Annotated in this window: 46 protein-coding genes and 1 riboswitch (1 of these 47 only partly in view); of the genes, 24 read left to right on the forward strand and 22 right to left on the reverse strand. The window is 71.7% G+C overall.

From position 1 onward, the window contains the following. The first annotated feature begins 345 nt into the window (after positions 1-345). Entirely contained in the window at positions 346-1,356 is a 1,011-nt protein-coding gene (locus AADR41_RS14190; RefSeq protein WP_342281739.1) for a hydroxyacid dehydrogenase, read from the forward strand. Positions 1,357-1,808: 452 nt separating this feature from the next. On the opposite strand, the gene AADR41_RS14195 is transcribed toward AADR41_RS14190, so the two are convergent. Next, positions 1,809-2,045: a hypothetical protein gene (locus AADR41_RS14195; RefSeq protein WP_124720366.1), complete on the reverse strand. Its 237-nt coding sequence runs from the start codon at positions 2,043-2,045 to the stop codon at positions 1,809-1,811. Positions 2,046-2,223: 178 nt separating this feature from the next. Next, the gene (gene cobN / locus AADR41_RS14200) at positions 2,224-5,820 is read right to left on the reverse strand and encodes a cobaltochelatase subunit CobN (protein WP_342281740.1); all 3,597 of its coding nucleotides are present in this window, start codon (positions 5,818-5,820) and stop codon (positions 2,224-2,226) included. 90 nt (positions 5,821-5,910) lie between these two features. After that, positions 5,911-6,007, reverse strand: a riboswitch (cobalamin riboswitch). 78 nt (positions 6,008-6,085) lie between these two features. On the opposite strand from cobN, the gene cobG reads away from it, so the two are divergent. From cobG to AADR41_RS14215, 3 genes are all read left to right on the forward strand, one after another. Continuing rightward, positions 6,086-7,405 (forward strand): precorrin-3B synthase, encoded by a 1,320-nt coding sequence (gene cobG, locus AADR41_RS14205; protein WP_342281784.1) that lies wholly within the window; start codon positions 6,086-6,088, stop codon positions 7,403-7,405. A gap of 81 nt (positions 7,406-7,486) precedes the next feature. After that, on the forward strand, positions 7,487-8,113 hold the full coding sequence (locus tag AADR41_RS14210; protein WP_342281741.1) for a precorrin-8X methylmutase: 627 nt from the start codon (positions 7,487-7,489) through the stop codon (positions 8,111-8,113). Between the two features lie 2 nt (positions 8,114-8,115). Next, complete coding sequence (locus AADR41_RS14215; protein WP_342281742.1) at positions 8,116-9,621, forward strand: precorrin-2 C(20)-methyltransferase; 1,506 nt, start codon at positions 8,116-8,118, stop codon at positions 9,619-9,621. Here AADR41_RS14215 and AADR41_RS14220 read toward each other — a convergent pair. Next, entirely contained in the window at positions 9,606-10,394 is a 789-nt protein-coding gene (locus AADR41_RS14220; protein ID WP_342281743.1) for a cobalt-precorrin-6A reductase, read from the reverse strand. The genes AADR41_RS14215 and AADR41_RS14220 overlap by 16 nt on opposite strands. 11 nt (positions 10,395-10,405) lie before the next feature. On the opposite strand from AADR41_RS14220, the gene AADR41_RS14225 reads away from it, so the two are divergent. Beyond that, entirely contained in the window at positions 10,406-11,521 is a 1,116-nt protein-coding gene (locus tag AADR41_RS14225; protein ID WP_342281744.1) for a cobalt-precorrin-5B (C(1))-methyltransferase, read from the forward strand. A 28-nt stretch (positions 11,522-11,549) separates the two neighbouring features. On the opposite strand, the gene cobM is transcribed toward AADR41_RS14225, so the two are convergent. From cobM to AADR41_RS14240, 3 genes are all read right to left on the reverse strand, one after another. Beyond that, entirely contained in the window at positions 11,550-12,299 is a 750-nt protein-coding gene (gene cobM, locus AADR41_RS14230; protein ID WP_342281745.1) for a precorrin-4 C(11)-methyltransferase, read from the reverse strand. Continuing rightward, positions 12,296-13,597, reverse strand: coding sequence for a precorrin-6y C5,15-methyltransferase (decarboxylating) subunit CbiE (gene cbiE / locus AADR41_RS14235; RefSeq protein ID WP_446751037.1), 1,302 nt, complete (start codon positions 13,595-13,597; stop codon positions 12,296-12,298). The genes cobM and cbiE overlap by 4 nt, the downstream gene beginning before the upstream one ends. Positions 13,598-13,863: 266 nt before the next feature. After that, positions 13,864-14,382 (reverse strand): DUF402 domain-containing protein, encoded by a 519-nt coding sequence (locus tag AADR41_RS14240; RefSeq protein ID WP_342281746.1) that lies wholly within the window; start codon positions 14,380-14,382, stop codon positions 13,864-13,866. A gap of 159 nt (positions 14,383-14,541) precedes the next feature. On the opposite strand from AADR41_RS14240, the gene AADR41_RS14245 reads away from it, so the two are divergent. Then, complete coding sequence (locus AADR41_RS14245; protein ID WP_342281747.1) at positions 14,542-15,786, forward strand: MFS transporter; 1,245 nt, start codon at positions 14,542-14,544, stop codon at positions 15,784-15,786. A gap of 288 nt (positions 15,787-16,074) precedes the next feature. Next, the gene (locus AADR41_RS14250) at positions 16,075-16,815 is read left to right on the forward strand and encodes an ankyrin repeat domain-containing protein (RefSeq protein WP_342281748.1); all 741 of its coding nucleotides are present in this window, start codon (positions 16,075-16,077) and stop codon (positions 16,813-16,815) included. 94 nt (positions 16,816-16,909) lie between these two features. On the opposite strand, the gene AADR41_RS14255 is transcribed toward AADR41_RS14250, so the two are convergent. Both AADR41_RS14255 and cynR read right to left on the reverse strand, forming a co-directional pair. Then, positions 16,910-17,557 carry a GntR family transcriptional regulator gene (locus AADR41_RS14255; protein ID WP_342281749.1) on the reverse strand — a complete coding sequence of 216 codons (648 nt, stop codon included), beginning with the start codon at positions 17,555-17,557 and terminating at the stop codon, positions 16,910-16,912. 61 nt (positions 17,558-17,618) lie between these two features. Then, the gene (gene cynR / locus AADR41_RS14260; RefSeq protein WP_342281750.1) at positions 17,619-18,527 is read right to left on the reverse strand and encodes a transcriptional regulator CynR; all 909 of its coding nucleotides are present in this window, start codon (positions 18,525-18,527) and stop codon (positions 17,619-17,621) included. A 244-nt stretch (positions 18,528-18,771) separates the two neighbouring features. On the opposite strand from cynR, the gene AADR41_RS14265 reads away from it, so the two are divergent. Further along, on the forward strand, positions 18,772-19,272 hold the full coding sequence (locus AADR41_RS14265) for a nucleoside deaminase (protein ID WP_342281751.1): 501 nt from the start codon (positions 18,772-18,774) through the stop codon (positions 19,270-19,272). A gap of 183 nt (positions 19,273-19,455) precedes the next feature. Here AADR41_RS14265 and AADR41_RS14270 read toward each other — a convergent pair whose 3' ends face one another. Beyond that, positions 19,456-20,844: an MFS transporter gene (locus AADR41_RS14270; RefSeq protein ID WP_342281752.1), complete on the reverse strand. Its 1,389-nt coding sequence runs from the start codon at positions 20,842-20,844 to the stop codon at positions 19,456-19,458. 107 nt (positions 20,845-20,951) lie between these two features. Between AADR41_RS14270 and AADR41_RS14275 the strand changes: the two genes are divergently transcribed. After that, on the forward strand, positions 20,952-21,941 hold the full coding sequence (locus AADR41_RS14275; protein ID WP_342281753.1) for a CehA/McbA family metallohydrolase: 990 nt from the start codon (positions 20,952-20,954) through the stop codon (positions 21,939-21,941). A gap of 127 nt (positions 21,942-22,068) precedes the next feature. Here AADR41_RS14275 and AADR41_RS14280 read toward each other — a convergent pair whose 3' ends face one another. Continuing rightward, positions 22,069-24,099 (reverse strand): prolyl oligopeptidase family serine peptidase, encoded by a 2,031-nt coding sequence (locus AADR41_RS14280; protein ID WP_342281754.1) that lies wholly within the window; start codon positions 24,097-24,099, stop codon positions 22,069-22,071. 62 nt (positions 24,100-24,161) lie between these two features. Further along, positions 24,162-25,124 carry a helix-turn-helix transcriptional regulator gene (locus tag AADR41_RS14285; RefSeq protein WP_342281755.1) on the reverse strand — a complete coding sequence of 321 codons (963 nt, stop codon included), beginning with the start codon at positions 25,122-25,124 and terminating at the stop codon, positions 24,162-24,164. 91 nt (positions 25,125-25,215) lie between these two features. Here AADR41_RS14285 and AADR41_RS14290 point away from each other — a divergent pair, with 91 nt between their 5' ends. Then, entirely contained in the window at positions 25,216-29,445 is a 4,230-nt protein-coding gene (locus tag AADR41_RS14290) for a S8 family serine peptidase (RefSeq protein ID WP_342281756.1), read from the forward strand. A gap of 125 nt (positions 29,446-29,570) precedes the next feature. Here the strand turns inward: AADR41_RS14290 and lysA are convergent, their stop codons facing one another. The 4 genes from lysA to AADR41_RS14310 all read right to left on the reverse strand — a co-directional run bounded on the left by lysA (position 29,571) and on the right by AADR41_RS14310 (position 33,716). Beyond that, positions 29,571-30,944, reverse strand: a complete 1,374-nt coding sequence (gene lysA, locus AADR41_RS14295; protein WP_446751038.1) for a diaminopimelate decarboxylase — start codon at positions 30,942-30,944, stop codon at positions 29,571-29,573. A gap of 11 nt (positions 30,945-30,955) precedes the next feature. Beyond that, on the reverse strand, positions 30,956-31,348 hold the full coding sequence (locus AADR41_RS14300; protein ID WP_342281758.1) for an SAV_915 family protein: 393 nt from the start codon (positions 31,346-31,348) through the stop codon (positions 30,956-30,958). A gap of 302 nt (positions 31,349-31,650) precedes the next feature. Next, positions 31,651-32,187, reverse strand: coding sequence for a DUF7822 domain-containing protein (locus AADR41_RS14305; protein ID WP_342281759.1), 537 nt, complete (start codon positions 32,185-32,187; stop codon positions 31,651-31,653). Positions 32,188-32,270: 83 nt separating this feature from the next. Beyond that, positions 32,271-33,716 carry a serine/threonine-protein kinase gene (locus tag AADR41_RS14310; RefSeq protein WP_342281760.1) on the reverse strand — a complete coding sequence of 482 codons (1,446 nt, stop codon included), beginning with the start codon at positions 33,714-33,716 and terminating at the stop codon, positions 32,271-32,273. Positions 33,717-33,998: 282 nt separating this feature from the next. On the opposite strand from AADR41_RS14310, the gene AADR41_RS14315 reads away from it, so the two are divergent. Further along, positions 33,999-34,430, forward strand: a complete 432-nt coding sequence (locus tag AADR41_RS14315; protein WP_342281761.1) for a hypothetical protein — start codon at positions 33,999-34,001, stop codon at positions 34,428-34,430. 594 nt (positions 34,431-35,024) lie between these two features. Here AADR41_RS14315 and AADR41_RS14320 read toward each other — a convergent pair. Continuing rightward, the gene (locus tag AADR41_RS14320) at positions 35,025-35,813 is read right to left on the reverse strand and encodes an SAM-dependent methyltransferase (protein WP_342281762.1); all 789 of its coding nucleotides are present in this window, start codon (positions 35,811-35,813) and stop codon (positions 35,025-35,027) included. A gap of 956 nt (positions 35,814-36,769) precedes the next feature. Between AADR41_RS14320 and AADR41_RS14325 the strand changes: the two genes are divergently transcribed. Then, a complete protein-coding gene (locus tag AADR41_RS14325; RefSeq protein ID WP_342281763.1) occupies positions 36,770-37,642 on the forward strand; it encodes a universal stress protein in 873 nt (290 codons plus the stop codon). On the opposite strand, the gene AADR41_RS14330 is transcribed toward AADR41_RS14325, so the two are convergent. Continuing rightward, positions 37,633-38,307: a CBS domain-containing protein gene (locus tag AADR41_RS14330; RefSeq protein WP_342281764.1), complete on the reverse strand. Its 675-nt coding sequence runs from the start codon at positions 38,305-38,307 to the stop codon at positions 37,633-37,635. The genes AADR41_RS14325 and AADR41_RS14330 overlap by 10 nt on opposite strands. A 329-nt stretch (positions 38,308-38,636) precedes the next feature. Here AADR41_RS14330 and ppk2 point away from each other — a divergent pair, with 329 nt between their 5' ends. From ppk2 to AADR41_RS14345, 3 genes are all read left to right on the forward strand, one after another. Further along, entirely contained in the window at positions 38,637-39,476 is an 840-nt protein-coding gene (gene ppk2, locus AADR41_RS14335; RefSeq protein ID WP_342281765.1) for a polyphosphate kinase 2, read from the forward strand. Between the two features lie 505 nt (positions 39,477-39,981). After that, positions 39,982-40,443, forward strand: a complete 462-nt coding sequence (locus tag AADR41_RS14340) for a cyclic nucleotide-binding domain-containing protein (protein WP_342281766.1) — start codon at positions 39,982-39,984, stop codon at positions 40,441-40,443. A gap of 55 nt (positions 40,444-40,498) precedes the next feature. Beyond that, the gene (locus AADR41_RS14345; protein ID WP_342281767.1) at positions 40,499-41,122 is read left to right on the forward strand and encodes a CBS domain-containing protein; all 624 of its coding nucleotides are present in this window, start codon (positions 40,499-40,501) and stop codon (positions 41,120-41,122) included. A 21-nt stretch (positions 41,123-41,143) separates the two neighbouring features. Here the strand turns inward: AADR41_RS14345 and AADR41_RS14350 are convergent, their stop codons facing one another. Beyond that, complete coding sequence (locus tag AADR41_RS14350; protein ID WP_342281768.1) at positions 41,144-42,181, reverse strand: zinc-binding alcohol dehydrogenase family protein; 1,038 nt, start codon at positions 42,179-42,181, stop codon at positions 41,144-41,146. Between the two features lie 196 nt (positions 42,182-42,377). Here AADR41_RS14350 and AADR41_RS14355 point away from each other — a divergent pair, with 196 nt between their 5' ends. Next, complete coding sequence (locus AADR41_RS14355; protein ID WP_342281769.1) at positions 42,378-43,139, forward strand: HAD family hydrolase; 762 nt, start codon at positions 42,378-42,380, stop codon at positions 43,137-43,139. Positions 43,140-43,159: 20 nt separating this feature from the next. Here the strand turns inward: AADR41_RS14355 and AADR41_RS14360 are convergent, their stop codons facing one another. Further along, positions 43,160-45,631: a glycoside hydrolase family 65 protein gene (locus tag AADR41_RS14360; RefSeq protein ID WP_342281770.1), complete on the reverse strand. Its 2,472-nt coding sequence runs from the start codon at positions 45,629-45,631 to the stop codon at positions 43,160-43,162. Beyond that, the gene (locus AADR41_RS14365; protein ID WP_446751039.1) at positions 45,628-45,969 is read right to left on the reverse strand and encodes an alcohol dehydrogenase catalytic domain-containing protein; all 342 of its coding nucleotides are present in this window, start codon (positions 45,967-45,969) and stop codon (positions 45,628-45,630) included. The genes AADR41_RS14360 and AADR41_RS14365 overlap by 4 nt, the downstream gene beginning before the upstream one ends. Before the next feature lie 172 nt (positions 45,970-46,141). On the opposite strand from AADR41_RS14365, the gene AADR41_RS14370 reads away from it, so the two are divergent. From AADR41_RS14370 to AADR41_RS14395, 6 genes are all read left to right on the forward strand, one after another. Beyond that, positions 46,142-46,411 (forward strand): MBL fold metallo-hydrolase, encoded by a 270-nt coding sequence (locus AADR41_RS14370; protein WP_342281771.1) that lies wholly within the window; start codon positions 46,142-46,144, stop codon positions 46,409-46,411. Between the two features lie 101 nt (positions 46,412-46,512). After that, positions 46,513-47,166, forward strand: a complete 654-nt coding sequence (locus AADR41_RS14375) for a CBS domain-containing protein (protein WP_342281772.1) — start codon at positions 46,513-46,515, stop codon at positions 47,164-47,166. Between the two features lie 140 nt (positions 47,167-47,306). After that, on the forward strand, positions 47,307-48,308 hold the full coding sequence (locus tag AADR41_RS14380; protein ID WP_342281773.1) for an Acg family FMN-binding oxidoreductase: 1,002 nt from the start codon (positions 47,307-47,309) through the stop codon (positions 48,306-48,308). A 61-nt stretch (positions 48,309-48,369) separates the two neighbouring features. Then, positions 48,370-48,837, forward strand: coding sequence for a universal stress protein (locus AADR41_RS14385; protein ID WP_342281774.1), 468 nt, complete (start codon positions 48,370-48,372; stop codon positions 48,835-48,837). Between the two features lie 28 nt (positions 48,838-48,865). Beyond that, positions 48,866-51,556 (forward strand): SpoIIE family protein phosphatase, encoded by a 2,691-nt coding sequence (locus AADR41_RS14390; protein WP_342281775.1) that lies wholly within the window; start codon positions 48,866-48,868, stop codon positions 51,554-51,556. Between the two features lie 588 nt (positions 51,557-52,144). Further along, positions 52,145-52,855 carry a response regulator transcription factor gene (locus AADR41_RS14395; RefSeq protein ID WP_342281776.1) on the forward strand — a complete coding sequence of 237 codons (711 nt, stop codon included), beginning with the start codon at positions 52,145-52,147 and terminating at the stop codon, positions 52,853-52,855. 54 nt (positions 52,856-52,909) lie between these two features. Here AADR41_RS14395 and AADR41_RS14400 read toward each other — a convergent pair whose 3' ends face one another. Together AADR41_RS14400 and AADR41_RS14405 are read right to left on the reverse strand one after the other, a co-directional pair. Beyond that, a complete protein-coding gene (locus tag AADR41_RS14400; RefSeq protein ID WP_342281786.1) occupies positions 52,910-54,535 on the reverse strand; it encodes a sensor histidine kinase in 1,626 nt (541 codons plus the stop codon). A 367-nt stretch (positions 54,536-54,902) separates the two neighbouring features. Next, positions 54,903-55,541, reverse strand: coding sequence for an endonuclease (locus AADR41_RS14405; protein WP_342281777.1), 639 nt, complete (start codon positions 55,539-55,541; stop codon positions 54,903-54,905). Positions 55,542-55,945: 404 nt separating this feature from the next. On the opposite strand from AADR41_RS14405, the gene AADR41_RS14410 reads away from it, so the two are divergent. Together AADR41_RS14410 and AADR41_RS14415 are read left to right on the forward strand one after the other, a co-directional pair. After that, positions 55,946-56,866: a Rieske 2Fe-2S domain-containing protein gene (locus AADR41_RS14410; protein WP_342281787.1), complete on the forward strand. Its 921-nt coding sequence runs from the start codon at positions 55,946-55,948 to the stop codon at positions 56,864-56,866. A gap of 250 nt (positions 56,867-57,116) precedes the next feature. Beyond that, positions 57,117-57,171: the start of a hypothetical protein gene (locus tag AADR41_RS14415; RefSeq protein ID WP_342281778.1), read on the forward strand. The gene runs 239 nt beyond the window's last position; the window shows 55 of its 294 coding nt (coding positions 1-55); its start codon is at positions 57,117-57,119; the stop codon falls past the right edge of the window.

The raw sequence follows: 57,171 nt of genomic DNA on the forward strand, positions 1-57,171 counted from the left end.
CCACACCCCTCCCCCACTGCCCGCCACCCCGGCACGGAGGCCGAACGCCTCGCGAAAACACCTGATGAGCCGGTAGTTCCGCCACCCTGGACGCTGGTCGACCGACCGCGCATCCACCACGCATGGGCATGACAGTCACCGGGGCAGCTGGTTCCGGGTGGCCGATCTTCATCCGAGGCCTCCCCAATCATCCGATGTATCGTGCCTGCAAGCACATCGACCAAGGCAACAAACAAGCCACGCCAATCTTCAACACCGGGTCAGACTTTTCCCCACACACCCGACCAGGGCTCAGGAGTCGACCCGCTGACCGACCGTCAGTAAAGAGCCGAGGAGCGCAACGCCATGAACGAGCCGGCCCGCAGAACGACAGCCCTGTTGGTCATGGAGGAAGAACGCAGGGCGGACGTCTATCCCCAGGAGGTCCTGGCCGAAGTCGAACGTCTCGTGGACCTGCAGGGCCCACCGCTCACACGTCAGCAGCTCGACGAGGATCCCGGTGTGCTGCGAGAGGTCGACGTCCTGCTCACGGGCTGGGGCGCGCCCGTGCTCGATGCCGCCTTCCTCTCGCACGCCCCCCGGTTGCGGGCGGTCCTCGTCGCCGCGGGCTCCGTGCGGCATCTGACCACACCCGAGTTCTGGGCACGCGGCGTCCCGATCGTCTCCGCCGCCGCGGCCAATGCCGTCCCGGTCGCGGAGTTCACTCTCGCCCAGGTCCTCCTCGGGCTCAAGCAGGTACATCGCATCGCCCGGGAGGTGGCGAGCAGTCGCCGCTTCCCCCACAACCCGCAGGTGCCGGGCGCCTACCGGTCACGCGTGGGCCTGCTGGGGCTCGGGCACATCGGCCGTCTCGTCGCGGCCCACCTCGGCCGTTTCGACATCGAGGTCCTCGCCACGGATCCCGTCGCGTCCCCCGAGGCCGCCCGGCAGGCCGGCGTACGGCTGGTCGGCATCGAGGAACTGTTCGCCACCTGCCATGTCGTCAGTCTCCACGCGCCCCTCCTGCCCGAGACCCGCGGCACGATCGGGGAGCGGCTGCTGAACTCCCTGGGGCCGGGCGCGACCCTGATCAACACCGCGCGCGGCGCGCTCGTCGACGAGGCCGCCGCGGCCCGGGTCCTGCACGCCAGACCCGACCTCACCGCCGTACTCGATGTCACGCACCCGGAGCCTCCCGCCCATGACTCGCCACTCTTCACCCTTCCCAACGTCGTCCTGACACCCCACCTCGGCGGTGCCCTCGGGGCCGAACGTCATCGTCTCGGAGAGCTTGTGCTCGACGAACTCCGACGCTTTATACATGACCAACCTCTCCAGCACGTGATCGACCCCGCCCGCGCCGCGTCACTGGCCTGAGAGCGCGGGGCCGGGCCCGCGACGTCAGCGAAACGTCAGCGAAACGTGCGTGGAACGTCAGCGCGCAGCAGGAAAGTTCGGGGTCCGGCCGGGGCGTCGGCCCCCGAATCACGCATGACCCGTTGGGTCTTCGTGTCTCGGGTGGTCCGTGCGCCGAGCTGTCGCGTGCCGAGCCGTCGTGTGTTGGGCCTTCGCGTACGTCCGCGGGTCGGTCGGGAGCGGCCGTCGGCACATCGCCCGCAGGAGTTCGGTCGTCGAGCCGCCGAGGATCGGGGCCGCCGTACGGGCGAGAGTGTGCCGGAACGGGTCGGGCGGCAAGGAGCCGTACCGGGGCCGAGCCGTGGCCGCGGACCCGGGGTGCGGGCGGCAACGCACCGAGCGGCCGGCAACGGCCGGTGGAGTGGGCGACGGGCTCACGCCGGCCACTCCGCACGGCCACCGCCGAGCGAGCCTCAGTGCGGGCGCCAATGGAACTTGCCGCCACCCACCCATCGCACGACACCGGGGTCGTCGAGATCATGGACCCTGATTCCCGCGGCCGAGGCGGCGGCGAGCACATCCATCATCGACGTTGCCGCACTGACCACCTCCCCGTCGATCTCCACCAGGCGGAAGGGCGGATCACCGGGCTGGACTCCCAGCACGGTGATCCGGGGCGACGAGATGTAAGGACTGCCACTTTCGGTCATGCGTAGATCGCTTCCACGCCACGGGCGACACTATGCCCGGCGGCAGTACGGGTGACGCCCCATCGCGAAACAGTGCGTCTACCTGGGGCAATGGCTTGCCGCCCTGGGCCCCGGCCCGTAACCGGGCCGGGGCTCGCTCATCTGTCGCCGTCCGGTGGCCCGGTGCCGGGCCCCGGGGTCAGTCCTCGCCCTCCAGGCTGCCCTCCGTCTCCAGGTACGCCTGACGCAGTGCGTCGAGGATCTCCGGATCGGGCTTGGCCCACATGCCTCGGGACTCGGCCTCCAGGAGGCGTTCCGCGATGCCGTGCAGGGCCCAGGGATTGGCCTGCTGGAGGAACTCGCGGTTGGTCGGGTCCAGGACGTACGTCTCGGTGAGCTTGTCGTACATCCAGTCGGCGACCACGCCCGTCGTCGCGTCGTAGCCGAAGAGGTAGTCGACGGTGGCGGCCAGCTCGAAGGCGCCCTTGTAGCCGTGCCGCCGCATCGCCTCGATCCACTTGGGGTTCACCACCCGGGCGCGGAAGACCCGTGAGGTCTCCTCGACCAGGGTGCGGGTGCGGACGGTCTCGGGGCGGGTGGAGTCGCCGATGTACGCCTCGGGGGCGGTGCCGCGCAGGGCGCGGACGGTGGCCACCATGCCGCCGTGGTACTGGAAGTAGTCGTCCGAGTCGGCGATGTCGTGTTCGCGGGTGTCGGTGTTCTTGGCCGCGACCGCGATCCGCTTGTACGCCGTCTCCATCTCCTCGCGGGCCGGACGGCCGTCGAGTTCACGTCCGTAGGCGTAGCCGCCCCACACCGTGTAGACCTCGGCGAGGTCCGCGTCGGTGCGCCAGTCGCGGGAGTCGATGAGCTGGAGCAGACCGGCGCCGTACGTACCGGGGCGGGAGCCGAAGATACGGGTGGTGGCGCGGCGTTCGTCGCCGTGGGCGGCCAGGTCGGCCTGGGTGTGGGCGCGTACGTGGTTCTGCTCGGCCGGTTCGTCCAGGGAGGCGGCGAGGCGGACCGCGTCGTCGAGCAGGCCGATGGTGTGCGGGAAGGCGTCACGGAAGAAGCCGCTGATGCGCAGGGTGACGTCGATGCGCGGGCGGCCGAGCTCAGCCGGCGGGATCGCCTCCAGGCCGGTGACGCGGCGCGAGGCGTCGTCCCAGACGGGGCGGACGCCGAGCAGCGCGAAGGCTTCGGCGACGTCGTCGCCGGCGGTGCGCATCGCGCTGGTGCCCCACAGGGACAGGCCGACCGAGGTGGGCCAGTCGCCGTTGTCGCTGCGGTAGCGCTCCAGGAGCGAGTCGGCCAGGGCCTGGCCGGTCTCCCAGGCGAGGCGCGAGGGCACGGCCTTGGGGTCGACGGAGTAGAAGTTGCGGCCGGTCGGCAGGACGTTGACCAGACCTCGCAGCGGGGAGCCGGAAGGTCCGGCGGGGACGAATCCGCCGTCGAGCGCGTGCAGGGCGTGATCGAGTTCGTCGGTCGTGGCGGCCAGTCGCGGTACGACCTCGCGGGCGGCGAAGTCGAGGATGTCGGCGACCGCCCGCGGGTGCCCGGCCGCCACTTCGGTGACGGCGTCCGGGGACCAGCCGGCGTCCTCCATCGCCTGGACCAGGGTCCGGGCCCGCTCCTCCGCCTCGTCGGCGGTGACGCGGGTCGCGGCGGACTCGTCGAGCCCGAGCGCCTCGCGCAGGCCCGGCAGGGAGGCGGTGCCGCCCCAGATCTGGCGGGCCCGCAGGATCGCGAGGACGAGGTTGACCCGGTCGGCACCGGCCGGGGCGCCGCCCAGCACATGCAGGCCGTCACGGATCTGGGCGTCCTTGATCTCGCAGAGCCAGCCGTCGAGATGCATGATGAACTCGTCGAAGCCCTCGTCCTCGGGGCGGTCCTCCAGCCCCAGGTCGTGGTCGAGCTTGGCGGCCTGGATGAGGGTCCAGATCTGTGCGCGGATCGCCGGGAGCTTCGCCGGGTCCATCGCCGCGATCTGGGCGTGCTCGTCCAGGAGTTGTTCGAGGCGGGCGATGTCCCCGTAGCTGTCGGCGCGTGCCATCGGCGGTACGAGGTGGTCCACCAGGGTGGCGTGGACGCGCCGCTTGGCCTGCGTACCCTCGCCCGGGTCGTTGACCAGGAACGGGTAGATCAGCGGAAGGTCGCCCAGGGCGGCGTCGGGGCCGCAGGCGGCGGAGAGGCCTGCGTTCTTGCCCGGCAGCCACTCCAGGTTGCCGTGCTTGCCGAGGTGGATCATCGCGTCGGCGCCGAAGCCGTTGTCGTCGGCGGCAGCGGCGATCCACCGGTAGGCGGCCAGGTAGTGGTGCGAGGGCGGCAGATCGGGGTCGTGGTAGATCGCGATCGGGTTCTCGCCGAAGCCGCGCGGCGGCTGGATGAGGATGAGGAGATTGCCCCGGCGCAGGGCGGCGAGCACGATGTCGCCGTCCGGGTTGCTCGACCGGTCCACGAACATCTCGCCCGGGGCGGGGCCCCAGTGCTGCTCGACGGCCTCGCGGAGCTCGGCCGGAAGGGTCGAGTACCAGCGCCGGTAGTCGGCGGCGGGGATCCGAACGGGATTGCGGGCCAACTGCTCCTCGGTGAGCCACTCCTGGTCGTGGCCGCCTGCCTCGATCAGTGCGCGGATCAGCTCGTCGCCGTCGCCCGAGACCAGGCCGGGGACCTCCTCCGTACCGAAGTCGTATCCCTGGTCGCGGAGTCGGCGCAGCAGGGCGACGGCGCTGGCCGGGGTGTCGAGGCCGACGGCGTTGCCGATGCGGGAGTGCTTGGTCGGGTACGCGGACAGCACCAGCGCGATCCGCTTCTCGGCGGCCGGGATGTGGCGCAGCCGGGCGTGGCGCACCGCGATGCCGGCCACGCGCGCGGCGCGCTCGGTGTCGGCGACGTACGCGGGCAGGCCGTCCTCGTCGATCTCCTTGAAGGAGAACGGCACGGTGATCAGGCGGCCGTCGAACTCGGGGACCGCGATCTGGCTGGCGGCGTCGAGCGGCGAGACGCCCTCGTCGTTGTCCTCCCAGTCGGTGCGCGATCCGGTGAGGCAGAGCGCCTGGAGGATGGGGACGTCGAGGTTGCTGAGGACGCCCGCGTCCCAGGACTCGTCGTCGCCGCCCGCCGATGCCTCGGCCGGCCGGGTGCCGCCCGCGGCGAGGACGGTGGTGACGATCGCGTCGGCGGCGCGCAGCGCGTCGATCAGCTCGGGCTCGGGGGTGCGCAGCGAGGCGACGTACAGCGGCAGCGCGCGGGCACCGGCGTCCTCGACGGCACTGCACAGGGCGTCCACGAACGCGGTGTTGCCGCTCATGTGGTGGGCGCGGTAGTAGAGCACGGCGACGACCGGGCCGTCGGTGCGGCGGGCGGTGCGCTCCAGCGGGCCCCAGGAGGGTGCCGGGGCTGGCGGTGCGAAGCCGTGGCCGGTGAGCAGGACGGTGTCGGAGAGGAAGCGGGCGAGCTGGTCCAGGTTGGCGGGACCGCCGTGGGCCAGGTAGGCGTGGGCCTCGGCGGCGATGCCGATGGGGACCGTGGAGGCGGCCATCAGCTGGGCGTCGGGGGCCTGTTCGCCGGTGAGGACGACGACGGGGCGTCCGGTGGCGAGGACTTGGTCGAGGCCGTCCTGCCAGGCGCGTACGCCACCGAGGAGGCGTACGACGACCAGGTCGACGCCGTCGAGGAGCTGCGGGAGGTCCTGGAGCGGGAGCCGGGAGGGGTTGGCGTAGCGGTAGGAGACCGGGCCGTCCGAGGCGCGGGCACTGAGCAGGTCGGTGTCGGACGTCGACAGGAGCAGGATCATGCGGCGTCGGGCCTTCCTCGGGGTGTCCACGCCCCGGGCGGTGTCGGAATGGAGTCTCCCCTGCTCGACGGAGTCGAGGGGCGGGGAAGGGAGTTCCTGACTCGCCCGGCCGGGGCCGGGCTCACAGTGGCGGGACCGTGCCGGAATCGCACCGGACTTCCTCCCCTGTCGCCGTCTGTGGCGACGACGTGCCGGATGGCCCGTCACAGGCATAGTAAGCGCCGGTCAACTGATGGAGGCATACGGATCCGGTCGGATGGTCGGTATGCTCGCCGCCATGCCCCCACCTGCCACTTCGCCTTCGCTGCCCGCAGACGCGTCTGCCCGGGACCGCGGTGACGCCTGCCCCGGCACGCTGCGGCTGCACCGGGCGGACGACGGCGCGCTGGCCCGTGTCCGGGTGCCCGGTGGTCTGCTGACCGCGGTGCAGGCGGACGCCCTGGGTGCGGTGGCGGAGTCGCTGGGCGATGGTGAGTTGCATCTCACTTCGCGCGGCAATGTGCAGTTGCGCGGGCTGAGCCCCGACTGCGGTGGCGAACTGGCCGACCGGCTGGGCGGGGCGGGACTGCTGCCCTCCGCCCGCCACGAGCGGATACGCAACATCGTGGCGTCGCCGCTCTCGGGGCTCGACGGACGGGGAGCGGGGGACGTCGGACCGTGGCTCCGGGCGCTGGACGCGCTGCTGTGCGCGGGCGAGCGGACGGCCGGGCTCTCGGGCAGGTTCTTGTTCGTGCTCGACGACGGCCGGGGCGATGTGGACGCGCTGGGCGGCGATGTGACGCTGCTGGCACAGGACGGCGGAGCGGCACTGCTGCGGATCGGCACGGCCCGGACCGTGGTGCGGATACCCGGTGCGCGGGCGGCGCAGGCCGCCCTCGTGGCGGCGGAGGTCTTCCTGGAGCGGGCGTCCGGCACGGGTGCCTGGCGGGTGTCGGACCTGCCCGGCGGTGCCGGCTCCCTTCTGGACGAGGTCGTACGGCGGTTGCGGGAGAAGGATCCCGGCACCGCCGTCACCGAGGACCGTGGCTGCCCGCGCGGCTCGGACGGCCCGGCACCCGGGGTGGTGACCGGCCCGCACGACCGGGCCGCGCTGTCCGCCGGCATCCCCCTGGGCCGGATCACCCCGGCGCAGTGGCGGTCGCTGACGGACACGGCCCGGCACCGGGGACGTGGTGAACTGCGGCTGACCCCGTGGCGCGGGGTAGTCGTACCGGGGGTGGAGCGGCGGCGGGCGGCCGGGCTGCTGGACGGGCTGGGGGCCACCGGCCTCGTCGTCGGAGCCGACTCCCCCTGGACCGGGGTGGGCGCCTGCATCGGACGGCCCGGCTGCGCGAAGTCGCTGGCCGATGTGCGGGCCCGGGCGGCGGCCGTGGTGGGGCCCGCGGGCCTGCTGCCGGTGTACTGGTCCGGGTGCGAACGCCGGTGCGGCCATCCCCGCGGCGAGTGGGTCGATGTGGTCGCCGTCCCCGGCGGGCACCGGATCTCCGTCGTACGGGGCGAGGAGAGGGGCACACCGGTGAGCGTCCCCGACAGCCCCGGCGGGCTCGCCGAGGCGGTGGCCTCGGCCCGCGGTACGCGCGGCTGACTCCGTACGCCCGCTCCCCCTGTACTCGCAGTACTTGCTGTACCCGACCGTTGCACGCCCGAGGAAGAAAGCGAAAGCACTGTGCACCAGTACGAGAAGGACGGACCGGCGATCTATCGCCAGTCCTTCGCCACGATCCGCGCGGAGGCGGATCTCGCAGGCCTGCCCGCCGATGTGAGCCGGGTCGCGGTCCGCATGATCCATGCCTGCGGGATGGTCGACCTCGTCCGCGATCTCGCTTTCACCCCGGACGCGGTCGCCCGTGCCCGTGCCGCGCTGCGGGGCGGCGCGCCCATCCTGTGCGATGTGGCGATGGTCGCCAGCGGTGTGACCCGCAAGCGGCTGCCCGCGGACAACGAGGTGGTGTGCACCCTGTCCGACCCGTCGGTGCCCGGGCTGGCTAAGGAGCTGGGCACCACGCGCAGCGCCGCCGCCCTGGAGCTGTGGCGCGACCGGCTGGACGGTGCGGTGGTGGCCGTCGGGAACGCGCCGACCGCCCTGTTCCGGCTGCTGGAGATGATCGAGGAGGGCGCGCCGCGCCCCGCCGCTGTCATCGGCGTGCCGGTCGGCTTCATCGGGGCCGCCGAGTCCAAGGACGCCCTGGCCGCGCACCCGTCCGGACTGGAGCATCTGATCGTCCGGGGCCGTCGCGGCGGCAGCGCCATCGCGGCAGCGGCCCTCAACGCGATCGCCAGCGAGGAAGAGTAGACGTGAGCGAACAGAAGACGGGCCGGCTGTACGGGGTCGGGCTCGGCCCCGGCGATCCGGCCCTGATGACCGTACGCGCGGTGGAGATCATCGCCGAGGCGGATGTCGTCGCCTATCACAGCGCCCGGCACGGGCGGTCCATCGCCCGGTCCATCGCGGCGAAGCACATCCGTGCCGATCATGTCGAGGAGCCGCTGGTCTACCCCGTCACGACGGAGACCACGGATCACCCGGGCGGTTACCGGGGAGCGATGGAGGAGTTCTACGCCGAGGCGGCGGCCCGTCTGGCGGCGCATCTCGACGCCGGACGGACGGTCGCCGTGCTGGCCGAGGGCGACCCGCTCTTCTACGGCTCGTACATGCACATGCACAAGCGGCTCGCCGACCGGTACCCGACCGAGGTGATCCCGGGCGTGACCTCGGTCAGCGCGGCCGCCGCACGCCTGGGCACCCCGCTCGTCGAGGGCGAGGAGGTGCTGACGATCCTGCCCGGCACGCTGCCCGAGGAGGAGCTGACCGCCCGTCTCGCGGCCACCGACGCCGCCGTGGTGATGAAGCTGGGACGTACGTTCCCGGCCGTGCGCGGCGCCTTCGAGGCGTCCGGTCGGCTGCCCGAGGCGCGTTACGTCGAGCGCGCCACGATGGCCGGGGAGCGGGTCGGCGACCTGGCCGGCGTCGACCCGGAGTCGGTGCCGTACTTCGCGGTCGCGGTCCTGCCCAGCAGGATCGGGGCGTCGCGGCCCGAAGGCGCCCCGGAGGGTGGCGAGGTGGCCGTGGTCGGCACCGGTCCGGCCGGGCCGCTGTGGCTGACTCCCGAGACGCGCGGGGCACTGGCCGCCGCCGACGACCTGGTCGGCTACACCACGTATCTGGACCGGGTGCCGGTCCGGCCGGGGCAGGTGCGCCACGGCTCCGACAACAAGGTCGAGTCGGAGCGGGCCGAGTTCGCCCTCGATCTGGCGCGGCGCGGACGGCGGGTGGCCGTGGTGTCGGGTGGCGATCCCGGGGTCTTCGCGATGGCGACCGCCGTCCTCGAAGTGGCGTCGCAGGACGAGTACGCGCAGGTGCCGGTGCGGGTGCTGCCGGGGGTGACGGCGGCCAACGCGGCCGCGGCCCGGGCCGGTGCGCCGCTGGGCCACGACTACGCGACGATATCGCTCTCCGACCGGCTCAAGCCGTGGGAGGTGATCGCGGAGCGGCTGCGCGCGGCCGCGACGGCGGATCTGGTGCTCGCGCTGTACAACCCCGGCTCGCGCAGCCGGACCTGGCAGGTCGGCAAGGCCCGCGACCTGCTGCTCGAACACCGCTCGCCGGACACTCCCGTGGTCCTGGGCCGGGATGTGGGCGGGCCCGCCGAGAACGTGCGGACGGTTCGGCTGGCGGACCTGGACCCCGCCGAGGTCGACATGCGCACGATTCTTCTCGTCGGGTCCTCGCAGACGCGCTGGGTGGAGCGCGGTGGGGGGCAGCAGATCGTCTGGACGCCCCGCCGCTATCCGGAGGGCTGAGCCGGATCCGCCGTCGCCCACCCCTGGCGGAAGAAGTGTTCGCGCAGCCAGGCGACGGCCCCCTCCGGACCGTCGACGACCGGGATGCCCGGGGGCACCGGCGGCCGCCGCACCACCACGACGGGGATCCGTGCCTCGCGGGCCGCGGCGAGCTTGGGGGCGGTGGCGGCGCCGCCGCTGTCCTTCGTGACGACCACGTCGATGCGGTGACGGCGGAGCAGCTCGCGCTCTCCGTCCAGGGTGAACGGGCCCCGGTCGAGCAGCACCTCCATACGGGCGGGGTATGGCGCCTCGGGTGCGTCGACCGAACGCATCAGGAACCACAGTTCATCCAGTGCGGCGAAGGCGGCCAGCCCCATGCGTCCGGTCGTGAGGAAGACCCGCCGGCCCAGCGCGGGCAGCGCCGCCGCGGCCTCGGCCAGCGAACCGGCCGGGTGCCAGTCGTCGCCTGCACCGGGCACCCAGCCGGGCCGGCGCAATGCCAGCAGGGGAACATGGGCCCCGGCGGCGGCAGCGGCCGCGTTGAAACTGATCGTCCCGGCGAAAGGATGGGTGGCGTCGATGAGCGCGTCGACCCGGTGGGTACGCAGCCATGCGGCGAGCCCGTCGGCTCCGCCGAAGCCGCCGATGCGGACCTCGCCGGGCGGAAGCCTCGGACCGGCCACCCGTCCGGCGAGCGAGCTCGTCAGCCTGGCCCCGGCCGGGAACACCTCCACCAGCAACTCGGCGAGGCGGCGGGCCTCCGTCGTGCCGCCGAGTACGAGTACATGCATCGGATCCATCCATGGGTGAGATTGAGGGCGGGCGCAGCGCCCAGCTGAAACACACCGGTCTGCGGCCCGGCTGGACCACCGGCGCCTGTGCCACCGCGGGGGCCACCGCCGCGTACACGGCCCTGCTGACGGGCGACTTCCCCGACCCGGTGACGATCACCCTACCCAAGGGGCAGGCGCCCGCTTTCGCGCTCGCGGTGGAGGAGCTGGCCGGGGGGCGGGCGACGGCCGGGGTGGTCAAGGACGCGGGCGACGATCCCGATGTGACGCACGGTGCGCTGGTCCGGGTCACCGTGCGCCTGCTGCCGCCGGGCTCGGGGGTGGTGTTCCGGGCCGGGCCGGGCGTGGGTACGGTCACGCTGCCCGGGCTGCCGCTGGATGTCGGGGAACCGGCCATCAATCCGGTGCCGCGGCAGCTGATCCGCGACCACGTCGCCCGGGTCGCCGCGGAGCACGGGGGCGCGGGGGACGTGGAGGTCACCGTGTCGGTGGACGACGGCGAGGAGATCGCCCGCTCGACGTGGAACCCGCGTCTCGGCATCCTGGGCGGTCTGTCGATCCTCGGCACGACCGGTGTGGTGGTGCCGTACTCCTGCTCGGCGTGGATCGACTCGATCCGCCGCGGGGTGGACGTGGCCCGTGCCGCCGGACACACGCATGTGGCCGGGTGCACGGGTTCCACCTCGGAGAGGACGGTGGTGTCCGAGTACGGACTGCCGGAGATCGCGCTGCTCGACATGGGGGACTTCGCGGGCGCGGTGCTCAAGTACGTCCGCCGTCATCCGGTGGAACGGCTCACGGTCTGCGGCGGCTTCGCGAAGCTGTCGAAGCTCGCCGCCGGGCACCTCGATCTGCACTCCGCCCGGTCGCAGGTCGACAAGCCGTTCCTGGCCGATCTGGCGCGGCTCGGTGGTGCGGACGAGGCGCTGGCGGCCGAGGTGGCGTCCGCGAACACGGGACTGGCGGCACTCCAGTCGTGTCTCGCCCGGGGTGTTCCGCTCGGGGATCTGGTGGCCGTGGCGGCGCGGGACGAGGCGCTGTCGGTGCTGCGGGGTGCGCCGGTCGCCGTCGATGTGATCTGCATCGACCGGGCGGGCACGGTCGTCGGGCGCAGCACGGTGCGCTGACCGGCCGCCCGGCCGATGCGGCGGCCGGTCAGCAGACGTGGCGTTCGCGGCCGGGCGAGTAGAGGTGGCTGTCGTGGAACTGCTCGGCGCCCAGGGTGCGGCCGACCATGATGACGGCGGTACGGATCACGCCCGCCGCCTTCACCTGCCCCGCGATGTCGTCGAGGGTTCCGCGCAGGACGATCTCGTCCGGGCGTGAGGCCAGTGCCACGACGGCGGCCGGGCAGTCGGCCCCGTAGTGCGGCAGCAGTTCCTCGACGACGCGGTCCACGTACCTGGCGGCGAGGTGGAGCACGATCAGGGCACCGCTGCGGCCCAGGGTGGCCAGGTCCTCGCCCTTCGGCATCGCGGTCGCGCGGTGGGCGATCCGGGTGAGGATGACGGTCTGGCCGACGGTCGGTACGGTCAGTTCCCGCTTGAGCGCCGCCGCGGCGGCCGCGAACGCGGGTACGCCGGGCACCACTTCGTAGGGCACCCCGGCCGCGTCGAGCCGGTGCATCTGCTCGTTGACCGCGCTGAACACCGAGGGGTCGCCCGAGTGCAGCCGGGCCACGTCGTGACCGGCCTCGTGGGCGGCCAGCAGTTCGGCGGTGATCCGGTCGATGTCGAGTTGCGCGGTGTCCACCAGGCGGGCGTCCGGTGGGCACTCGGCGAGGAGTTCCCGGGGCACCAGGCTGCCCGCGTACAGGCACACCCCGCAGGAGGCGAGGGTGCGGGCGCCGCGCACGGTGATCAGGTCGGCCGCCCCGGGGCCGGCGCCGATGAAATACACGGTCATCTGTTGTCTCCTGGGTGTTGCGCGGGCTCGGGTGCCGAGTGTTCCGCTTCGGGACCGGTCAGGGGTTTGTGCACGGACCACTGGGTGACGGGCATGGCCTGCCGCCAGCCGGTGAAGCCGCCGACCGGCACGGCGTGCGCGACGGCGAGCCGGACCAGTTCGCCGCCGTGTTCGCGGTGTGCCTCGGCGAGCAGTGCCTCGGACTCCAGGGTGACCGTGTTGGCGACCAGGCGTCCGCCGGGCGGCAGCGCCTCCCAGCAGGTGTCGAGCAGGCCCGGCACGGTCAGCCCGCCGCCGATGAACACGGCGTCGGGCATGGGCAGTTCGGCCAGGTTTCCGGGCGCCGGTCCGGTGACCACGCGCAGGGCCGGTACGCCGAGCCGGTCGGCGTTGTGTGTGATGCGTCGTGCGCGTTCCGGGTCACGTTCCACGGTGATCGCACGACAGGAGGGGTGGGTCCGCATCCATTCGATCGCGATGGATCCCGAGCCTCCGCCGACGTCCCAGAGGAGTTCGCCCGGGGCGGGGGCGAGCACACCGAGGGTCGCGGCCCGGATGTGCCGCTTGGTGAGCTGCCCGTCGTGTTCGTACGCCGCGTCGGGCAGACCGGGTACGGCGCCCAGGCGCAGGGCTTCGGGGGTGCGCCGGCATTCGACCGCGATGACGTTCAGTGGGTCGCCCGGTGGGTGCGGCCAGTGGTCCGCGGTGCCTTCCAGGCACGCTTCGTCCGCTCCGCCGAGCTGTTCGAGCACGCGCAGCCGGCTCGGGCCGAAGCCCTGTTCACGCAGGAGTGCGGCCACGGTGACGGGGGTCCGGGCGTCCGCGCTGAGGACGAGGACCCGCCGGCCGTGGTGCAGGGCGGCGGCCAGCCGGGCGGCGGGGCGGCCGACCAGGGTGACGATCTCGGTGTCCTCCACCGGCCAGCCGATCCGGGCGCAGGCGTAGGACACGGAGGACGGGTGGGGCAGGATCCGCAGCGCGTCGGTGCCGAGCACTTCGGTGAGGGCCCGGCCGATGCCGTAGAACATCGGGTCGCCGCTGGCCAGGACGGCGACCCTGCTCCCGGCGTGCGCGGCGAGCAGGCCGGGAACGGCGGGCCGCAACGGCGAGGGCCACGGGATCCGTTGTCCCCGGCAGGACGCGGGGAGCAGGCCGAGTTGCCGCTCGCCGCCGATGAGGACCTGTGCGCCGTTGAGCTCCGTACGCGCCGCTTCGGGCAGTCCCGCCCATCCGTCGGCGCCGATTCCCACGACGGTCACCGCAGGTGGGAGGGGTTGTTCGGGTGGTGCGAGAGTCACGGACGGTACCTCGGTGTTCAGGGGACGACGCAGCCGAACTCTACTGTCCGGCCGTGACCGGGCAGCGGCCAGGTGGCCGCTGCCCGGGGCCGGCGCCGGGGAGTGGCTTTCCTCGGATGCGCGGCGAGTGGGCCGATGACGACCGGATCACATCGTCGCGGACACCTGCCACCAGCTCCGCGTGGCACAGGACGAGAGTCCGTTCGTTCCTGACCGCCGATACGCCCGCGGGCGGCCGGACTCGGTCGCGGTCGCGGTACGGCCGGTCAGTATGCGGACATTCTGGCGAGCCATGACCGACGGCAGCGGCCGAAGGGCTCGGCGTCCTCGGCGAGCGCCGCTCTCAGCTGCTCGGCCGTTGTTGTCGCCCGGGCGATCACGTCGGGCGGGTAGCCGTACCGGATCCGGTGGTCGGCGAACTCGTCCTCGTCGTCGACGAAGACGGTTCCCCCGTCACGTGTGCGGCAGACATCGAGATCCAGGTCGATCATGGTGACCTCGCCGGGATGCAGCCACTGGGACGGGGTGGTCACATCGCAGTAGGCATCCAGCCGTGCGGGAGACTCCTGGAACAACCCCGTCCACCACGCATCGCGGGGAATGAGCATCACTCTGACTTCCCGCGTCGTGTAGACAGGGCCCTCCGTGCCTCTGCTGTAGACGGTACCGACCGGCGCCCCGAGCCAGACCCCGTGGTCGTCCTCGCCCAGCCGGACCGCGGAGTGGTGCCAGTGCAGGCTGCCGTCGTTCTTGCGGACGGAGACCAGCACCCCAGCAGCGTTCATGGCCGAGACAGTACAGCGGCGCGTGGTGCACCGTCCGCCGCACAACCGCCGGTTGTGTTTTCCGGACAGGTCGGTTGTTTGATCTCGCTGTCCCTCGCTCGCTTTGATACCGACGTTCAGCGCGCGGTTGTTTCGGAGTCGGCGAGAGGTGCATCGGGCATGGTGGGCAGGCAGGCTCTGGGGCGGCGGTTCGGCTGGCTGTGGGCGGCGTACGCGGCCAGTGCGTACGGCACCGGGCTCGGGTTCGGTGCGTTGCCCCTGATCGCGGTGCTCGTACTGCACTCCGGGCCGACCCAGGTGGCGGTGCTGGCCGCCGCGGGCCGGGCGGTGGGGGCGGCGCTCGCGGTGCCGCTCGGGCCGTGGGTGGAGTTCCGCCGCAAGCGGCCGGTCATGATGGCCATGGACCTGACCCGGTTCGCGGCCTTGATGAGCGTCCCCGCCGCGTTCGCGTTCGGACTGCTCGGCTTCGCCCAGCTTCTCGTCGTCTCCGTGGTCGTCGCCGCGGCCAACATCGCCTTCAACGCGGCCAGTGGCGCGTATCTCAAGACGCTCCTGCCGGCGGAACACCTGCTCGTCGCGAACGGCCGGTTCGAGTCCACGACGTGGACCGCGACGACGGTGGGACCACCGCTCGGCGGGGCTGCGATCGGGCTGTTCGGCCCGGTGACGACCGTGGTGGTCGACGCATTCAGCCATCTGCTCTCGGCACTGGGCATCCGTGCCATCGGCGGGACGGAACCGCGTCCCGCGCGGACCGGCGAACCCCGCCTGCGGGCGGGCGATCTGCTCGCGGGCTGGCGCCACATCCTCGGCCATCCCGTGCTGCGCCCACTGCTCTTCAACTCGATCGTGGTCAATGGCCTGATCATGGCGTCCGAGCCACTGCTCGCCGTGCTCCTGCTCGGCCCACTCGGGTTCTCCCCCTGGCAGTACGGTCTCGCGTTCGCGGCCCCTTGCGTCGGCGGCCTGATCGGTTCACGTCTCGCGCGCCCGCTCGCGGCACGGTTCGGGCAGCACCGGGTGCTCCGCATCGCCGGAGCGCTGCGCGCCTGCTGGCCGCTCGGGCTCGCGTTCGTCCGGCCCGGCCTTTCTGGGCTCGTCCTCATCATCGTCGTGCAGTTCGGCCTGGTGACCTGCTGCGCGCTGTTCAACCCGCTGCTGTCCACCTACCGGCTCGAACACACCGGCCCCGGCCGGGTCGCCCGCACCCTGACCGCGTGGTCGATCAGCAGCAGCGCCGCCATCGCCGTCATGACCGCCGGGTGGGGTCTGCTCGCCGCCGTCACCGGCCCCCGTGTCGCGATCGCTGCCGCCGGAGTCCTCCTCCTCGTCACTCCGCTGCTGCTCCCGCGCCGTGAGAACGCTCCCCTGGACACGGGGAAACAGGCCGCGAGCCTCTTGTGAACGCCACCCGCGCATCCGTGGGCGGCAGGGCCCACTGTGCCTTCCGGGCAGCGGAGTCGGGCCGCCCGGGTGCCGCCCGGTTCAGAGTGACGAAGGTGCCGGTGGGGCGCGCGTTCGCGGCGCATGGGCGAGGTGGCCCGCACATCGGCCGATCGGTCGACCCCGGTGTCGTCCCGACGTCAGCGCATCTCCATCCGGTTCAGCGAGGGCATGGGCCGACGGGCACGCCAGCATGGACGGTGCGGGCCCGCACCGTCCGGGGCCCGCGCCCACGGATTGAGAGGAACCATGTCTCCGACACGACGCGCCGCCCTCCTGATCGTCCCGCTCTTCGGCCTGGCCGCACTCGCGACCGCGTGCGGCGCACAGTCCGACGGTGACGCCGCCGCGCGCAAGCCCTCGGTCACCGGTTCCGGCGCCCCGTCCACGAAGCGCTCGGCCGCCGACCGCGAGCTGCTCGAAGCCGCACGTTCCGGTGACACCGGCAGGGTGCGCGGCGCGATCGAGCGGGGCGCCGACCTGGAGACCCGCGACGAGAACCGCCGGACTCCGCTGCTCCTCGCGGCCACCGGTGATCACGTCAAGTCCGCCGAGATCCTCGTAGACGCCGGGGCCGACCCGGATGCGCTGGACCAGCAGCACGACACACCGTGGCTGGTGACGGGCGTGACCGGCAGCGCGGCCATGGCCCGGACCCTCGCGGCGGCCGGCCCCGACTACACCGTCGTCAACAGGTACGGCGGCACCTCCCTAATCCCGGCCGGCGAACACGGCCATGTCGCCTACGTCCGGGAAGTGACCACCAACCCGGACATCGACGTCGACGTGAACCACGTCAACGACCTCGGCTGGACCGCACTGCTGGAGGCAGTCGTCCTCGGCGACGGCGGAGAGGACCACCAGGAGACCGTGAAGCTCCTGCTGGCGGCGGGTGCCGATCCGGCCGTCGCCGACAAGACCGGTACGACCGCGCTCCGGCACGCTCAGCAGCGCGGGTTCGACGAGATCGCCCGGCTGCTGGGCGGGTGAGGCGGACCGGACACCGGTGATCCGCCAGGCCTGCGTCTGAGCGCTCGCGGGGCGGCCCGGTGCCGGGCGTCACGCCCGCGCCGGACCGCCGCGCTCAGTTCTGGGACCTGCGTCGCGCGGCGGCCGCGTTGCGGCCCGTCACCAGGTGTTTGCCGGCCAGCTGTTCGACGCCGGCGACGTCCCGCTCCGCGATCGCCCGGTACAGCCCTTCGTGCTCCTGCGCGACGCCCCCGAGGTCGTCGTGCTGCCCCAGCAGCCAGCGCATCCTGCTGCGCAGCGTGCTCTGGAGCTCGTTGAGGAGCTCGTTGTCGGCCAGCTCGGTGACCGTCTCGTGGAAGTCGGCGGCGGCACGGTGGGCCCGTACGGCGTCCCCCTTCTCCGCCGCCTTCAGCTCGGCGTCGAGATCCGCGCGCAGCTTTTCGAGCCCCGCACGGGTGCGCCGTTGGGCGGCGAGCCGGAAGGTCAGTGTCTCCAGTGCCGCGCGGACCTCGTCCAGGTCCTCGACATCCGCCGGCGTGAACTCCCGTACGACGGCCCAGGTACGCGGCCTCGGCGTGACCAGGCCCTCGGTGACCAGTGCTTTCAGGGCCTCCCGGATGGGCAGCCTGCTCACACCGAGCTCAGCGGCGAGCTCGCGCTCGACGAGTTTGCTGCCCGGTTCACGCACACCGTCGATGATCTCGTCACGCAGCAGGCGGGTGACCCGCTCCGACTCGGGCTCGAACTCCCCAGACCCTGTCATGTCCTCAATTCTCTCATCACTCGACGTAAGTATTCGGTACCCCGGCCACGGGACGGGGTGCTCAGGCGGGCGCGTAGCCGCGTGCGTCGACCAGGTCGCGGGCCAGCCGGGTGAAGGCACGTGCGGCGGCGCTCTCGTAGGCGCTCTCCCGGTGCAGCAGTGTGGCGACACGGGCGGGCAGCGGAGGGTCGATGGGAATGGGGCTGAGATGCGGGTGGTCGTCCGTGACCGCGTCGGGCAGCACGGTGGCCAGCAGCCCGGTGCGCCGGACGATCTCCGTGAGGGCCTGGATGGTGTTGGCCTCCACGGCGATCGGCGGGCTGACGCGATGTGTGGCGAAGTAGCCGTCGATGTGCATCCGGGTGGCGAAGTCGCTGCTGAGCAGCGCGAGTTGCTGGTCCGCCAGGTCACGTACCGGCAGCGGCCGGTCTCCCCGGTCCCGGGCACGGTCCGTGGTGACGACCAGGCCCAGGGTCTCGGTGAACAGTGCGGTCGCGGTGATGCCCGGCAGATGGGCGCCCGCGAAGGCGATTCCGAGGTCGAGGTCGTCGGCCAGCAGGCTCGCTTCGATGCGGTCCTGTGTCATCTCCCGCAGATCCAGCGTGATGCCGGGATGGTGCGTGTGCAGCGCCTCCACCAGTGGTCCGACGAGGTACGCGGTGAAGGTCGGCGTCACCGCGAGGCGCAGATGCCCCCGGGAGAGGTCGGCGACATCGAGTACGGCACGGTCGGCGGCGGCCAGCTCCCGCAGCGCCCGCCGCGCGAAGTGCACATAGGCCTCGCCCGCATCGGTGGGGCGGACGCCACGGCCACCGCGGTCGAGCAGTTGCACACCGACGACGCGCTCCAGTTGCTTGATCTGCTGCGAGAGCGTCGGCTGTGAGATGTGCAGTTCTTCGGCGGCGCGCGTGAAGTTGCCGTGCTCGGCCACCGCGATCAGATAGCGGAGGTGACGTAGTTCCGGACCCATGCCCGAAGTATAGAGAAACTCAATCGACTTCCCCGCACATGCACCGTGACACCTATGGCGCCCTGGTCACGGAGCACCTCAGCGACCAAGTCCTGACCATTGCTCTTGTCTATACAAATCATGGATACCAAGACTTGGACACTATGACTGGCGCTCATGCAGGGTGGAACTCACCGACCCGTCGGCCCACCGGCCCCAAACACAACACCTCACAACACCCACCACCCCACACCGGAGGCCCGCCATGGACTTCGCCCAGCGCACCATCGACATCGCCCGCAAGAATGTGGAGGAGGGCGGACGCCCCTTCGCCACCGTCATCGTCAAGGACGGCGAGATCCTCGCCGAGAGCCCCAACAAGGTGGCCCAGACCAACGACCCCACCGCCCACGCGGAGATCCTCGCCATCCGCGACGCCTGCCGGAAGCTGGGCACCGAGCACCTGGTCGGTGCGACCATCTATGTGCTCGCCCACCCCTGCCCGATGTGCCTGGGATCGCTGTACTACTGCTCCCCCGACGAGGTCGTCTTCCTCACCACCCGCGACGCCTACGAGCCGCATTACGTGGACGACCGCAAGTACTTCGAACTCGACACCTTCTACGGCGAGTTCGCCAAGGACTACACCGAGCGCCGCCTGCCCATGCGTCACGAGCCGTACGAAGCCGCCGTCGATGTGTACCGGCTGTGGCAGCAGCACAACGGCGGCAACCGCCGCGTCCCCGGCGCACCGACAGCCGCGTAACCCCCTCCCGGCCGGCCCGCCCGACAACCCCCGGGCGCCGGACGCGGCGTTCGTCCGCCATGTGCGGGAGTGCTTTCACCGCTCCCGCACATGGCGATGAGCCGCAGCGGGCCGGCCGTGGTCCCCGGCCGCCAGTACCCCCGGTCCCGCACCTGCACCGACCCCGCCGATGGAGTGCGGGCCTCACTTCCCATGGACTGCACTGCCGACATCCATGACCCTGCTGTCCGTGGGGCCATCGGGCTTCGGCGCGGTGGGGTCATCGGGCTTCGGCGCGGTGGGTCGCTCGCGCTTGCGGGCGAGGGCGGCGGTCACGACGGCCGCGAGCAGCAGAGCGGCCAGGGGGTACCGGACGGCGGTGGTGAAGCCGTGCAATGTGGCTGTGCGCCCGCTGCCGTGAAATGCGGTCGCGGCGCTCGCCGCGACGGTGTTGAACACGACGGACCCGATGGAACCGCCGACCTGCTGGGCGGAGTTGACCGAGGCGGAGGCGATTCCGGCGTCCTGTGCGGGGACATCGGCGGTCGCCCCGGTCATGATGGCGAGGAAGCCGGCGCCATTCCTGACGCCGAAGGTGACCAGCGCGGGCAGGACGTTCGCCGCATAGCCGGAGTCCGGTGTCAGGAGGGCGAGTTGGAGCAGACCGCAGGCCGACACGGACAGGCCCGCCGTCATCATCACCCGGGGGCCGAACCGGGGCAGCAGCCGGGTGCCGATCTGGGTGGCCGTGGCGGTGGTGACAAGGCTGATCGGCAGGAAGCCGAGGCCACTGGCCAGCGCGGACCAGTCCAGGACGGTCTGCAGGTAGTAGGTGAGGAACAGCGACACGGACAGCTGTCCCATCATGAGGGCCGCCCCGGCCACCAGCGAAGCCACCCTGCGGCCGTCACGCATCAGCCGCGGCGGCAGCAGGGGCGCCGCGGCCCGGGTCTGCCAGTGGGCGAAGACCATGAGCAGTGCGGCGCCGCCGACGAGGGTGCCCAGCACGGAGGGGGCCGACCAGCCGTGCGCCTCGGCCCGGCTGCATCCGTACACCACGGCCGTAAGGCCGCCGCAGCCCAGTACGGCTCCCGCGATGTCGATGCAGCCGTGGCGGCGCCGCGAGTGATCGGCGGGCATCCAGACGGTGCCGACGAGGGCGGTGAGGGCGATCGGCACATTGACCAGCAGGCACCAGCGCCACCCGAACCATTGGGTGAGCGCCCCGCCCAGCACGACACCCAGGGATGCTCCCGCCCCTCCGAGGGCACCGAAGACGGCGATGGCACGGCGTCGCTCGCAAGATTCGGTGAAGGTGGTCGCGACGAGCGCGAGGGCGGCTGCGGCCAGCAGCGCGGCGAAGGCGCCCTCGACGGCGCGGGCCGCGAACAGGAACCGCGCGGTGGGTGCCGCGCCCGCCGCGGCGGAGGCGACCGCGAATCCGAGCAGACCGGCGGTGAACACCCGCTTGTGGCCCAGGTGGTCGGCGAGCCGCCCTGCGAGCAGCAGCAGTCCTCCGAAGGCGACGGCGGGCTGTGCGGCAAAACGGAACGGGGCATGGAGTTTTTGTATACCAAATACCCCCCATTCCACCCCATCCAGCAAAGAAGAACTCGTGTACTGCCTCGATCAAGGCAATCCAGCCCGGACTTCAAAAGGATTATGGGATACGGAAAACTCGACGCGGACAGGAGGAACGGATGTCTGAGCCTGAGGCCCCGCCGACACGGGTGACCGGCCGGGGACGCGGTTGGTACCGAGGCGACTGTCATGTGCATTCGGTGCACTCGGACGGCGAGCTGACACCGGAGCAGCTCGCGGCCGGTGCCCGGGCGGCGGGGCTCGACTTCCTGGCGACCACCGAACACAACACCGCCGCGGCACACGGCGTCTGGAACCGGCCCGCGGGCGACGATCTGCTGGTGATCCTCGGCGAGGAGGTCACCACCCGGACCGGGCACTGGCTCGCGCTCGGCCTCCGCCCCGGGCAGGTGGTCGACTGGCGGTACGGCCTGCGGAACGGGCGGATCGACGGCAGTCTCGAAGAGGTGCGCCGAGCCGGCGGGCTGTGCGTGGCGGCCCATCCGCACGCACCGTACGCCTCGGGCACTTTCATGTATCCGTATGAGGGGTTCGACGTGGTCGAGGTGTGGAACGGGGCGTGGAGCTCGGACGCGCCCTGGAACGCCGACAACGAGGCGGCCCTGGCCGAGTGGGGACGCGGCCTGGCCGCGGACGTCCACCGGGGTTGGTGGCGCCCGGCGATGGGCAACAGCGACACGCATCTGGCGGGCCAGCTCGCCGTCCCGCACACCGTCGTGCTGGCGGAGGAGCTGAGCGCCGGCGCGATCCTCGCCGGGATCCGGGCCGGCCGGAGCTGGATCGCCGAAACTGCCGCTGTGGAGTTGTCGTGCACGGCCTCGGCCGGCGGACGGAGCGCCGGAATCGGTGAGCGGCTGAAGGCGGGTGACGCTCCGGTCGTGGTGCGGGTGGACGTACGCGGTGTGCCCTCGGGCACGGTCGGCTTCCACACCGAGCAGGGCAGGGCACACGGCGCGGCGTTGCCCGAATCGGGAGCGGGCACCGTGGAGTGGCGCACCGGCACGGCCGACTCGGCGTTCGTCCGTATCGAGGTGCGCCGTCCCGACGGGCGCATGGCGGCGCTCGGCAATCCGATCGTCCTGGCCTGAACGGACCGGACCTGACCGGACCCGAGCAGGCCTGCCCCGACCTGGCCCGCCCCGGCCTGAACGGACCCGAGCAGGCCCGCCCCGGCCTGAACGGGCCCGGGCGGGCCTGACCGGGCCAGGTCTCCTGCTACGCCTCCGGTGCCAGGTTCTGCCGGAGGAAGGTGTGCATCAGGGCCTCGTTGTGGGCGGACTGTTCGTTGTCGCTGGCGCCCGCGTGTCCGCCGCCGGTGTTCTCATGGAACAGGACCGGGTGGCCGAGTTCACGCAGCCGTGCGGCCGCCTTGCGGGCGTGGCCGGGGTGGACCCGGTCGTCACGGGTGGAGGTGGTCAGCAGCACCGGCGGGTAGGTCCGGTCCGCGGTGATCCGGTGGTACGGGGACAGCTCGCGCAGGTGCGGGCGGTCGGCCTCGTTGTCCGGGTTGCCGTACTCGGCGGTCCAGGAGGCTCCGGCCAGGAGCCGGTGGAAGCGGAGCATGTCCAGCAGCGGAACCTGGGCCACGATCGCACCGAACAGGTGCGGGTAGCGGGTGAGCATCGCGCCCATGAGCAGGCCGCCGTTGCTTCCTCCCGCGGCGCCCAGCATGGCCGGGGTGGTGATGCCCCGCGTCACGAGGTCGCCGGCGACGGCCGCGAAGTCCTCGAAGGCTCGTGGCCGGTCCGCGCCCAGCGCGGCCTGGTGCCAGTCCGGTCCGTACTCGCCGCCGCCCCGGATGTTCGCGATCACGTAGGTGCCGCCGCGCTCCAGCCACGCCCGGCCGGTCACCGCGTCGTAGGAGGGGATGAGGGGGACCTCGAAGCCGCCGTAGCCGTAGAGCAGCGCGGGGCCGGGGCCGGCGCCGGGGGCACGGCCGGGGCCGATCACGAAGTAGGGCACCCGGGTGCCGTCCCGGGAGGTGGCGAAGTGCTGTTCCACGGCCAGTCCCGCCGTGTCGAAGCGGGCCGGGCTCTGTTTGAGGATCTCGGACTCGGCGCCGATCCGCCCGTGGTGGAGGGCGGGCGGCTGGAGGAACCCGGACACGTCCAGGAAGTACTCGTCGGAGACGTCGGGGTCGGTGTCGACGACCGTGACGCGGGACAGCGCCGGGACGTCCGTCAGCGGCTTGCGTGTCCATCCGCCGCCGGGGGTGGGGGTGAGGACCTCGATGCGGGTGCTGACGTCGCGCATCGTCTCCAGGATCAGATGGTGGCGGGTCCAGGAGTGTCCGGCCAGGGCCGTCCGCTCGTCCGGGGTGAACAGCACCTCTGCGGTGCGGTCGCCCGCCAGGAAGGCGTCGAAGTCGAAAGCGAGCAGGGAGCCCGCCGGCTGTCCGAGCCAGTCGGACTTCAGGGCGACGATCAGATGCCGGCGGTGGGCGTAGGCGTTGGCGTCGTCGGGGACGTCGATCCTGACGAGCGAGGCGTCCGGAGCCAGGAGGTACTTCTCGCTGCGGAAGAAGTCCAGCCAACGGCAGACGAAGTCCCGCTCGAACCCGGGTGTGGCGTCGTGCAGGCCCCAGGCCGCCACATCGCCCTTCCCGGCCTCGAAGACCAGGACGGACTCTTCCAGGGGCGTGCCGCGGCGCCAACTGCGTACCGTGCGCGGATAGCCGGCGTCGGTCAGCGAGCCGGGACCGAGGTCCGTGCCGACGAAGACGGTGTCGGCGTCGATCCAGCCGATCCGTGTCTTCGCCTCCCCCACCCGGAACCCGTCGTCGACGAAGGTCCCGGTGGCGAGGTCGAACTCGCGGACCACGACGGCGTCCCCGCCGTCGCGCGACAGACACACCAGTGCCCGGTCGTGGTCGGGGCGGCGCACCTGCGCACCGGCCCACACCCATTTCTCGTCCTCCGCCGCGGCGAGCGCGTCGATGTCGAGGAGGACCTCCCAGTCGGGCGAGTCCTTGCGGTACTGCTCCGGTGTCGTACGCCGCCACACGCCGCGCACCTGCTCGGCGTCCTGCCAGAAGTTGTAGAGGAACGCGCCGCGCCGGACGGTGTAGGGGATGCGGTCCGAGGCGTCCAGCACCTCCCGCAGGCGCTCCTTCAGGACGGGGAACCCGGCATCGGCGGCCAGTGCCGCCGCCGTCTCGGCGTTCCGCTCGGCCACCCAGCGCAGCGCGGCCTCGCCGTCGAGGTCTTCCAGCCACAGGTACGGATCTTCATCAGTCACGAGTCGCATTGTGCAGCCACTGCCCGCGTACGGAGAACACATCCACACGTTCGACGTCCGGGCGTGCGGGCTCAGAGCCAGCCGCGGCGGGCGGCGATCACACCGGCCTGGAAGCGGTTGGCGGCGCCGAGCAGCTCGTGGAGGCGGCTGATGCGGCGGCGCATGGTGCGTACGGACCAGCCGAGCTGACGGGCTATCGCCTCGTCCTTGAGGCCGCTGACCAGGAGGGTGAGTACGCGCCGGTCCTCCTCGCCGAGCGGGTCCTCGGCGGGGGCGTCGAGCGGCAGCGCCTGCTTCCAGCACATCTCCCAGTAGTTGGTGAGGGCGTCGAGCAGGGCGGACGGGCGGATCACCGCGGCTCGGACGTCGTCGAGGTCGAGAGAGAGCGGCATCAGGGCGAGTCTGCGGTCGGCGATGGCGAGTTTGATGCGCAGGCCGGGCATGACGCGGGCCTGCTCGCCGTGCCGGACCAGTTCGCGGATGTCGTCGAGGACGCCCGGCCATTCCAGGGCCTCGGGGGCGTAGACCGCGCGGTAGCGCACGCCGCGGCCCATCGCCGTCGCCTCCACGGGGTTGGAGGTGGTCAGGGCGTACGGCGGCCGGTCCAGGGTCATCACGTCCTCGTGGGCCTCCTGCTGAAGCCGGACGAACCACCGGCCGAGCGCCTCGCTGCCGGTGGTGATCTCCACCTCGTCCTCGTCCGTGGCACCGGTACGCGCTGCGGCGAACAGCCGGGACAGCTCGTCGGCCGAGGCACGGACCCGTTCCAGCTCGTTGCTCCTGGCCCGTACCAGTGCCTCGACGGCGGCCCCCGGCTCGATCGCGGCGTACCGGCGGCGGGTGCCGGCGAGCCGGCCGACCAGCCCGTGGTCGCGGAGCCGGTCCAGCGCCCTGGCGACGCGCTCGGCCGAACAGCCGAGGTCCGCGGTGAGTTCGGCGGGGGCGGCCGTCCGCCGGGTCAGGACCGCTCGGTAGACGCTCTCGTCGAACGGGTCGATGCCTGCCGCAGTGAGTCGCGGTGTCTCGGAAGTCATGGACGGATGGTGGCCCAGTTGTGCCAGCGGCAGCAATGGGCCGCGAAGATCCATTGTGCGGCAAGTGCCCGCACCACTAGGACCTTTACGCATGGCAATGAAGTCACGAAGATCTCGTCATGCCGCTCTCGCCGCCGCCGTTCTCGCCGGCACGCTGGCGGCGACGCCCGGTGCCGCCGACGCGTCCACGCCCGACCCCTCGCAACGAGTGATCGTCGAACTGTCCGGGAGGCCCGCGGTCACCGCCGCGCCCGGTGGTTCGCTGCGGTCCGCCGAAGCCGCCGACGACGTCGGCGCCGCCCGCCGCGCGCTCGACGCACGGCAGCAGACGTTCCTCGGCTCGGCGAAGCGCGCCGGGCTGCACCCTTCGGCGACCCGCAGGCTCGGGCTGCTCGTCGACGCCGTGGCCATGACGGTGCCCGCGTCCGAGGTGGGGCGGCTGTCCGCGCTGCCCGGCGTCACCTCCGTCCGCCCCGACACCCGGGTACTGACCAAGACGGACGTGAGCGTGCCGCTGATCGGCGCGCCCGCCGTCTGGCAGCGCAAGGACTCCGGCAGGAACCATGTGAACGGGACGGGCACCACCGTCGCGATCCTGGACAGCGGCATCGACTACACCCACCCCGACCTGGGCGGCGGACTCGGCAAGGGCCACAAGGTCGTCGGCGGGTACGACTTCGTCAACGGCGACGACGACCCGATGGACGACAACGGCCACGGCACCCATGTCGCCGGGATCGTGGCGGCCCGCGCCGCCACGAAGGGCGGCACCACGGGCGTGGCCCCGGGCGCGGATCTGCTGGCCTACAAGGTGATGGACGCCGACGGCTCGGGCTACACCTCCGACATCATCGCCGGGATCGAAGCGGCCTCCGATCCGGCCAATCCGCACCGGGCCGACGTCATCAACCTGAGCCTCGGCGGCCCCGGCGACGGCACCGACCCGCTGGGCCGCGCCGCCACCGCGGCCGTCCGGGCCGGAGTGGTCGTGGTGGCCGCGGCCGGCAACGACGGACCGGGCGCGGGTACGGTCAGCAGCCCCGCGACGGCCGACGGTGTGATCGCGGTCGGCGCGTCGACGAGCAATGTGCGGCTGCCCAGCGCGTACCTGGCGGGCAAGAAACCGGAGTTGATCCAGAGCTACCGCGGCATCCTGTCCGCGAACCCGCCCGAGCGCCCCGTCACGGCGCCGCTCGTCGACGTCGGCGAAGGCACCCCCGAGGACTGGGAGCGGGTCGGCGACGTACGCGGAAAGGTCGTACGGGCCCGGATGCTCGTCGCCGCGGACGCCCAGTACCTGACGGCGGACGCGTTGGAGTGGGCGCAGGAGGCGGAACGGCGCGGCGCGATCGGCGTACTGGCCGGACTGCCCGGCAACGACGGCCCGGTGTTCGCCGCCGGAGCGGCGGGAGAGGCCCGGCCACCGGAGGTGCGCCCCGAGCCGGGAGTGGTGCAGGTGCCGTCCTCGCCCGCACGGATCGACGCCTCCGGCGACTCGCTGCGGATGGACCGCCTGGTGGTCATGGGCATCGACTCGACCCAGTACACGGAGTTGACCTCCAGGCTCGCCGCCGGGAAGGTCTCCGTGACGCTGCGCGGCACCGACACCACCGACCGGATCGCCTCGTTCTCCTCACGCGGCCCCTCCCCGGCGTTCGGTTTGAAGCCCGATCTGGTGGCGCCGGGGGTGGAGATCCGCTCCACGATGGCCAAGTCGCTGTACGGGCCCGGCGAGTACCGCATGTCGGGTACGTCGATGGCGGCCCCGCACGTGGCGGGCGCCGCGGCCCTGCTGCGCCAGCTGCATCCCGGCCGTACGCCCGCCGGGATCAAGGCCGCGCTGGTCGGCACCGCCGAGCCGCTGAGCGGCAGCGGGCCCACGACGCAGGGCTCGGGCCGGCTCGATGTGGCCGCGGCCGCCTCGGCCACGCTCGCCGCCGCACCTGCTTCGGTGTCCTTCGGGCTCGCCGACCTGTCCGGGCGGAAGGCCGGCGGCACCGCGAAGGTGACGCTGCACAACTCCGGCAGGCGGCCGGTGACGGCCTCGCTGCGCACCGACGGTCCGGCTACGGTCTCGCCGAGGCGGATCACCGTACCGGCCGGGCGGACCGCGACCGTCACGGTCTCGCTGCGCGTCGCCAGGCCGGACACGGACACCGAGATCGGCGGCCGCGTCACGGCGACCCCCGACCGGGGCCCCGCGATCCGGGTGCCGTACCTGCTCGCCGTCCGGCATCTGGCGGTCCAGGCGGCGCCCGACCCGAGCGACGGTCACTCGACCGTGCACATCGCCCCGCCGACCCGGCTGGCCGCACCGCCGGTCGTCACCGTCACCCCGCCTCGCGGCCGGTCCACCGACATCGCCGCCACGCTGGATCCCGCGACCGGCTACTACCGGGCGAAGGTGACCGGCAGGGCGGCCGGCGCGTACCGGGTCTCGGTGCGCGGCACCGCAGCCACCGGGCAGCGGCTGATCGGCTCCAGTGCCTTCGAGGTCACCCCGGTCGACAGCCGCGGCGACCGCTGGCAGCCGGTGGGCCCCAACGGGGAGGCCGGCTCCCTCACCCTCTCGCCGGGCCGGCCGAAGCAGGCCGTCCTGACCGAGTACCAGAAGGCGGCTCCCTGGCTGACCACCGACAGCGGGGCCTCCTGGCGGCAGTTGGGACGGCTGCCGGTCGCGGACGGCACGGGGCAGCTCGTGGTGGACGCGGAGAACCCCGACCGCTGGTGGTACTCCGTGAACAGCGTCCACGACCTCAGCCGCCGGGGCACCGTGCTGCGCACCGACGACAACGGCCGGACCTGGCGCACGCTCGACGTCCCGGACACCCGCATCACCGCGTTCACCGCCGATGAGCACACCCGCACCCTGGTCGCGGTGACCTCGGACGCGCTGCTGGTCAGCACGGACGCGGGCGATCACTGGACGACGTACCCGACCGGCGTCACCGGTGCCGTCACCGCCGCCGCGATCACCGGTGACACCCTCTACATGACGACGAACGACGGCGTCTGGACCCGCTCCGGCATCGGCTCGGGCAACCCCGGTGAGGCGCGCCTTCTGTACGGCTCGTCCGGTGAGCACGTCGGCGGCCTGGCCGCCGATTCCTCGGTCCTGGCGGTGTACGTGACGGGCACCGGAGTCGTCGGGTCCCACGACGGCGGGAAGACCTGGGCCACCCTGCTGCCCTTGGCGGAAGGCGGCCTCGGCCTGACCGTGTCGGGCGGCGATCTGTACCTGCGCACACTGTCCGGCAGCGGCCGGCTCAGCCGCGACCACGGGCGGACGTGGACCACGGTGGCCACGCCGTCGCGTGCGGCGGTGCCGCTGGACTACGACCGCTGGGCCGACGGTTCGGTCACCGTCTCCAGTGAGCAGGACGGGATCTACCGGGGCGCCCCGGACGGCACCGGCTACCGGCGCATCGGCGTCCAGGGACAGACGGTCTTCGATCTCGCGGTCAGTGACGGTCATCTGCTCGCCGCCACCGACAGTGCGGTCCACCGCACCGCCCTTCCCGTGGCGGGCCCGGAGTGGGGCCGCTCGGGCGGCGAGGGCATGCGCGGTGTCACCGTCCCGCAGCTCGCCACTTCGGCCAAGGAGCCGAAGGTGGTCTGGAAGGTCCGGCGGACCGGGTTCGGCGCGTTCACCGTGGAGCGGAGCGCCGACGGCGGTGCCACCTGGAAGAAGCGGGGCACTTCGGCCGAGGTGCCGACGGCGCTCCTGGTCCACCCCGCCGACCCGAACCGGGTGATGGTCAGCTTCCAGAGCCTGTTGGGCCAGGGGCTGTTCGCCACCAGCGACGGCGGCGCGACGTGGAAGAACCTGTACCACGAGCGCTCCTTCGACACCGTCGTGGGCGATCCCGCCGATCCGCTGCGCCTGTGGCTGGGCAACAGGTCCGGGCTCTACCGCTCGGACGACGGCGGTGTGACCGTCACCAAGGTCGCCGACGGCCCGGTGACCGCGATCGATCTCGACGGCCGGCGGCTCGTCGTCGGCGGTGAGGACGTCCGCGTCAGCACCGACGGCGGCCGGACCTTCCGCACCGCGGACACCGGGGCGCTCGCGATCCATGTCTCCGACCTGCTCCGGGTCGGGGACACGTACTACGCGGCCACCACCAGCTCCAGGGCCAGTGGTCTCCTGCAGGGCGGCCGCGGTGTGCTGCGCAGCACCGACCGCGGCCGGAGCTGGCACAACATCTCCACCGGCCTGCAGAACACCGATACGACGAAGCTCGCCGCGAGCCCCGACGGCCGCACGCTCTACGTCGGCACCGTCGACGGCGGCGTACACCGTCTCGGCCTGCGCCGCTGATCAGCAGGGGATCGCGGGCGGCGGCTCACTCCCGCCGCCCGCGGTCCCGCGCTCCCGATTCGTCACGGGTGACGAGTAGCGCGCGACCGGGTCCTTCCGGCGCGTGTCCGGGAGATGACCACCACTCAGAGACCGATGTCGCGGCCGTTGATGTCGGCGAGGGACTCGCGCCGGACCAGCAGCCGTGCCCGGCCGTCCGCGACGGCGACCACCGGCGGGCGGCCGACGGCGTTGTAACTGGACGCCATGGAGAGGTGGTACGCGCCCGCGACCGGCACGGCCACCAGGTCCCCGGGACGGATGTCGCCCGGCATGGGCACATCGGCGGCGAGCACATCGCCCGCCTCGCAGTGCCGGCCGACGACGGTCGCGGTGCGGGGACCGGCCGTCGGGCGCCGGCCGATGAGCCGGGGTGCGTAGCGTACGCCGTACAGGGCGGGCCGTGGATTGTCACTCATGCCGCCGTCCACGGCCACGAAGGTGCGGTCGCCGGTCTGCTTCACCGCGAGCACCCGGTAGAGCGCCACGCCCGCCGGCCCGACCAGCGCACGGCCGGGCTCGACGGTGAGCCGGGGCACGGGGATGCCCGCCGCGGCGCAGTTCACGGCCAGTTCGCGGTGGATCCGGGCGCCGAGGGACGGAATGTCGAGGGCGGCCTCCCCCGGCCGGTAGGCGACGGCGTGCCCGCCGCCGAGGTCCAGTTCGGGCAGGGCGATCCCGTGCTGCTGCCGGATCTGGGCGAGCAGCCCGACGACCCTTCGCAGCGCGGTCAGATAGGGCTTGGCCGTGGTGATCTGCGAGCCGATGTGGCAGTGCAGGCCCACGAGTTCGAGCCGTGGCTGGTCGAGAATCCGGGCGACCGCGTGCCGGGCGCTGCCGTCGGTGATCGACAGCCCGAACTTCTGGTGCTCCGTGCCGGTGCGGATCGCGGCGTGGCCACCCGCGCTCACCCCCGGAACCACGCGCACCAGGACCTTCTGCCGGGCGCCGTCCGGGATGAGCGCGGACAGCCGGGCGATCTCCCACGCGCTGTCGATGACGATCCGTCCGACACCCAGGCGCAGCGCGGCCTCCAGGTCTTCCGGGCTCTTGGCGTTGCCGTGCAGCACGATGCGTTCGGGTGGGAAGCCGGCCGTCACGGCGAACTCCAGCTCGCCCGCGGAGCAGACATCCAGGCCGAGACCCTCGTCCCGTACCCAGTGCAGCAGGGCGCGGCAGAGGAACGCCTTGGCCGCGTACAGGACATCGGTGTCCGGGAAGGACCGCAGATAGGTGCGGCAGCGTTCCCGCACTTCGTCCTCGTCGAGCAGGTAGACCGGTGTGCCGAACCGTTCGGCCGCCTCGACGAGCGAGACTCCGCCCACCGCGACGTCGCCGTGGGCGGTGAGCCGGGCCGATGCGGGCCAGACGGACAGGCTCGCGGTGCTGCCCGAAGGCACGGGGGCCGGGTGAGGCACGGCCGGTGCCGAAGACGGCTGTCCGGGGAGCGTTGTGGCCATGGTGATTCCCCTCAGCCGATCAGGAGGTTGCCGCAGGGCACGACGGCCGTCCGCCGGTCGCGTGGTGGCGCGGGTGCCGTGCGCCGGGCGGGATTCACGACGGGGGCGGTGGCACCGGGCCCCGGTACGGCGAGCAGTGGGTCGACGACGAGGCCGACGATCCCCAACGGCGCGACGAGGGCGCGTACCGCCGGCTCGGAGAGGCGGATCCAGGGCTGGTGCGGTCCGAGGGTGAGGGTCAGCCGCCGCTCGTGGGTGAAGGCGACGGCGGTACGCACACCGAGGGGCGTACGGAAGAGGCGGGCGCAGTGGCCCGCGGGCCCGGGCCGGACCGGAACGTACAGCGCTCCGGTCCGGCTCGGTCGAAGGGGGTCGGGGTCCTCGGCTGGCCGGCTGTCGTTCATGGCACTCCTCGTGGAGACGGGTACATCGCCCCGGACCGATCACGATCCGGGACGGCATGCAACGACGCTATGCCCGCTCCCACGGGGCCGGACGTCACCCTTGGCGGCTCCTTGATCCCGCGGGTCGGACCTTTGACGCGCAATTGACGACGGGGAAGATCACCCATCGTTGTGCACGTTCTGGATCAGGCTGCCGCAGGTCGCGTCCAGCACGGCGTTGGTTACCGGGCCCGTCTCCTCGTCACCGGCTGAGAGGAGGCCGAGAGCCCGGCCCGGCCGGGCCCTCGGTCGTCCCGCCTGCGCTACTCGCCGGGGAACGAGAAGTAGAGCGCGTCGCTGTAGAACGAGGCGAAGTGGTCCTGCCAGTCGGCCCGGACGGACGCGAGCCATGCGTCGTCCTCCCCGGCGATCGCCGCCTCGGCGCGGGCCACGGCGTCAGGGATGTCGTGCGAGACCAGGTACCGCACCGCCTCTTCGGGATCCTCGTCGCCGAGCGACACCATCTCCCCCGTCTCCAGCACGAAGTAGGTGTCGCTCTGCTTGTCCAGATGGGCTGTGGTCCTCGCGACGCACTCGGCGAATTCACGGTCGTCCGCAAGCCCTTGCCCGACCACGCGCAGGAGATCGCCGAGCAGGGTGGCGCCACCGGAGAAGTCCGCGGCGATGCCGATACGCCTGTTCCAGATCATGGACGGGACTGTGTCCGTCCCGCGCCCGACGAGCAGCTTGTGCGCCAGCGGAATGCTCCAGTTGTGCTCGGAGACGCACCGGATCCTCTCCGGGTTCTTTTCCGCGGTCGGCGGTGTGCTCGCCGAATAGAGGTATGAACGGTTGGCCATGGTGGTGACCCTAACTTCCGCCACTGACAGCCCGGTTCCAGTGAGCGGCGCGCCCCGGCCCGGCGCGACTACCTGGTGGGCCGTCAGGAATCGTCGCGGGTCTCGGTGACGGGGACGTCGTGGCGAGCGGCGAAGGAGCGGACGGTGTCGGCGAGCGGCGCCGTGCCGGCACCGGGAGCCAGCCGGGCGGTCCGGATGTGGATGGCTCCGTCCTTGCTCCTGCGTACCCACCGCGGTTTCAGGAAGGCGACGGGCAGCCGGTGGCTCTCCGGCATCCGCACCGTGAGCACGGTGTCCCCCGTCTCCTGCACCCCGAGCTCGACCGACTCGGCATCGGACCAGCGCAGCACCGCCAGGTTCATGGCGGATCCGACGCCGATGCCGAGGTCGTTCACCACGAGTCCGTCGTTCTGGCCGAGCAGGCCGAAGAGCCTCAGCAGCATCAGGAACGCGATGAATCCGGACAGTACCCTCAGTCCCTCGGCGAGGTGGAGCAGGTCACCGCTCGCCGCGATTCCGGCGAACGCGAGGGTGATCAGCACGTTCCGCAGGATCTGTGTTCCGCGGCTCCGCCGGTTGCGGAGGTAGGAGGCGATCGGCTCGGATCCGGGGCGCGCTGCGGGGCGGCGGCGCAGTGCGGCCTGCCCCGGTGCCGCGGGCGGAGTGGCCGGGCGGGGCCGGGGCGCTGTGGGCGGCGTCGGCCGCGGTGGGGCGGGCGCGGGTTCGCCGGGTGCCACGACGGTCAGGTCGATCCGGCTGGCGCAGGCGACCAGCAACTCCTCGGGGGTGGGCCGCAGTCCGGGTTCTTTCCGGAGGCAGGCGACGACCAGGGGCCGCAGATCCGCGGGGATCGCGGAGACGTCCGCGTCCTCGTGGACCGCCCGGTACAGCAGTCCGTAGACCTGTCCCTCCCCGAACGCGCTGCCGCCCGCCGCCGCGACCAGCACCGCACCCAGCGCGAACATGTCGCACGCGCCGCTGACTTCGAGCCCCTGGGCCTGCTCGGGCGCGATGAACCCGGGCGTGCCGATGGCCGCCCGGTCGGCAGTCAGCCGGGTGCCCTCCACGGCGCGGGCGATGCCGAAGTCCAGTACCCGGGGCCCGTCCTCGGCCAGGACGATGTTGCCCGGCTTGAGGTCACGGTGGACCAGGCCGCAGGCGTGAATGGCTTGCAGCGCCTCCGCGAGCGCGGCGGCCAGTGCCCAGAGCCGCCGCTCGTCCAGCGAGCCGTGCCGGGCGATCTCCTCGGCCAGTGTCGGGCCCTCGATGTAGGCGCTGGCCATCCACGGCTGCGGGGCGTCCGCGTCGGCGTCGACGACCGCCGCCGTGTGGAAGCCGCCCACCTTGCCGGCGGCCTCGACCTCTCTGCGGAAACGTCTCCTGAACTCCGGGTCCGCCGCGTACTGCGCCCTGATCACCTTGATGGCGACCGCCCGACCGGCGCGGGAGCGGCCCAGATAGACGGAGCCCATGCCCCCGCTGCCCAGCTCGCGCACGATCACGTACGGACCGATGTGTTCCCCGACCACGGCACCCCCTCGGGACCGACGAAAGCCATGGTCTCTCCACCTGTTCCGTTCCACCGTCCGCGGGCTCGACATCCGATCCGCGCAACCGCAGTATGGCCCGGGCGCGTCACGCCTGTCAGGGAGGAAGCCAAGATGGAATCCGATGATCCGAACGGACCCGGGAACGGGCGGCACGAGGAGCGCAGCCGGGCCCACGGCAATCCCCGTCCGGCCGGCGGTGACGGCCCGGGGCGGGGGCGGCCCTGGGGGCCGGGAGGTCCCCCCGTTCCCTCCGGGGTCCCCATGCCCGACCCGGTACGGAAGTTACGGGTGCTGATGATGGTCCTCGGTGGCATGCAGGCCGTCCTCGGGCTCGCCCTGGTGAGCAACAGCGTGGAGATCGCCACGTCGATCTGGGGCGAGGGCGAGCCGAATCCGTGGAGCCGGACGGCGGGCGAGGAGCATTCGGGGCAGGTTGTCTTCGCCGGGATCCTGGTGCTGGCCGTCGCGGCCTGGGGCATCGCCACCGCCGTCAAGTTCCCCACCCGCAACCCTGCGCTGCGGACCTCGGCCTTCGTCTACGGCTGGACGGCGCTGCCCTTCACCGTGGTGTTCTACGAGGTGATGCCCATCCTCGGGATCGCATGGCTGGTGCCCGCGATCCTCGCCCTCGTCCGGCCCAACCAGCCGGAAACCCGGGCGTGGTTCGGCGGGCCCGGAGCCGCGCCACGTTGAACGTCCGCGAAGGCGACCCGACCGCGCGGGCCACGGCAGCCTCCGACTCCGGCTCCGGGACCGGGCTCCAGGACCGGGCTCCGGGAGCCCCGGGCGGGGAGAGCAACGCCTCAGCCCGGGGCTCCTGTCCGCCCGCCCCGTGATCGATCCACCGGGGCGGTCGGCGACGCCCTCCGTGGCCGGTCTGCCGTCGGCTGAAGGAGCGCCCGGCGATGGGCTTCGTCCTCGGCACCGAGGCCTGCTGTCATGCAGTCAGATGCCCAGTTGGAAGGCGTGCCCGTGCTGGGCCGCACCAGCGTTCACGGGAGGCTGTATCGACGGTATGACCTGTTGCAGGTCTCGTTCGATCCGCTGGGCCGTTCCACGGACATCATCTGGAACATTGCCTTTTTCCTGCACAAGGAGGTTGAAGATCGGAGTGTCTTGAAACATGGGAAAGCTGCTCTCTCGGACTTGTCTGCGGGTGCAGAAGAGATCGTCGTACCGGCCGAAGACTCCCCGTCGCCCTGGCCCCGGCTACGGAATTCGGTTCATCAGGACCCGGTCGGTCCGTGGTGTCCGTCCCGTGCCCCGGACCGGGGATGGGGCCGGACATCACTTGCGGGCGACGAAGCCCCACTGGTCGACGGGCTCAGCCACTTCTTCCTCCGGGCTCGGACGCCACAGGGAGATGGACCCGAATCCCGGGGTGATCAGTTCCATGCCGTCGGCGCTCGCGAGGATCTCCTCGGGCCGGCGCACGAGATAGGGCGGGGTGTCCCCCGAGGCGTACGCCTCCTGTGCGGCCAGCGTCTGCGGCGTGGCGACCGTGTCGCAGAGCACCAGATGACTGCCGGCCACGGTGCCGGCCATGTAGCGCCGCATGAGGTCGATGCCGGACTGGGGATCGACGTGCCCCAGCGTGGACAGCACCATGACGGCTATCGGCTGTGTCATGTCGAGGGTCTGCGCGGCCTCCTGGAGCACCTTTTCGGCGTCCACCATGTTCGCGTGCACGTAGTTCGTCACGCCTTCCGGAGCGCTCGTGAGGAGAGCGCGGGCGTGGGCCAGGACCAGGGGGTCGTTGTCGACGTAGACGATGCGCGCTTCCGGTTCGATGCTCTGCGCGACCTCGTGGGTGCTGTTCTGTACGGGGAGACCGGTCCCGATGTCGAGGAACTGGGTAATTCCTGCTTCGCCTGCCAGGTACCGCACGGCACGGGCCTGGAAGGCCCGCGAAGCCCGGGCGAGGTCTCGTGTCTGGGGATAGGTCGCGATGACCTGGTCTCCCAGCTCCTGGTCGACGGGGTAGTGGTCCTTGCCTCCGATCCAGTAGTTCCAGACTCGGGCCGAGTGGGGTACGCCACTGCGGATCTGGACTTCGAGATCAGGGTTCGTATTCATGTGAGACCTTGCTTCTTCCATGCATGTCGCGGATCTGTGCCGGCGCAGGTGCGCCGGGTCGTGCGGTGTCGTCGGCCGCGTGACGAAGCGCCGGCGCAGGTTGCCCGCCCGGGGGCTCCGCCGGATCGCAGCGGCTGTGCAGCCTGTTGATACGGAAGTCTCTCAGGCCGCGGCCCAAGTTGCCCCGGTCGTCGCCCCGTAGGGGCAGCCTGCTCTCCGAGCGAGTTCGTTGGCTGCGGCTGGGCCTCCCGTCCCGGCTCGACGAACATACGAACTGAGCATGTAGATATCACGGATGTGCGTGGGTGTGGGCAGGCCCGGCCAGTTCATGATTTGTGTACCCGAGGCGCGACGGCCTCCTCCTCCCGGCCCCCGAGAGGCGCGTGGCCGCCGTTCCGGAGGCAGTTTCCGGGATGTGCGTCTTCGTGGACAAGGCCCGACGGCAGGACGAAGCGAGGTCGTCGAGGGCCGATGTGAGCCGGTGCGCTCGTTGGGCGGGTGGCTCTTGCGGCTGTCCGGATTCATGAAGTTACGGAGGGTACGGCCGAGTTGCCCGGCGACGGGCTGGTTTCCGGGGCGGGCCGGTGCAGGCGCAAGAGCGTGCCGGAGGGGCCGGTACCCCATACGGCTCGTTCGCCCCTTCAGGGAGCGCCCCGCAACCCGGCGGTATGCACCACCTGGGGAATGACCTCCGCTCTCCCTCCTTGTGCGGGCTCTGTACCCCTACGAGTCCCACCGCATCGGGGTCCGCATGCGACACCAGGAGATATGCGGTACTCCTCGAATGAGGAGAAGCCGCTGTCGGCGCGTCGGCGTAGATGTTCGCACAATCGATTCCCTTCCGCCCTCGTCCGACTCGGCGCGGACAAGGACACCCGGGCGCAATGGGCCGGGCGTGCGGACCCGCTTGCTGTCATTCCAACTCTTACGAGCCTTGCGAGACGGAGGCAGTCGCCATGGAGACAGTCGTCACCGTAGGCCTCGACGGCTCACCCGAGAGCCTTGCCGCTGCCCGGTGGGCCGCCGATGAGGCCGAGCGGCGCAGGCTCCCGCTGCGTCTGCTGCACGCGTGGCCTCTGCTGGCGCCGGAGCCGACCCGCGTTCCCGCTGAGATGGATCAGAACTACTGGGCGAGGCGGATCGTGCACAAGGCGCGGGCGGAGCTCCAGACACGCCACCCAGGCCTTCCCGTCGTCGGCAGCCTGATTGCCGACGACGCCCAACACGCGCTGCTGCGAGCGGCGTCGGAGTCAGCGATGATCGTGCTCGGTTCGCGCGGCCTGGTGCCCGTCGAGAGCTATTTCCTCGGAGACATCAGCATGTCTGTCGTGGCACGGGCCGACGTGCCGGTGGTCCTGGTGCGCGCCGAAGCGAGCGAGCAAGGGTCACAACCCGCTCCAGTGGCGGAAGGCGGCGTCGTCGTGGCACTGAAACTGCACGGCCCCTGCGACGACCTACTCGAATTCGCTTTCGGTACCGCCGCAGCGCGAGGCGTGGCCCTTCGTGTGGTCCACGGCCAGAGTCTGCCACTGGTCGCATACGCGCCCTGGGGCGTGGATCACGACGTTTCGGAAGAGATCACCCGGGACGCGCAGAAGCGTGTCCACCAGATCCTCCTCCCCTGGCGTGACAAGTTCCCGCGCGTCGAGGTGAGCGACAGCATCGCTCTCGAAGCCCCTGCCAAGGCTGTCGTGCGGGCCGCCCGAGGAGCCGGTCTGCTTGCAGTCGGCCGACGCAGGAATCGCCCCGCCCTGTCGCACCTGGGCCCGGTCGCCCAGGCCGCCATTCATCACGCGCGCTGCCCCGTCGCCGTCGTCCCTCATGGCTGAGGTGGTGCACTCGGTACGTCGCCGACCCGGTGGGCCAGGTGTTCGGCGACGGACACCACGCCGTCGACGCTCCTGCACAGCCGCTCGATGATGGGAATCAGGCTCTGGAACTCGACGGATCCTTCGAGTGTCACCTCTCCCTGCCGGACCTCGGCCGTCACCGCCGAGGGAGCGAGGCCCAGCGTCTGCTGCAGCACATCACGGGTGATTTCCTCCCGGATGGCGTCATCGTGGCGGAGGAAGACCCGTAGCAGGTCCCTGCGGCTGACGATGCCCAGCAGCTTGTCCGTCTCGTCCACGACAGGCAGCCGTTTCACGTCCTGCACTTCCATGAGGCGGGCAGCCTCGACCACGGTCCAATCCGGACGCGCGCACACCGCGGGAGCCGACATCAGTTCCTCGGCCCTGGCCCCCTCGGCCTTGGCCCGCTCCCACGCCTCCAGGTGCGGAATGGGTGTCCGGCCGGTCGGATCGGTCAGGTCGGCGGACTTGCGCAGCAGGTCGGCCTCGGACACCACGCCCATGGGCCGGTCCAGTTCGTCCACCACGGGCATCGCGGTGACATCGTTCTCCGCCAGCAGTCTGACGATCTCCTTGAACGGCAGGTCACGCCGTGCCCGGACAACGTCTCGGGTCATGAGCTCTGCAACGGTTCGGTGGTGCATGTGACTCGCCTTTCAAGTAGTGCTGGTCAGAAGTGGTCATGCGTTCGGAAGTGGTCATGTGTCGAGCGGACCAGGAACCGGACGCCCACGGTTGAGCCGACCGGGGCTCGCCCTCGGGGCCGGTGGTCCCCGACGAACGTCCCGCTCGGCCCCACGGCATTGTGCTTTCCTCCTCGTACGACGGCACGCCGTGCGTGGCAGTCCGAGTACAGCGGAACGGTGACGACCATGCGAGCCCACCCCGGCGATCGCCCTGCCGTCGACAGTCCGGCCACCGCAACCAGCATCCACGTGTGGCCGGATCGCCGTCTCTTCCTTAACGTCGTGCCATGTCTGACGAGAAGAGTCCGGGTGGGCCGGGGAAGCTGCCGCGTTCGCTGTACGAGCGGGAGCTCTACCGGCTCCAGACCGAGCTCGTGAAGCTCCAGGAGTGGGTACGCGCCGAAGGCGCACGGCTCGTCGTGGTGTTCGAGGGACGTGACGCGGCGGGCAAGGGCAGCACGATCAAGCGCGTCGCCGAACACCTCAGTCCCCGGGTGGCACGGATTGTCGCGCTGCCACGGCCCACCGAGCGCGAGCGCGGCCAGTGGTATTTCCAGCGCTATGTCGAGCATCTTCCGGCCCCGGGGGAAGTGGTTCTGCTCGACCGGAGCTGGTACAACCGCGCCGGCGTCGAGCGCGTGATGGGTTTCTGCACCATGGAGGAACACCAGCGCTTCCTTCGCCAGTGCCCGATCTTCGAGCGCATGCTGGTGGAGGACGGCATTCTGCTGCGGAAGTACTGGTTCTCGGTCAGTGACGCGGTGCAGGAGGAGCGGTTCCGGCGCAGGCTGCGGGATCCCACCCGCCGGTGGAAGCTGTCCCCGATGGACCTGGAGTCGATCACCCGCTGGGAGGCATATTCGCGGGCGAAGGACGAGATGTTCGTCCACACCGACATCTCGGAGGCTCCGTGGTACGTCGTCGGGAGCGACGACAAGCGCCGGGCCCGGCTGAACATGATCGCCCATCTCCTGTCGACCGTGCCGTACGAGACGGTCGATCCACCGGTGATCGAACTGCCCCCGAGGCCTGCGTCCACCGGGTACCAGCGACCGCCCAAGGACCTTCAGACATACGTCCCCGACCACGCTTCAATGCTGGGGAGACGAGACGGGAAGGGCATCTGATCAGGGCACGAGAGGTATGACGGTCACCGGGCGGCCGGCGCGGCGGAACAGAGCACAGGCAACCCGGCCGTGCCGGAGTCCGGGGCGGCCCCGGCGGCGATGCGCTCCGACGTCGATCGGGGTCGCCGCACGTTCCTTGTGGCAGCGGTGCTCACTGACAGTGCGCCGGGGGCCGGCACGGTGGTGCGGGGCACGGCGCCATGCCCGTACGGCATCCGGTTCGCAGCCCCGCGCCCCGGCCCCGCGGAAGGGATCCGACCGTCGCCGCCCCGGCGTCCGGTTGGCCCACGAGGCGCCGGAGGCGATAGTGGAGGGACCGGGCGGCGGCCCGGTCCGGTCCTGCGATCGCGCGCGAGGAGCGCCCCGGCCGACAAGGCGGCCGGGTGCTTCGGGGGCGCGGAGCCCACCGAGGTCCGGACGGGCCTGCGGCAGGGGCCGGACGGCCCGTGTCCGTGAACCGGCTGCCCGGCGATGCCGACACCGGACACTACAGAGGAGGCCACCGATGAGCGGTTCTCCGACCCGCATCACCGCGGCCCTGCCCGCCCCGTACCGTGCTCGCCTGATGGGGGTCGGGCAGGAGGTCAATTTCGCCCAGGGGGTCCGGCTCTTCCAGGAAGGGGACCACGCGGACAGCTTCTGGATCCTGCGCTCGGGCACCGTCACGCTGGACATCCGTGTGCCGGGCAGTGCCCCGGTGGTGATCGACAGTCTCGGATCCGGCGAACTGGTCGGCTGGGCCTGGCTGTTCGAGCCCCGCATCTGGCACCTCGGAGCGGAGGCGATGACGCCTGTCCGTACCCATGAGTTCGACGCGACGACCGTACGCATGATGATGGACGCGGACCCCGCCTTCGGCTCGGCCATCGGCCATTGGGTCGGTCAGGTACTCGCCCACCGGCTGCAGGCCACTCGGATCCGTCTGCTCGATCTCTACGCCCCGCACGGCAGCGGCGGATTCGTGTGAGTACGCCGTCGCGCCACCGCCCAGGAGCCACGCCCGCACGCCCGAGGAGCACCCGGTGGCCACCTCCCCGTACACCGTCAGCGACGTCATGACCCACACGGCCGTGGCCATCGGCCGCGAGGCCTCGTACAAGGAGATCGTCGAGCTGATGCATCAGTGGAAGGTCAGCGCCGTGCCGGTCCTCGAAGGCGAGGGCCGCGTCGTCGGGGTCGTCTCCGAGGCGGACCTGCTGCCGAAGGAGGAGTTCCGGCAGGAGGACCCAGAGCTGCCCGGCCGGCCGGAGGAGGCGTCCAAGGCCAATGCCGTGTCGGCCGGGGATCTGATGTCGAGTCCGGCCGTCACCGTCCACCCCGGCGCCACGCTCGCCGAGGCCGCCCGGATCATGGCGCGCAAGCGCGTGAAACGACTGCCCGTCGTGAACGATCTCGGCATGCTGGAGGGCGTCGTGAGCCGCAGCGACCTCTTGAAGGTGTTCCTGCGCCCGGACGAGGAGATCGACGAGGAGATCCGGTCCGCGGTCGTCGCCGGACTCTCTCCCCCGGAGCAGGTGGAATTCACTGTCGTGGACGGTGTCGTGACCGTTCGGGGGCCGCTGCGGGACCGTTCCCTGGTACCGCTTCTGGCCCGGGCCGTTCGCGCGGTGGAAGGCGTCGTGGACGTACGCATGGAACTTGCCTGAGGCTTCCCGCGGCGAGCGGTTTCAGGAGGCTCGTCCCGGGACGAGGACGGCGGCGCCGGTGACCCGGTCGGCGGCCAGATCCCTCAGAGCCTGGTCGGCGCTGCTCAGCGGATACGGGCTGACGGTGACCCGCATGCCGATCCGTGCTGCCGTGTCCAGGAAGTCGCGGCCGTCCTGCCGGGTGTTGGAGGTGACGCTGCGCAGGTTCCGTTCCTCGAAGAGGTGGCGCCGGTAGTCGAGCACGGGGATGTCGGTGAGATGGATGCCCGCGACGGCGAGCGTGCCCGACCGGTCCAGCGCCTCCAGTGCCACGGGCACCAGATCGCCGACCGGTGCGAACAGGATCGCCGAATCCAGTGGCTCGGGCGGACGGTCGTAGGCGCCGCCCACCGATGCGGCACCCAGGTCGGCGGCGAGTTCACGGGCACGGGCCGAACGGGTCAGCACGTGCACGGTCGCTCCTTCGGCGAGGGCGACCTGCGCCGCCAGATGGGCCGAGGCCCCGAAGCCGTAGATCCCGAGCCGGCCGCCGGGCGGCAGGGCGCTGCGGCGCAGGGCCCGGTATCCGATGATCCCGGCGCACAGCAGCGGCGCCAGCAGCGCGGCGTCCTGGTCCTCCGGGAGCCGGTAGGCGTAGTCGGCCGGTACGAGGGCGATGTCGGTGAAACCGCCGTCCGCGTCCCAGCCGGTGTAGAGGGAGGCCGGGCAGAGGTTCTCGCGGCCGGCCTGGCAGTAGCGGCAGTGGCCGCAGGTGCTGCGCAGCCACGCCCCACCGGCCCGGTCACCGACCCGGAACCCGGTGACGGTCCCGCCGACGGCCGCCACCCGGCCGACGATCTCGTGGCCGGGAACGGTCGACGGGCGGTGCGGGGGAAGGTCGCCCTCGACAAGGTGCAGGTCGGTGCGGCACACACCGCACGCCTCCACCCGCAGCAGCAGTTCGCCCGGCCCCGGTGAGGGGACCGCCCGTCGCACACGCACCAGCGGGCCGTCCGCGATCGGGCCGGGGCTTCCCACGGCCCATCCGGTCAGCGTCTGCGAAGCCGACTCGCTCACCATGCTCCCAGCGTCGCGCCGGCATGCAGGTCGGGCAAACGCTCACGGCGGTACGGAGGGGGCCCGGCCGCCCGCCGCTCCGCGCGGCAACGGCGCCCCGTCCGTCGGGGCGCTGCCGAGGGCCCGCTCCTGCGCTCGGCGCGCCCGTGGCCGGTGGCCGTGTTGCCATGGAGAGGGCTCCCTGACGAAGGGATCCGTCATGAGCGGCACACCGTCCCTGGCAGATTGCCTGCGTTCGCTGCGGGCCGTGGTCTTCGACACCGACGGCGTGGTCGTCGATTCCGCGCGAATCCATGCGGCGGCCTGGCAGGGTGCCTTCGACGCCTGTCTTTCGGCTGCGGGCGGGCAGCGCCCGTTCGATCCGGTGACCGAGTATCTCCGGCATGTCGACGGCCGGTCACGGCTGGACGGGGCCGCCGGCTTCCTGGCCTCCCGGGGATTGGATCTGCCGCTCGGCGATCCCGACGACGCGCCGGGCACCGCCACGGTGTGGGCCGTCGCGGCCCGCAAGGAGGAACTGTTCACCGCGGGCGTGCGGGCGCACGGTGTCGCGGCCTGGCCGGGCACCGTCCGTCTGCTGCACGCACTGAGGCGTGAGCGGGTGCCCTGCGCCGCTGTCTCGGCGTCTCGCCACGCGACGGAGCTGATGACCGCGGCGGGTGTGATCCCGCTCTTCCGGCGTGTGGTGGACGGCAACGAGGCGCGCCGGCTGGGGCTTCCGGGCAAACCGGACCCGGCGCTCTTCCTGGAGGCGGCCCGGCGGCTGGGTGTTCCGGCTCGGGACACGGCGGTGCTGGAGGACGCCCTGGCCGGTGTCGAGGCCGGCCGGTGCGGCGGATTCGGTCTGGTGGTGGGAGTGGACCGTACGGTCGGAGGAGGCAATTCGGCCGCACTGCGCCGGCACGGCGCGGATGTGGTCGTGACCGACCCGGGCGAGCTGCTGACCCCCGGGACGGACTGATGTCCGCGGTCCGCGCCCGGTCACGCGTGGGCCGATGACCGGTCGAGCGATCCGGTCCCGCCGAGCGGACCCCGCCGGATCCGCCAGGAGTCGGCGCACGGCAGACGGAACCAGTGCTGCTCCCCCGCGGCCACGGTCACCCGCCGTCCACCGGGCAGGCACACGGTCAGTGGGGGAGCGAGCCGCGAGCCGGGCACGCGGATCGCCAGCCGGCCCGGCAGGAGCCGGACACGGATGCCGCTGTGCCCGCGGTAACAGAACGTGAACGTGCAGCGCGGCATCTCCCTGAGCGGAACGGGATCGATACGGAGCCCGTCCGGACCTGCCTCCAGCCCCGCGACGCCCCGTTCGACGAGATCGAGGGTGCCGGCCATGGCACCGAGGTGGATGCCTTCGCCGGTGGTGCCGCCCTGGATGTCCGCAACATCGCTGAGCAGGGCTTCCTCGAAGTACCGCCAGGCGTCCGGGCCTCTCTCCCGCGCGAGTACCCAGCCGTGCACCACGCTGCTGAGGGTCGAGCCGTGACTGGTGCGAGCCAGGTAGTGGCCGACCGTCGCGCGCCATGTCTCGTCGTCGAGCCGGTATCCGAGACGGCCGAACAGGGACCGCAGCTCGGCCGGGCGGAAGAGATAGCCGAGCATGAGTGTGTCGGCCTGCTTGGACGCCTGGTAGCGGTTGACCGTGTCCCCCTCGGACTCCAGTATCCGGTCGAGCCGTCGGATGTCGCGGTATCGGGAGCGGTAGGCGTCCCAGTCCAGTTCGGCCAGCTCGCCGTAGCCCTCGAACTGGCTGATCACACCGTCGTGGAACGGCACGTACAGCCGACGGGAGATGTCCTCCCAGCGGCTCAGCGTCGCGTCGTCCAGGCCGAGTCGCTCGGCCAGCTCCCGCCGACGGACCTCGGGGAGCCCGCCGAACACCTCAAGCGCGCGTGCGAGCACCCAGGCCGCGGTCACGTTGGTGTACGCGTTGTCGTCGATCCCGGGGGCGGCGGCCCCGGGATAGCCGTCGTGGTACTCGTCCGGGCCCACCACACCGCGGATGCGGTAGCGCTCACGACCGGCGTCGTACGTGGCCGCGGCACCCCAGTAGGCTGCGATGTCGAGCAACAGATCGGCCCCCGGCCCTTGGACGAATCCGGTGTCGCCGGTGCTCTGCCCGTACCGCCACACGTTCCGGGCAATGGCCGATCCGACATGGCGCTGCAAGTGCGAGTGGTCGGGCAGCCAGCGGCCGGAGTGGGGGTTGAGATGCAGCGTCTGCGCTTCCTCGGCACCCGAACTGCCGCTCTGCCAGGGGAACATCGCTCCTCGCAGGCCCGCCCTGCGGGCCGCTTCGCGGGCCGCGGGAAGGCGACGGTGGCGGTACATGAGCAGCGCCCGCGCCACTTCCGGGAAGTGCAGGGTGAGACAGGGCAGTACGAACAGCTCGTCCCAGAAGACATGCCCCCGGTACGCCTCGCCGTGCAGTCCCCTGGCGGGCACTCCGACGTCCAGCTCGGCCGTATGCGGGGACAGTGTCTGAAGGACGTGGAAGAGATGCAGCCGCAGGATGCGTCCCGCTTCACCGGGCACCCTCAACTCGCCCTGGCTCCAGAGGCGTTCCCAGGCCGCACGGTGGGAGGCCAGCAGCGTCTCGAACGACGCCGAGTGCGACACGTGCTCGACGGCGAGCGGCAGGGGATCGCCCGAGGGGCGGTCCAGCGACGTGTACAACGCGGCACACTTCACCACTGCGGCCGAATGCCCGCGGGCCACCGGCAGCCTGAAGCTCTGGACCGTTCCGGTCACGGTGCAGCTCGGTCCCACCGCCACGAGGGGCCGCGACGACGTGCGCACGGCGACGGCGATCCGTGTCCGGGACGAACGGGTACGGCAGGACAGCCAGGCCACGCCGTCCGCTTCGGCTCCGGCACGGTGGCCGGTGAGATGGTGTCCGTCCAGCCCCCGGTATCGCTCGACGCCGCTGTTGGTGACGTCACCGTCGATGACGGACTCGACCTCGACGGCCCCGCTCCAGCCGTACGCGTGGAAGGTGGTTCTCTGGGCGGCGAGATACGGGTCGCCCATGTGGACGAGTCTGGTGTGGGTGACGCCGAGCCGGCCGCCTCGGCCGTCCTGGAAGAACAGGTGACGGGTGAGGATGCCGCCGCGCAGATCGAGTGACACCTTGTGGTGCCGCAGGCTCGGGTGATCGGGGGTGAGCCAGTCCCCCGCCGGTCCGTCGTCCGGCAGGCACCGGTAGCGCAGGCGCGTCCAGTCGGGCAGGTTGACCATGTCCTCGTTGCCGACCCGTTCTCCCGCGATCTCCGAGACGAGCCGGTCGTAGCACCCGGCCGCGTAGGTGCCTGGGCAGTGCACCGCGTCGGCGGGCGACTCGGGCGCGGAGCCCCTGGTGGCGAACCTGCCGTTGCCGAGGGTGCACAGGGCTTCGACCGTCCGCTCCGCCTTGGGGTCGTAACCCTTGAAGTCCCAGGCACACGCGGTACTCATGGCTCAGCCGGGGCGACGATCTCGTTGTGCTGCGGTCCTCCCCGCGCCACCTTGAGCGCGCCGGTGTCCGCGACGCGGCCTCCGGGCCGGACCGTGCGGGGGCACGTCTCGAAGGCCTCGGGCACGCCGACGGCCTCGTGCCTCAGCACCCGGCCGGGAACCACTTCGGGCACATCTCCCCTGATGATGTGCAGGTCGGTCCCGCGGACGGTGACGACATGGACGCGGATCACCGCGTCGGCCGCGTCATTGACCGTCGGATCCGGAACGTCGGCCGTCGGATCCGGAACGTCCTGCCACGCGATCCGTCCCGGGCGCCGGAAATCGAGTGCCTTCACGATGCCGCCCCTCTTCCTGTGTCTCCCGGTGAGGTTCTCCCCCAGGCTGGCCCGGCGCGGGTCCGCTCCACATGGGCCGGTCGGTCCCTGCCAGGGCCTTTCGGGCCCCTCCCGTCCCGGTTGCAGGGATGTGACGGTGAAGACGTTGCCACCCACCGAAGGGGGGTCGGCGATGTCCGAGGCAGAAGTACACCTGGCCGAGCCCGGGGCGCGACCCGCGCTGCTGCGGATTCTCGGCGGCGTCCGGACCGTCACCGGCAGCAAGTTCCTCATCGAGAGCGACCATGCCCGGACCCTCCTCGACTGCGGCCTCTTCCAGGGTTTCGCGGACCTGCGCCGCCGCAACTGGGCGAAGCTGCCGTGCCACGCCTCGTCCGTCCACGCCGTGGTCATCACCCATGCCCACCTGGACCGAAGCCCCTCGGCACCGGACCGACCGTGAACTGGGCCGGACAGCGGCCGTACCCGGGCCCGGAGAGGCCGTCCCGGTCCGCCGACCGGCGGCGGTCGGGCACTCACCCCGCACCCATCGAGGAACCTGCCATGGCTTCCACCCGATACACCGTCGACGACGTCATGACAAAGACCGTCGTCACCGTCACACCCGACACGGAATTCAAGGAGATCGCCGATGCCATGGAGCGGTGGAAGGTCACCGCCGTGCCTGTCGTCGACGAGGGAGGCTCCGTCGTCGGCGTCGTCTCCGAGGCCGACCTGCTCCCCAAGGAGGAGTTCCACGAACGCCCGCCCGGCATGATCGACCAGATGCGCCGCCTGGGCGACACCGCCAAGGCCGGCTCGGTGCGGGCCGGGGAACTGATGACCGGCCCGGCCGTCACGATCGAGCCCGGCGCGTCCCTCCCCCGGGCCGCCCGGCTCATGGCCGGCCGGCGCATCAAGCGCCTCCCGGTGGTCGACGCCGACGGCAGGCTCAAAGGCATCGTCAGCCGCGCCGATCTGCTCAAGATCTTCCTGCGCCCCGACGACGACCTCGCCGCCGAGATACGCCACGAGGTCGTAGACCGCCTGTTCCCGAACTCGCGCCGGGATGTGAAGGTCGGCGTCACCGGGGGTGTCGTCCTGCTCACCGGCCGCGTCCCCGACTCCGCTCTCATTCCCGTCGCCGCCCGGCTCGCTCAGTCCGTGGAGGGCGTCGTCGGTGTGGAGTGCCGCCTCGAAGGCCCGGAATCGGCCTAGGGCCTTTCGCCGGGGGAACGGTGGTGTCTCTGCCGAGGAGCCACCCGGGACCGGGCGAGGGACCAACGGCCCATACACACCGGGCGGCGATCCGCTCCATGCTGATGGCATCGCCCTTCCCGACGCCCGGGAGACCCGCCATGCCCACCGAAACACTCGAAGACAGCACACTGGTCGACCTCGTCGCCGATGCCACTGCCGCCCCGTCCATGCACAACGCCCAGCCCTGGATCTTTCACTACGGACGCCACAGCCACACCCTCACACTCCGGGCCGACTTCGAGCGCGCGATGCCGGAGGCCGACCCCTGCGCCCGCGCTCTGCACATCGGCTGCGGCGCGGCCCTGCTCAATCTGCGGGCGTCCGCCTCCCACCACGGACTGGACGCGGCAACCGCACTGCTGCCCGTGCCGTCGGACCCCGCCGTACTGGCCGCCGTCCGACTGGATGTCCACCCCGACGCGCCACAGGAACCCGCCGATGAGGTCCTCGCCGTGCTGCACCCGGCGATCAAGGACCGGCACACGAGTCGCCACCCGTTCGACGAGCGGCCGGTCCCCGACGACGTCCGGGAACGCCTCGCCGAAGCGGCCCGTACCGAGGGAGCGGACTTCGCGTTCCTCACCCCCATCCACCTGGAGACGGTGCTCGGCCTGATCCGGGACGCCGAGGGGTACGACCGCGGTGACCCGGCGCGGGAGGCGGAGCAGCGGCGCTGGACGCGGAACGCGAGGAGCGAGGCTCCCGTGGACGGCATTCCCGACTACGCCTTCGGTCCCCGCGACGCCTCCGAACGAGCCACCACCCGCGACTTCGCCGGGACCGGGGTCCTGCCGGGCCGGGCCCGTGTCCTGTTCGAGAACCGGCCTCAGCTGGCTCTGCTGAGCACGCCGGGCGACCGCCCCGCGGACTGGCTGCTCGCCGGTCAGGCCCTGGAACGCGTTCTGCTCACTGCCACGCTCGACCAGGTGTCCACGTCGTTCGCGACTCAGCCCCTGGAATGGCCGGACCTGCGCTGGATCCTGCGCGACCCGGTCTTCGGTACGGGACACCCGCAGATGATCATCCGTCTGGGGTACGGGCCGCGCGGGCCCCGCACACCACGACGCCCCCTCGACCACGTACTGACCATCGAACCGTAGAAACCACGACCGCGGACAACGCAACAGGCAGCCATCCTTGGCAGGAAGGGCGGTGGGAGCCATGCAGCTCCCCACAGTCGTCGGAGCGGACGGACCGGAGGGCAGCCTCCGTGCCCTGGACCGGGCCGCGGCGGAAGCGTCGCGCTCACGGCTTCCGCTCCGCGTCGTCCACGCGTCGTTGTGGGAGCACTGCGAAGGCATGCGTCCCGCCTTCGGCACCGGGCGCCCCGCCGAGCAGATCCTCGCCGAGCACCTCGTCGCGTCCGCGCAGGAACGTGTGCACCGCCGCCACCCGGCGTACCTCGGCAGGCCTCGTCGTCACGGAGGGCATCCAGCCGCCCGTGGTGGGCCAGGGCCATCGGGCCAGGGCCGCCCCGCCGGTCCGGGTCGGCCGCGTCCGTACCGCCCTCGCGCCGATCCGGTTCCACCGCTGCCGGGTTGCCGTCGGCCCGACGCGCGGTACCGCCCCCGAGCGAGCCCTGACCGCACGCACCTTCGACCTCGCGGTGTTACAAAGGGCACTGGTTAGTCGTTTCGGCCGATTCCGGAGCGCAGATATGCGGTCACTCACGGGCAAGCACCCCAGGAGCCTCGCAGGCCAGGTCTTCGCCCTGCAGGTGGTTGTGGTCGTGCTCCTCGTCGCCGCTTCGGTACTGGCGCTCGTAGTGCAGGCCCGGCACGACAGCACCACGGAGGCGAGAAACCGCTCCGTCGCCGTCGCGCAGACGTTCGCTCACTCACCGGGCGTCCTGACCGCGCTGAAGGCTCCCGACCCTTCCAAAGTGCTCCAGCCACTCACCGAGGCGGGGCGGAAGGCGGCGGGCGTCGACTTCATCGTGGTGCTGAACACGAAAGGGATCCGCTACACGCACCCCCGGCCCGAGCTGATCGGGAAGAAGGTCGTCGCCACCATCGCGCCGGCGCTGGCCGGCCACGTGTACACCGAGACGGTCAACGGCCCGCTCGGCCGCGAGGCGCAGGCGATCGTCCCCGTCCACGATCACGCGCGAGTCGTCGCCCTGGTGGCCGCCGGCATGAGGGTCGAGAAAGTGACCGGAGCGGTGGCACGGCAGATTCCGATCATCCTCGGTGCAGGAGCAGTCGCGCTCGGAGTGGCCACGAGCGGAACTGCCCTGGTGACCGGGCGGCTGCGGCGGCAGACCCACCGTCTGGGCCCTGCCGAGATCCATCGCATGTACGAGCACCACGACGCGGTGCTGCACGCCGTGCGCGAAGGCGTGCTCATCGTCGGCGAGGACGGCCGGCTGCTGCTGGCCAACGACGAGGCCAGACGGCTGCTGGATCTGCCGCTCGACGCCGAGGGGCGACGCATCTCGGACTTGTCCAGCCTTGACCCCGGCATGCTGGAGCTGCTGACGTCGAGGCGGACGGCCACGGACGAAGTGCACCTCGCGGGGAGCCGGCTGCTCGCGGTGAACCAGCGGCCCACGGACCGTGACGGTGGCCCCCAGGGGACGGTCGCGACCTTGCGTGACTCCACAGAGCTGCGGGTGCTGTCCGGCAGGGCGGAGAACGCCCGCGAGCGGCTGCGGCTGCTGTACGACGCGGGTCTCGGGATCGGTACCACCCTCGATGTGGTGCGCACGGCCGAGGAACTGACCGAGATCGCGGTCCCCCGGCTCGCCGACTTCGCCACCGTCGATCTTGCCGAACCGGTCCTCCACGGGGACGAGCCGACCAGTACGGGCGCGGACATGCGCCGCACCGCTGTACACGGCATCCGTGACGACCATCCCCTGTACAAAATCGGCCGGCTGATCGACTTTCTCCCCTCCACGCCACAGGCACAGGTCTTCGCCACCGGCCGGCCGAAGCTGGTGCCCGACCTGTCCGCCGCACCCGGCTGGCTCGCCCAGGACCCCGAGCTGACGCGGACGATCGTCGATTACGGCATCCATACGCTCATGACGGTGCCTCTCCAGGCCCGGGGCGTCATCCTGGGCATGGCCAACTTCTGGCGCTCCGAGAAGCCCCAGCCGTTCGAGGAGGACGACCTGTCCCTGGCCGAGGAACTGGTCGCACGGGCAGCCGTCAGCATCGACAACGCCCGCCGCTACACCCGTGAGCACGCCATGGCCGTGACTCTGCAACGCAGCCTGCTCCCGCGGGCCCTGCCCGAACAGAGCGCGCTCGATGTCGCCCATCGCTACCTGCCCGCGCTCTCCGGCGTGAGCGGCGACTGGTTCGACGTGATCCCGCTCCCGGGCAGCCGGGTGGCGCTGGTCGTCGGGGATGTCGTCGGCCACGGCCTGCACGCGGCCGCGACGATGGGACGGCTGCGTACGGCCGTGCACAACTTCTCCACACTCGACCTGCCGCCCGACGAGATCCTCCGCCACCTCGACGACCTGGTCGGGCGCATCGACCAGGAGGAGGCGGGAACCGCCGCCGACGCGGGGATCACAGGAGCCACCTGCCTGTACGCGATCTACGATCCCGTCTCCCGCCACTGCGCCATGGCCCGTGCCGGGCATCTCCCGCCCGCACTGGTCCGGCCCGACGGCAGTGTGTCGTTCCCCGACCTGCCGGCCGGCCCGCCCCTGGGCCTGGGCTCCATACCGTTCGAGACGGCCGAACTGGAGGTGGCGGAGGGGACGCAGTTCGTCCTCTACACCGATGGGCTCGTCGAGGACCGCACCCGGGACATCGACGTGGGGATCGAGCTGCTGCGTCAGGCCCTGGCGGGCCATCCCGACCGGTCGCCGGAGGAGAGCTGCCAGGCAGTCCTCGACGCGCTCCTGCCGGACCGGCCCAAGGACGATGTGGCCCTGCTCATCGCCCGGACGCGGGCGATCCCGCCCGACCATGTCGCCGGCTGGGACGTGCCGTTCGATCCTGCCGCTGTGGCGGGAATGCGTGCTGCCGCGGCAGAACAAGCCGACGACTGGGGCCTGTCCGAGCTTGCGTTCGCCACGGAACTGCTGCTCAGCGAGTTGATCACCAACGCCATCCGTTACGGCTCCGCGCCGGTCACCGTACGACTGCTGTACGACCGCACCCTGACCTGCGAGGTGGCCGACAGCAGCAACACCTCGCCCCATCTGCGTGATGCCGCCGCGCTGGACGAAGGGGGCCGCGGTCTGTTCCTCGTGGCACAGCTGGCCGAGCGCTGGGGCACCCGTTACACCCCCCGGGGAAAGGTCATCTGGGCGGAGATGTCGCTGCCCCGGCCCGACGGGAGCCCGGACGGCACAGCGTGGTCGGACATACTCGACGCGGAACTCTGACCGCCGGACCGGCAGGTCCCCCGAAAGGAGCGATTCCGGCAGTTCGGCCTCCACCTCGTCCCATTCCTCGACCGTCGGACCGTGCCCGACGGACGGGGCACGCACCGACGACTGTGCTCCGGCAGCCACTGCGGGGCCACCAGGGGCGGAAACGAGCCGGGCCCCGCCAATCGTGGCAGCGGAGAGGGCGGCAGCACGACGCGGCTCGGCGTCGGAGTGGGCGAGGAGCATCCAGTGGACGACGACCCCCTCGCGCCGGTCGGCCGAGCGACCCTCCGTAAGCGCGCATATCGTTCGGAAGGGGAGCATGCAGATCGCGCGGAGCGGGCGGGCGGTGCACGCCGTCGGCCAGAAACGGAGGCCGACGAGTCGCTGGGCCGGGCGGTGCCAGACTCGTCGCCGAGGCAGTGGCGCACCGCCCGTACGGAACGCGGAAACGCTGCCGCAGTTGTACGTCCCCGGGCTGAGTCTCCCCGAGGCCCGACCGGACCGGAGAACGGGACCGTTCGACCCTGGCGCGGTCCGTCCGTACGAACGGACGATGACGAGACGGGACTGCGCACCCCCTTGGAGCCGAGGAGGGCCACCATGAGCGACGACGCGGGGTTCTCGGCGCAGAGGCCGATCCGCGTGTTCCTGCTGGACGACCATGAGGTGGTCAGGCGCGGCGTGCAGGATCTGCTGGACGCGGAACCCGACATCGAAGTCGTCGGCGACGCCGGCACGGCCGATCACGCGCTGGCGCGCGGCCCGGCGCTCCGTCCCGACGTCGCGATTCTGGATGTGCGGCTGCCGGACGGCGACGGGATCACGGTCTGCCGTGAGCTGCGCTCCCGGATGCCTGAGCTGGCCTGCCTGATGCTCACCTCGTTCGACGACGACGAAGCACTGCTGGACGCGATCATGGCCGGCGCGGCCGGCTACGTACTGAAGGAGATCAAGGGCTCGGACCTCGTCACCGCCGTCCGCACACTGGCATCCGGGCGCTCGACCCTCGACCCGTCCACAACGGCACGGCTGATGAACAGCCTGCGCGAGGAGGAGACCGGTTCCGGCTCCGAGGAGGACGACGCGCTGGCGGGACTGTCCCCGCGGGAGAAGGACGTCCTCGCACTGATCGGTGAAGGGCTGACCAACAGCCAGATCGGCAAGCGCCTCTATCTGTCGGAGAAGACGGTCAAGAATCACATCTCCCGCCTGCTGGCGAAGCTCGGTGTCGAGCGCCGTATCCAGGCGGCGGTGATCGCCGCCCATGCCACCGAAGCCACCCCGCCCGGTGCCGGGCACCATCAGAGCTGACCGTACGGCTCCGCGAAGCACCCGTGCGGCATCACGCGGAGCACCCGCGCGGCATCAGGAGAGGCGCAGCGGCACTCGCCAGCTGAGCCGGGTGCCGCCCTGCGCGGATTCCCCCACACTCATCTCCCCGCCGAGTTTCTCGGCGCGCCGTGCGAGGTTGTCGAGCCCGCTGCGGGAACCGCTGTGTCCGGTCATGCCCACACCGTTGTCGGACACGGTCAGGTTCACCTCGTCCTTTCCCACCACCAGCGAGATGTCCGCCGCGGTCGCCCGTGCGTGGCGGGCCACGTTGCTCAGTGCCTCGCCGAGCACCGCGATCACCTGCTCGGCGATCTCCGCGGGCACATCCGTGTCGATCAGCCCTCCCATGCGCAGCGACGGCTGGAAGCCCAGGGTCCGGGCGGCCTGCTCGACCGTGGCCGCCGTCCGGGCACGGAGACCCTGGCCGGCCCGGCCCGTGTCACTGGTGCGGAGTGCGAAGATGGTGGAACGGATGATCTTGATGGTCTCGTCCAGATCGTCCACCGCGCGCAACAGCCGTTCGCTCGCCTGTGGCTGTTCCACGAGCCGCACCACGCTCTGCAGGGTCATTCCGGTGGCGAACAGCCGTTGAATGGCCAGGTCGTGCAGGTCCCTGGCGATGCGGTCGCGTTCCTCAAGCAGTGCGATCTGCTCGGCGGACTCACGCCGTGCGGTGAGTTCCATCGCCAGCGCCGCCTGTCCGGCGAACACCAGCAGGGGCGCGGTCTCCGCATCGGTGAAGGCGGGACGGTCCCGTACCCGGGCCAGCAGCAGCACCCCGCGGGTCCGCTCCCCCGTGACCATCGGAACCGCGACAGCAGGGCCGAGCCCCGTCCACCGCGGCGGGCCCTCAAAGATCCTCGGATCATGTGCGACATCGAGACTGGTGATCGGCTCGCCCGCGTCCATGGCGGCGCCGAGGAACGATCGTGCTCGCGGCAGGACCAGACCGCGGTGCGTCTCGGCGTCCAGCCCGGCCGCCTGTGCCACACGGAGGCATTTGCCTTTCGCGGGCAGTGCCAGCAGTCCGAGATCCGCGGCGAGGATGTGCGAGGAGTGATCCACGATCATCTGCAGGACGTGTGCCTCGTCCGCTCCGCCGAGCAGAGCCGCGACGATCTCGCTGTTGGCTTCCTGCCAGCGCTGGCGGTCGCGCGTCTCCGCGTACAGACGGGCGTTCTCGATGGCTACTCCCGCCGCCACCGCGAGCGTCGACAGCACGGTTTCGTCCTCGGCGTCGAATGCCCGGCCGCCCCGCTTCTCGGTCAGGTACAGGTTGCCGAACACCTCGTCGCGAACCCGGACGGGAACACCCAGGAACGAGTGCATCGGGGGGTGGTTCGGCGGAAACCCGTAGGACGACGGATGCCCGGAGAGTTCCACCAGCCGCAACGGCTCGGGATGACGGATCAGCTCGCCGAGGATGCCGTGCCCCTCGGGCAGGGGGCCGATGGCTTCGCGCTGCTCCGCCGTGACGCCCACCGGCAGGAACTGTGTGAGCCGGGTTCCCTCACCGACCACTCCCAGGGCCCCGTACTCGGCATCGACCACGACGACCGCGGCCTCGACGATCCGACGCAGCACCTGGGGCAGGTCAAGGCCCCGGCCCACCGACATGACGGCGTCCAGCAGCAGGGCCGCCTCGGCCGGACCCCGCATCACGGCGTCCAGCCTCTCCTGGAGATCGCCCGGCAGTGTGCCCAGACGGCGGTGTGCCTCTCCGCAGTGGCCGGATCCGTTGTCGCCGTTGTCGCCCACCGTGCCTCCAGTCGTGACCCACGTGGCGCGCCAAGTCGCACCTCTCACGGTAATGGCCTCACTGCGAGAAGCATCCGGTGGGCGGCAGTCATCGGCCTCGGGCCCTCCCTGCCGTGCGGCGCGCCGCAGCCCAGCGGTCACGAGCACGGCAGAGGTGCTGCGGACCACGTCGGGCGGGTCGGCTCACCGCCGATCCACGGGAGGGAGGAAGGTGGCCGCCAGGGCCCCCACGTTTGCCCGACGTGCCGTCCCCGTACCCGACATGCGTTCAGGCCGAAGCCGCTGAGCGCACCTCCTCGGCCATCCGTTTGTCGAGTGCCGTTCGGACCAGTCCTGCGGCCAGTCGTGGCAGTTCGGCGGCTTCCACGAGGGATGCCAGTGTCCTGGGAGACGTGGACAGCCCGAGCCGCTCCGCCCCGTCCAGGGCCTTGCGGTCCAGGTAGGGAGAGAACTCCGGCCACAGCGCCTGGACCTCTCGCAGGAAGATGTTCACCCCGGTGGGGCCGATGCCGGGGATCTCCCGCAGCAGCTTCTCGGGGTCCGTGCTCTCGCGCAGGCGGCGCAGGTCGCCCTTGTAGCGCTCCAGCAGTAGCTCTGCTCCGTCACCGAGTTGGGTGGAGGTCCGCTCGTCGTAGCGGCGGTAACCGCCCTCGCCCAGCGCGTCGACGCGCTGCTGCCAGGTCGCCTCCGCCATCCTCCGGGCATCACGCATCCCGGAGGTGAACAACGCGCGGGCCGCCGCCACCGCTGTGCCCGCCCGGATAGGGGCGGACAGCAGCAGCGAGAGGACCTGGAGCTGGTACAGCGGCGCAGGGGTGTTCCGCAGTTTGATGCCTGCCTGCGCGGCGTAGGTCTGGCCGTGTCGATCGAGCAGTGCCCGAACCACGGCCTCGTCCTTCTTGCCCATGACGCACCCACGTATCTTCCCGGGGAGCACGCGGCCCGCGGCGGGCCGGCGTCCGCCGGGTGGGCCATGACCATGACCGACGGACAGACCGAGTGTCCGGCCGGGGGGAGTCTGCCGTCCTGTCGGCACTCCCGCTGCCCTACCCGACAGTTTCAGCTTCGCGCCGCGGCGTGCAGCGTGCAAACCACGCCGCGCGCTGCTGACGATGCGACCGCCGGCCCTCCAGGAGCCCGGCACGCCCGAACAGACATGGCAGGCCTGGCCCGGTCTTCGCGCCCTTCCCGTCGTCGAACCGCTCGCCCGGCTGCCGTTCCGGCCGGATCGCCGCCCGCTGTCAGCGGCGCGTACGCCGTGCGGCCCACCCCGGATCGCACCGCTGCGGGAAAGAGAGCAGCGTGAACCCCATGGGAACCCTCATCGCCCGTATCACCGCCGCCGCGCGCTCGGACGGCGATGACCGCCTGGGCATCCGAACGCTGAAGGTGCTCGACGCCGTGAGTGGTGCCGAGGAGCTCGACGCGGTCACCGAACCGCTGAAGCGCGCCGTCCAGGGCCTGCCGTTGGGGCGGCTGCGCGGTGTGCTGCACGGTCGTCCCCTGGGCCACCCACTGCATCCGGCCCTGGTCCAGATTCCGGTCGGCGCGTGGATCGCCGCGGGCGTTCTCGACCTCGTGCCGGGCTCGGAGCGCGCCGCGCGCCTGCTCGTCGCGGTCGGCGTCGTCAGCGCCGCCCCGGCGGCGTGGACCGGCTGGGTCGACTGGGCAGAGCAGCACGAGCAGCAGATGCGCACCGGTCTGCTGCACGCCGCCTCGATCGCCGCCGCAGTGGGCCTGTACGGCGCGTCCTGGACCGCCCGATCGCGCCACCGGGGCGGGCTGGGGCGCGTGCTGGGCTTCGCCGGGCTGGCCGCGGTCGGTACAGGAGCCGCGCTCGGCGGCCACCTCGCCTACCGGCAGGCCGCGGGCGCGAACAAGACGGAGGCGGTTCCCCACCTGGTGGAACCCGGTTGGCACACGCTCGGGCGCCCCGAGGAGTTCGCCACCGGTACGGGGGTGCGCCGGATGGTGGGCGAGGTGCCGGTACTGGTGGTGAGGGAGTCCGACGACGTCTTCCACGTCCTGGCCGACCGGTGCAGCCACTTCTCCGGCCCTCTCTCGCAAGGCGAGGTCGCCGATGGCTGCGTGACGTGCCCGTGGCACGGCAGCGTCTTCCGGCTCTCGGACGGCTGGAACGTGGGCGGCCCGGCCACCGCCCCGCAGCCGGCCTTCGACACCCGCACAGACGACGAGGGCAATCTTCAGACGCGCCTGCCCGGAGCCGGCTGAGCGGCCCCGCGCCGACCTGACGGCCCGTGCCGCCCTGGTGATCCGGTGCGAACCGGTGTGTCCGCAGCGATCCAGCACGATTGGTCCGGCGCTCGGGAAGGCGTGTGCGAACCGTTCTTTCCCGACCGTTGGGAGCACCCCGTGGCAGGCGACCGCTTCGTGATCGGCGTGACCCGGATCCGGGACGAGGCCCGGCAGAAGACGACCGAAGGCGTGGTGCCCAGCACGTACGGTCCTGGAAGCCGAGAAGGTGGTCGCCGTCCTCAATGACGTGGTCGCCACCGAGGTCGTGTGTCGGCTGCGAT

The sequence above is a fragment of the Streptomyces sp. CLV115 genome (assembly GCF_038448545.1).
Lineage (GTDB): Bacteria > Actinomycetota > Actinomycetes > Streptomycetales > Streptomycetaceae > Streptomyces > Streptomyces sanglieri.

What these genes read in the sequence shown, in the direction of transcription:
- AADR41_RS14410 (WP_342281787.1), top strand. Translation starts at nt 55,946, where the DNA reads ATGGGAACCCTCATCGCCCGTATCACCGCCGCCGCGCGCTCGGACGGC.
- AADR41_RS14400 (WP_342281786.1), bottom strand. Translation starts at nt 54,535, where the DNA reads ATGCGGGGTCCGGCCGAGGCGGCCCTGCTGCTGGACGCCGTCATGTCG.
- AADR41_RS14330 (WP_342281764.1), bottom strand. Translation starts at nt 38,307, where the DNA reads ATGCACCACCGAACCGTTGCAGAGCTCATGACCCGAGACGTTGTCCGG.
- AADR41_RS14290 (WP_342281756.1), top strand. Translation starts at nt 25,216, where the DNA reads ATGGCAATGAAGTCACGAAGATCTCGTCATGCCGCTCTCGCCGCCGCC.
- AADR41_RS14280 (WP_342281754.1), bottom strand. Translation starts at nt 24,099, where the DNA reads ATGCGACTCGTGACTGATGAAGATCCGTACCTGTGGCTGGAAGACCTC.
- AADR41_RS14340 (WP_342281766.1), top strand. Translation starts at nt 39,982, where the DNA reads ATGAGCGGTTCTCCGACCCGCATCACCGCGGCCCTGCCCGCCCCGTAC.
- AADR41_RS14315 (WP_342281761.1), top strand. Translation starts at nt 33,999, where the DNA reads ATGCCCGACCCGGTACGGAAGTTACGGGTGCTGATGATGGTCCTCGGT.
- AADR41_RS14385 (WP_342281774.1), top strand. Translation starts at nt 48,370, where the DNA reads ATGCAGCTCCCCACAGTCGTCGGAGCGGACGGACCGGAGGGCAGCCTC.
- AADR41_RS14245 (WP_342281747.1), top strand. Translation starts at nt 14,542, where the DNA reads ATGGTGGGCAGGCAGGCTCTGGGGCGGCGGTTCGGCTGGCTGTGGGCG.
- AADR41_RS14300 (WP_342281758.1), bottom strand. Translation starts at nt 31,348, where the DNA reads ATGAACGACAGCCGGCCAGCCGAGGACCCCGACCCCCTTCGACCGAGC.
- cobN (WP_342281740.1), bottom strand. Translation starts at nt 5,820, where the DNA reads ATGATCCTGCTCCTGTCGACGTCCGACACCGACCTGCTCAGTGCCCGC.
- AADR41_RS14225 (WP_342281744.1), top strand. Translation starts at nt 10,406, where the DNA reads ATGGGTGAGATTGAGGGCGGGCGCAGCGCCCAGCTGAAACACACCGGT.
- AADR41_RS14265 (WP_342281751.1), top strand. Translation starts at nt 18,772, where the DNA reads ATGGACTTCGCCCAGCGCACCATCGACATCGCCCGCAAGAATGTGGAG.
- AADR41_RS14240 (WP_342281746.1), bottom strand. Translation starts at nt 14,382, where the DNA reads ATGAACGCTGCTGGGGTGCTGGTCTCCGTCCGCAAGAACGACGGCAGC.
- AADR41_RS14375 (WP_342281772.1), top strand. Translation starts at nt 46,513, where the DNA reads ATGGCTTCCACCCGATACACCGTCGACGACGTCATGACAAAGACCGTC.
- AADR41_RS14380 (WP_342281773.1), top strand. Translation starts at nt 47,307, where the DNA reads ATGCCCACCGAAACACTCGAAGACAGCACACTGGTCGACCTCGTCGCC.
- AADR41_RS14220 (WP_342281743.1), bottom strand. Translation starts at nt 10,394, where the DNA reads ATGCATGTACTCGTACTCGGCGGCACGACGGAGGCCCGCCGCCTCGCC.
- AADR41_RS14355 (WP_342281769.1), top strand. Translation starts at nt 42,378, where the DNA reads ATGAGCGGCACACCGTCCCTGGCAGATTGCCTGCGTTCGCTGCGGGCC.
- AADR41_RS14275 (WP_342281753.1), top strand. Translation starts at nt 20,952, where the DNA reads ATGTCTGAGCCTGAGGCCCCGCCGACACGGGTGACCGGCCGGGGACGC.
- AADR41_RS14305 (WP_342281759.1), bottom strand. Translation starts at nt 32,187, where the DNA reads ATGGCCAACCGTTCATACCTCTATTCGGCGAGCACACCGCCGACCGCG.
- AADR41_RS14370 (WP_342281771.1), top strand. Translation starts at nt 46,142, where the DNA reads ATGTCCGAGGCAGAAGTACACCTGGCCGAGCCCGGGGCGCGACCCGCG.
- cobG (WP_342281784.1), top strand. Translation starts at nt 6,086, where the DNA reads ATGCTCGCCGCCATGCCCCCACCTGCCACTTCGCCTTCGCTGCCCGCA.
- AADR41_RS14195 (WP_124720366.1), bottom strand. Translation starts at nt 2,045, where the DNA reads ATGACCGAAAGTGGCAGTCCTTACATCTCGTCGCCCCGGATCACCGTG.
- AADR41_RS14325 (WP_342281763.1), top strand. Translation starts at nt 36,770, where the DNA reads ATGGAGACAGTCGTCACCGTAGGCCTCGACGGCTCACCCGAGAGCCTT.
- ppk2 (WP_342281765.1), top strand. Translation starts at nt 38,637, where the DNA reads ATGTCTGACGAGAAGAGTCCGGGTGGGCCGGGGAAGCTGCCGCGTTCG.
- AADR41_RS14255 (WP_342281749.1), bottom strand. Translation starts at nt 17,557, where the DNA reads ATGACAGGGTCTGGGGAGTTCGAGCCCGAGTCGGAGCGGGTCACCCGC.
- lysA (WP_446751038.1), bottom strand. Translation starts at nt 30,944, where the DNA reads ATGGCCACAACGCTCCCCGGACAGCCGTCTTCGGCACCGGCCGTGCCT.
- AADR41_RS14360 (WP_342281770.1), bottom strand. Translation starts at nt 45,631, where the DNA reads ATGAGTACCGCGTGTGCCTGGGACTTCAAGGGTTACGACCCCAAGGCG.
- AADR41_RS14395 (WP_342281776.1), top strand. Translation starts at nt 52,145, where the DNA reads ATGAGCGACGACGCGGGGTTCTCGGCGCAGAGGCCGATCCGCGTGTTC.
- AADR41_RS14250 (WP_342281748.1), top strand. Translation starts at nt 16,075, where the DNA reads ATGTCTCCGACACGACGCGCCGCCCTCCTGATCGTCCCGCTCTTCGGC.
- cynR (WP_342281750.1), bottom strand. Translation starts at nt 18,527, where the DNA reads ATGGGTCCGGAACTACGTCACCTCCGCTATCTGATCGCGGTGGCCGAG.
- AADR41_RS14390 (WP_342281775.1), top strand. Translation starts at nt 48,866, where the DNA reads ATGCGGTCACTCACGGGCAAGCACCCCAGGAGCCTCGCAGGCCAGGTC.
- AADR41_RS14350 (WP_342281768.1), bottom strand. Translation starts at nt 42,181, where the DNA reads ATGGTGAGCGAGTCGGCTTCGCAGACGCTGACCGGATGGGCCGTGGGA.
- cobM (WP_342281745.1), bottom strand. Translation starts at nt 12,299, where the DNA reads ATGACCGTGTATTTCATCGGCGCCGGCCCCGGGGCGGCCGACCTGATC.
- AADR41_RS14190 (WP_342281739.1), top strand. Translation starts at nt 346, where the DNA reads ATGAACGAGCCGGCCCGCAGAACGACAGCCCTGTTGGTCATGGAGGAA.
- AADR41_RS14285 (WP_342281755.1), bottom strand. Translation starts at nt 25,124, where the DNA reads ATGACTTCCGAGACACCGCGACTCACTGCGGCAGGCATCGACCCGTTC.
- AADR41_RS14405 (WP_342281777.1), bottom strand. Translation starts at nt 55,541, where the DNA reads ATGGGCAAGAAGGACGAGGCCGTGGTTCGGGCACTGCTCGATCGACAC.
- AADR41_RS14320 (WP_342281762.1), bottom strand. Translation starts at nt 35,813, where the DNA reads ATGAATACGAACCCTGATCTCGAAGTCCAGATCCGCAGTGGCGTACCC.